The organism is Levilactobacillus hammesii DSM 16381 (assembly GCF_001434395.1).
GTDB lineage: Bacteria > Bacillota > Bacilli > Lactobacillales > Lactobacillaceae > Levilactobacillus > Levilactobacillus hammesii.
On sequence record NZ_AZFS01000061.1, the window covers coordinates 263,144 to 320,012 of the forward strand.

Annotated in this window: 51 protein-coding genes; 22 read left to right on the plus strand and 29 right to left on the minus strand. The window is 50.6% G+C overall.

Features of this window, described 5'->3' with window-relative positions; genetic code table 11:
* Positions 1-293 precede the first annotated feature (293 nt).
* From FD28_RS09970 to FD28_RS09985, 4 genes are all read right to left on the minus strand, one after another.
* Entirely contained in the window at positions 294-1,709 is a 1,416-nt protein-coding gene (locus tag FD28_RS09970; protein WP_057734895.1) for an NAD-dependent succinate-semialdehyde dehydrogenase, read from the minus strand.
* A gap of 263 nt (positions 1,710-1,972) precedes the next feature.
* Positions 1,973-2,539, minus strand: a complete 567-nt coding sequence (locus FD28_RS09975; protein WP_057734896.1) for a TetR/AcrR family transcriptional regulator C-terminal domain-containing protein — start codon at positions 2,537-2,539, stop codon at positions 1,973-1,975.
* A 297-nt stretch (positions 2,540-2,836) separates the two neighbouring features.
* Positions 2,837-3,361, minus strand: coding sequence for a methylated-DNA--[protein]-cysteine S-methyltransferase (locus FD28_RS09980; protein WP_235806884.1), 525 nt, complete (start codon positions 3,359-3,361; stop codon positions 2,837-2,839).
* Positions 3,362-3,448: 87 nt separating this feature from the next.
* On the minus strand, positions 3,449-4,651 hold the full coding sequence (locus tag FD28_RS09985) for an NAD(P)/FAD-dependent oxidoreductase (protein WP_057734898.1): 1,203 nt from the start codon (positions 4,649-4,651) through the stop codon (positions 3,449-3,451).
* Positions 4,652-5,014: 363 nt separating this feature from the next.
* Here FD28_RS09985 and FD28_RS09990 point away from each other — a divergent pair, with 363 nt between their 5' ends.
* Positions 5,015-5,659, plus strand: a complete 645-nt coding sequence (locus FD28_RS09990) for an SDR family oxidoreductase (protein ID WP_057734899.1) — start codon at positions 5,015-5,017, stop codon at positions 5,657-5,659.
* A gap of 143 nt (positions 5,660-5,802) precedes the next feature.
* Here the strand turns inward: FD28_RS09990 and FD28_RS09995 are convergent, their stop codons facing one another.
* Positions 5,803-6,090, minus strand: a complete 288-nt coding sequence (locus FD28_RS09995; protein ID WP_057734900.1) for a hypothetical protein — start codon at positions 6,088-6,090, stop codon at positions 5,803-5,805.
* Positions 6,091-6,270: 180 nt separating this feature from the next.
* Here FD28_RS09995 and FD28_RS10000 point away from each other — a divergent pair, with 180 nt between their 5' ends.
* The 3 genes from FD28_RS10000 to FD28_RS10010 all read left to right on the plus strand — a co-directional run bounded on the left by FD28_RS10000 (position 6,271) and on the right by FD28_RS10010 (position 8,667).
* Positions 6,271-6,972, plus strand: a complete 702-nt coding sequence (locus FD28_RS10000; RefSeq protein ID WP_057734901.1) for a response regulator transcription factor — start codon at positions 6,271-6,273, stop codon at positions 6,970-6,972.
* Positions 6,962-8,323: a sensor histidine kinase gene (locus tag FD28_RS10005; RefSeq protein WP_057734902.1), complete on the plus strand. Its 1,362-nt coding sequence runs from the start codon at positions 6,962-6,964 to the stop codon at positions 8,321-8,323. The genes FD28_RS10000 and FD28_RS10005 overlap by 11 nt, the downstream gene beginning before the upstream one ends.
* A 92-nt stretch (positions 8,324-8,415) precedes the next feature.
* On the plus strand, positions 8,416-8,667 hold the full coding sequence (locus FD28_RS10010) for a hypothetical protein (protein ID WP_057734903.1): 252 nt from the start codon (positions 8,416-8,418) through the stop codon (positions 8,665-8,667).
* Between the two features lie 666 nt (positions 8,668-9,333).
* On the opposite strand, the gene FD28_RS10015 is transcribed toward FD28_RS10010, so the two are convergent.
* From FD28_RS10015 to FD28_RS10055, 9 genes are all read right to left on the minus strand, one after another.
* A complete protein-coding gene (locus FD28_RS10015) occupies positions 9,334-9,792 on the minus strand; it encodes a hypothetical protein (protein WP_235806885.1) in 459 nt (152 codons plus the stop codon).
* 72 nt (positions 9,793-9,864) lie between these two features.
* Positions 9,865-11,265 carry a DHA2 family efflux MFS transporter permease subunit gene (locus FD28_RS10020; RefSeq protein WP_057734905.1) on the minus strand — a complete coding sequence of 467 codons (1,401 nt, stop codon included), beginning with the start codon at positions 11,263-11,265 and terminating at the stop codon, positions 9,865-9,867.
* Positions 11,266-11,706: a MarR family winged helix-turn-helix transcriptional regulator gene (locus FD28_RS10025; protein WP_157059879.1), complete on the minus strand. Its 441-nt coding sequence runs from the start codon at positions 11,704-11,706 to the stop codon at positions 11,266-11,268. It lies immediately after the preceding gene.
* A 154-nt stretch (positions 11,707-11,860) separates the two neighbouring features.
* Positions 11,861-13,621 (minus strand): pyruvate oxidase, encoded by a 1,761-nt coding sequence (spxB, locus tag FD28_RS10030; protein WP_057734907.1) that lies wholly within the window; start codon positions 13,619-13,621, stop codon positions 11,861-11,863.
* 445 nt (positions 13,622-14,066) lie between these two features.
* Positions 14,067-14,987, minus strand: a complete 921-nt coding sequence (locus FD28_RS10035) for a magnesium transporter CorA family protein (RefSeq protein WP_057734908.1) — start codon at positions 14,985-14,987, stop codon at positions 14,067-14,069.
* Positions 14,988-15,194: 207 nt separating this feature from the next.
* Positions 15,195-15,950, minus strand: a complete 756-nt coding sequence (gene pnuC, locus FD28_RS10040) for a nicotinamide riboside transporter PnuC (RefSeq protein ID WP_057734909.1) — start codon at positions 15,948-15,950, stop codon at positions 15,195-15,197.
* A gap of 325 nt (positions 15,951-16,275) precedes the next feature.
* Positions 16,276-16,746: a MarR family winged helix-turn-helix transcriptional regulator gene (locus FD28_RS10045; protein WP_057734953.1), complete on the minus strand. Its 471-nt coding sequence runs from the start codon at positions 16,744-16,746 to the stop codon at positions 16,276-16,278.
* Positions 16,747-17,024: 278 nt separating this feature from the next.
* The gene (locus FD28_RS10050; protein ID WP_235806886.1) at positions 17,025-18,737 is read right to left on the minus strand and encodes a glycoside hydrolase family 13 protein; all 1,713 of its coding nucleotides are present in this window, start codon (positions 18,735-18,737) and stop codon (positions 17,025-17,027) included.
* A 749-nt stretch (positions 18,738-19,486) separates the two neighbouring features.
* Positions 19,487-20,881 carry an FAD-binding oxidoreductase gene (locus tag FD28_RS10055; RefSeq protein WP_057734911.1) on the minus strand — a complete coding sequence of 465 codons (1,395 nt, stop codon included), beginning with the start codon at positions 20,879-20,881 and terminating at the stop codon, positions 19,487-19,489.
* A gap of 143 nt (positions 20,882-21,024) precedes the next feature.
* Here FD28_RS10055 and FD28_RS10060 point away from each other — a divergent pair, with 143 nt between their 5' ends.
* Positions 21,025-21,477 carry a MarR family winged helix-turn-helix transcriptional regulator gene (locus tag FD28_RS10060; RefSeq protein ID WP_057734912.1) on the plus strand — a complete coding sequence of 151 codons (453 nt, stop codon included), beginning with the start codon at positions 21,025-21,027 and terminating at the stop codon, positions 21,475-21,477.
* 14 nt (positions 21,478-21,491) lie between these two features.
* Entirely contained in the window at positions 21,492-21,986 is a 495-nt protein-coding gene (locus tag FD28_RS10065; RefSeq protein WP_057734913.1) for a GNAT family N-acetyltransferase, read from the plus strand.
* A gap of 169 nt (positions 21,987-22,155) precedes the next feature.
* Here FD28_RS10065 and FD28_RS10070 read toward each other — a convergent pair whose 3' ends face one another.
* From FD28_RS10070 to FD28_RS10090, 5 genes are all read right to left on the minus strand, one after another.
* A complete protein-coding gene (locus tag FD28_RS10070; RefSeq protein ID WP_057734914.1) occupies positions 22,156-22,815 on the minus strand; it encodes an ABC transporter ATP-binding protein in 660 nt (219 codons plus the stop codon).
* Between the two features lie 12 nt (positions 22,816-22,827).
* Positions 22,828-24,297, minus strand: coding sequence for an ABC transporter permease (locus tag FD28_RS10075; RefSeq protein ID WP_057734915.1), 1,470 nt, complete (start codon positions 24,295-24,297; stop codon positions 22,828-22,830).
* 178 nt (positions 24,298-24,475) lie between these two features.
* Positions 24,476-25,651 (minus strand): AI-2E family transporter, encoded by a 1,176-nt coding sequence (locus tag FD28_RS10080; RefSeq protein WP_057734916.1) that lies wholly within the window; start codon positions 25,649-25,651, stop codon positions 24,476-24,478.
* 326 nt (positions 25,652-25,977) lie between these two features.
* On the minus strand, positions 25,978-26,625 hold the full coding sequence (locus tag FD28_RS10085) for a hypothetical protein (RefSeq protein ID WP_057734917.1): 648 nt from the start codon (positions 26,623-26,625) through the stop codon (positions 25,978-25,980).
* A 23-nt stretch (positions 26,626-26,648) separates the two neighbouring features.
* The gene (locus FD28_RS10090) at positions 26,649-27,998 is read right to left on the minus strand and encodes a GH25 family lysozyme (protein ID WP_057734918.1); all 1,350 of its coding nucleotides are present in this window, start codon (positions 27,996-27,998) and stop codon (positions 26,649-26,651) included.
* A gap of 586 nt (positions 27,999-28,584) precedes the next feature.
* On the opposite strand from FD28_RS10090, the gene purH reads away from it, so the two are divergent.
* The 8 genes from purH (at position 28,585) to FD28_RS10130 (ending at position 39,688) form a co-directional block, all read left to right on the plus strand.
* Positions 28,585-30,114 (plus strand): bifunctional phosphoribosylaminoimidazolecarboxamide formyltransferase/IMP cyclohydrolase, encoded by a 1,530-nt coding sequence (gene purH / locus FD28_RS10095; RefSeq protein WP_057734919.1) that lies wholly within the window; start codon positions 28,585-28,587, stop codon positions 30,112-30,114.
* Positions 30,115-30,317: 203 nt separating this feature from the next.
* On the plus strand, positions 30,318-31,343 hold the full coding sequence (locus FD28_RS10100; RefSeq protein WP_057734920.1) for a glycosyltransferase family 2 protein: 1,026 nt from the start codon (positions 30,318-30,320) through the stop codon (positions 31,341-31,343).
* Between the two features lie 12 nt (positions 31,344-31,355).
* Positions 31,356-33,425 carry a hypothetical protein gene (locus tag FD28_RS10105; protein WP_057734921.1) on the plus strand — a complete coding sequence of 690 codons (2,070 nt, stop codon included), beginning with the start codon at positions 31,356-31,358 and terminating at the stop codon, positions 33,423-33,425.
* 111 nt (positions 33,426-33,536) lie between these two features.
* Positions 33,537-34,391 (plus strand): DUF3737 family protein, encoded by an 855-nt coding sequence (locus FD28_RS10110; RefSeq protein ID WP_057734922.1) that lies wholly within the window; start codon positions 33,537-33,539, stop codon positions 34,389-34,391.
* Positions 34,391-35,557 (plus strand): MalY/PatB family protein, encoded by a 1,167-nt coding sequence (locus FD28_RS10115; RefSeq protein ID WP_057734923.1) that lies wholly within the window; start codon positions 34,391-34,393, stop codon positions 35,555-35,557. Before FD28_RS10110 ends, FD28_RS10115 begins: the two co-directional genes overlap by 1 nt.
* 148 nt (positions 35,558-35,705) lie before the next feature.
* On the plus strand, positions 35,706-36,662 hold the full coding sequence (locus tag FD28_RS10120; protein ID WP_057734924.1) for a Dyp-type peroxidase: 957 nt from the start codon (positions 35,706-35,708) through the stop codon (positions 36,660-36,662).
* 397 nt (positions 36,663-37,059) lie between these two features.
* Entirely contained in the window at positions 37,060-38,295 is a 1,236-nt protein-coding gene (locus FD28_RS10125; RefSeq protein ID WP_057734925.1) for an MFS transporter, read from the plus strand.
* Between the two features lie 157 nt (positions 38,296-38,452).
* Positions 38,453-39,688 carry an MFS transporter gene (locus FD28_RS10130; protein WP_057734926.1) on the plus strand — a complete coding sequence of 412 codons (1,236 nt, stop codon included), beginning with the start codon at positions 38,453-38,455 and terminating at the stop codon, positions 39,686-39,688.
* Between the two features lie 554 nt (positions 39,689-40,242).
* Here the strand turns inward: FD28_RS10130 and FD28_RS10135 are convergent.
* Positions 40,243-40,710 carry a hypothetical protein gene (locus tag FD28_RS10135; protein WP_057734927.1) on the minus strand — a complete coding sequence of 156 codons (468 nt, stop codon included), beginning with the start codon at positions 40,708-40,710 and terminating at the stop codon, positions 40,243-40,245.
* 446 nt (positions 40,711-41,156) lie between these two features.
* On the opposite strand from FD28_RS10135, the gene FD28_RS10140 reads away from it, so the two are divergent.
* The 6 genes from FD28_RS10140 (at position 41,157) to FD28_RS10165 (ending at position 46,974) form a co-directional block, all read left to right on the plus strand.
* A complete protein-coding gene (locus tag FD28_RS10140; protein ID WP_057734928.1) occupies positions 41,157-42,362 on the plus strand; it encodes a betaine/proline/choline family ABC transporter ATP-binding protein in 1,206 nt (401 codons plus the stop codon).
* Entirely contained in the window at positions 42,359-42,985 is a 627-nt protein-coding gene (locus FD28_RS10145; RefSeq protein WP_057734929.1) for an ABC transporter permease, read from the plus strand. The genes FD28_RS10140 and FD28_RS10145 overlap by 4 nt, the downstream gene beginning before the upstream one ends.
* Before the next feature lie 10 nt (positions 42,986-42,995).
* The gene (locus tag FD28_RS10150; RefSeq protein ID WP_057734930.1) at positions 42,996-43,925 is read left to right on the plus strand and encodes an osmoprotectant ABC transporter substrate-binding protein; all 930 of its coding nucleotides are present in this window, start codon (positions 42,996-42,998) and stop codon (positions 43,923-43,925) included.
* 2 nt (positions 43,926-43,927) lie between these two features.
* Positions 43,928-44,590, plus strand: coding sequence for an ABC transporter permease (locus tag FD28_RS10155; RefSeq protein WP_057734931.1), 663 nt, complete (start codon positions 43,928-43,930; stop codon positions 44,588-44,590).
* 696 nt (positions 44,591-45,286) lie between these two features.
* On the plus strand, positions 45,287-46,636 hold the full coding sequence (locus FD28_RS10160) for a hypothetical protein (RefSeq protein WP_083478170.1): 1,350 nt from the start codon (positions 45,287-45,289) through the stop codon (positions 46,634-46,636).
* A gap of 119 nt (positions 46,637-46,755) precedes the next feature.
* Positions 46,756-46,974 carry a hypothetical protein gene (locus FD28_RS10165; RefSeq protein WP_057734932.1) on the plus strand — a complete coding sequence of 73 codons (219 nt, stop codon included), beginning with the start codon at positions 46,756-46,758 and terminating at the stop codon, positions 46,972-46,974.
* A 110-nt stretch (positions 46,975-47,084) separates the two neighbouring features.
* On the opposite strand, the gene FD28_RS10170 is transcribed toward FD28_RS10165, so the two are convergent.
* The 4 genes from FD28_RS10170 to FD28_RS10185 all read right to left on the minus strand — a co-directional run bounded on the left by FD28_RS10170 (position 47,085) and on the right by FD28_RS10185 (position 49,720).
* On the minus strand, positions 47,085-47,840 hold the full coding sequence (locus FD28_RS10170) for a hypothetical protein (RefSeq protein WP_057734933.1): 756 nt from the start codon (positions 47,838-47,840) through the stop codon (positions 47,085-47,087).
* Entirely contained in the window at positions 47,833-48,543 is a 711-nt protein-coding gene (locus FD28_RS10175) for an ATP-binding cassette domain-containing protein (RefSeq protein WP_057734934.1), read from the minus strand. The genes FD28_RS10170 and FD28_RS10175 overlap by 8 nt, the downstream gene beginning before the upstream one ends.
* Entirely contained in the window at positions 48,536-48,910 is a 375-nt protein-coding gene (locus FD28_RS10180; protein WP_057734935.1) for a GntR family transcriptional regulator, read from the minus strand. Before FD28_RS10180 ends, FD28_RS10175 begins: the two co-directional genes overlap by 8 nt.
* Before the next feature lie 165 nt (positions 48,911-49,075).
* The gene (locus tag FD28_RS10185; protein WP_057734936.1) at positions 49,076-49,720 is read right to left on the minus strand and encodes a Crp/Fnr family transcriptional regulator; all 645 of its coding nucleotides are present in this window, start codon (positions 49,718-49,720) and stop codon (positions 49,076-49,078) included.
* Between the two features lie 88 nt (positions 49,721-49,808).
* Here FD28_RS10185 and FD28_RS10190 point away from each other — a divergent pair, with 88 nt between their 5' ends.
* Positions 49,809-50,363 carry a hypothetical protein gene (locus tag FD28_RS10190; RefSeq protein ID WP_057734937.1) on the plus strand — a complete coding sequence of 185 codons (555 nt, stop codon included), beginning with the start codon at positions 49,809-49,811 and terminating at the stop codon, positions 50,361-50,363.
* The gene (locus FD28_RS13350) at positions 50,360-50,512 is read left to right on the plus strand and encodes a hypothetical protein (RefSeq protein ID WP_235806887.1); all 153 of its coding nucleotides are present in this window, start codon (positions 50,360-50,362) and stop codon (positions 50,510-50,512) included. The genes FD28_RS10190 and FD28_RS13350 overlap by 4 nt, the downstream gene beginning before the upstream one ends.
* 139 nt (positions 50,513-50,651) lie before the next feature.
* Here FD28_RS13350 and FD28_RS10195 read toward each other — a convergent pair whose 3' ends face one another.
* The 5 genes from FD28_RS10195 to FD28_RS10215 all read right to left on the minus strand — a co-directional run bounded on the left by FD28_RS10195 (position 50,652) and on the right by FD28_RS10215 (position 56,263).
* Positions 50,652-51,161, minus strand: a complete 510-nt coding sequence (locus FD28_RS10195) for an LPXTG cell wall anchor domain-containing protein (protein ID WP_057734938.1) — start codon at positions 51,159-51,161, stop codon at positions 50,652-50,654.
* 27 nt (positions 51,162-51,188) lie between these two features.
* Entirely contained in the window at positions 51,189-52,250 is a 1,062-nt protein-coding gene (locus FD28_RS10200) for a WxLIP family cell surface protein (protein ID WP_057734939.1), read from the minus strand.
* A gap of 120 nt (positions 52,251-52,370) precedes the next feature.
* The gene (locus tag FD28_RS10205; RefSeq protein ID WP_057734940.1) at positions 52,371-53,159 is read right to left on the minus strand and encodes a WxL domain-containing protein; all 789 of its coding nucleotides are present in this window, start codon (positions 53,157-53,159) and stop codon (positions 52,371-52,373) included.
* A 460-nt stretch (positions 53,160-53,619) separates the two neighbouring features.
* Positions 53,620-55,155 (minus strand): hypothetical protein, encoded by a 1,536-nt coding sequence (locus FD28_RS10210; RefSeq protein ID WP_057734941.1) that lies wholly within the window; start codon positions 55,153-55,155, stop codon positions 53,620-53,622.
* A gap of 262 nt (positions 55,156-55,417) precedes the next feature.
* A complete protein-coding gene (locus tag FD28_RS10215) occupies positions 55,418-56,263 on the minus strand; it encodes a GRP family sugar transporter (RefSeq protein ID WP_057734942.1) in 846 nt (281 codons plus the stop codon).
* Positions 56,264-56,869 lie beyond the last annotated feature (606 nt).

The window sequence follows — 56,869 nt, forward strand, 5'->3', positions numbered from 1 at the left end:
GGCCGTGAAAGTGCTGTTAGCTGGCGATTTTTTCAGCCAGTTTACAGCACGGGCGACTTTGGAGACAGGTGCTCTTCGTGGCTCCAAATCGAGCGAGAAGACTGGTGTTCTTCCAGGCTGAAGCGTCCCCACAGCAGGCGGAATCCCTGGCAGCCGGAGTGCGCCCAATTTAGATAAATTTAATGGCGCGAATGCTGACCAACGCTAGGATGAGGCAGATATTTCATCTTTCAATCTTTAGCTGCAGATCAAAAAAGACCCGGATCGATTCTCCGGGTCTCGTTAGGCTTTATTTAAAATTTATGAGGCAATACTAGCCCACCAAACTCATTGTCGTTTGGCCGGTCACGCTTAACCACCAGTTCCTGATTAACGAAGCTAGAGATCCCCGTTTGGCCAAGTTCACGACCAAAGCCAGATTTCTTGACCCCACCGAATTCGAGTTCAGGTAAGGAACTGAAGAAGGTGTTCACGAAGACCATCCCAGTTTCAATTCGTGACGCCAACTCTGCACCGTATTCAGCACTGCCCGCAAAGACGATCCCACCCAATCCGTAATCGGAATCGTTGGCTAAGGCAATGGCCTCTTCGTCATCCTTGACCTTGTAAACCTGAGCGACTGGCCCAAACATTTCCTTACCGTAAGCCGGATTGTCTTTGGTAATGTCGGTCAAAATCGTTGGCATAAAGAACTGACCATCGCTGTCAATTGGTTCGTGCACATAGTAGGCCGTGGCACCACCGGCCAGTGCCGTGTCGACTTGCTCTTGCAAATGTTCCTTCGCCTTCTTGGAGTTCACCGGTGCCAAGGTGGTCTCAGGGTCCATTGGATCACCCATCTTAACGGAGGAGAACGCCGCTTTTAAGGATTCCAAGAATTCATCATAATGATTTTCAGTCACGATAAACCGCTTGGAAGACGTGCAGACTTGCCCAGCATTGTAGAGTCGTGCCCGTGGTGCAACGGCCTTGACGTCATCCATATTGGCATCATGTGCCACGATAAAGGCATCTGTCCCACCTAATTCCATGGTGTTCTTCTTAAGGTATTTACCAGCCACTTCAGCGACGGCAACACCACCGCGTTCAGAACCGGTCAGGGCCACACCTTGAACCCGCTTATCGGCAACCACCTGGGAGACCTGATCGTAGGATAAGAACAGATTCGTTAGGGAGCCAGCTGGTGCCCCAGCACGGCGGACGGCATCCTCAAAGGCTAAAGCTGAGGCTGGCGTGATGGCCGCATGCTTGAAGACGATGGGGTCACCCACGGCAAAGTTAGGCGCAAAGATCCGCATCATTTGGTAATAAGGGAAGTTCCACGGTTCAACGGCCATTAATACCCCAAGTGGGTGGTTTTCCAGCTGTGCTTCACCGGCAATCGTTTCGATTGCACGCGGTTTAAGTAAGTCTTCGGCATGATCCGCATAGTAATCCGCAATCTCGGCACATAAGAGCACCTCACCCTGTGCTTCAACAAACAATTTCCCCATATCTACCGTTAAAACCTTAGCGAGACTATCCGTTTCGTCCTTGAAGATCTGTGCCAGTTTCCGTAAAACCGGAATCCGGGTTGCGACTGGATCGTTCCGCCACTTTTTGTAGAGTGCTTGTGCCTGAGCTAAACTCGTTTCAACATACTCTGGCGTTGCGTCCTCGTAGGTTTTTACAACTTCATTGGTATAGGGATTCGTCGTTTGATAAGCCATAATTGTCTCCTCCTTACGGGATTGTTCACATTCACAATGTAACCCTTTACATTCCGTACTATACGCTGTCAAAGCTATAAATACCAGCATTTAGATTGTGATTATTTGTACAGATTTAGTTTGTGAATTCACGTATTAATTTTGTCACTTCACAATTGACAGTTTAAAAATTGGTCTACCTGTATCGTAAAGAAAGACAAACAAAAAAACGGCTGAAACAGGCTGGCCGAATCCAGTCCTGTTCATCCGTTCTCGTTGACACTTTAGCTTAACTTCCAACGGTCCAAAATCCCGTTGAACAGACGGTTAGCCGTCGTCATTTGATCTAAAACCGTCCGGGGGGTCGCGGTAAAGTTATCGTTCGCCCACTTATTAATAATTCCCAACGCGCCAGCAGCAATAAACTCAGCTGACGTGTCGATCACGTCTTCCTTTAAGTAACGGTACTCGGGCATTGCGTGGAGCAAAATTGACAATCGTGAAGCCACAAATTCGTTCATTGATTGACGCCAAACGCCATCATCATAAGGATAAGCGTTCAGGAAAATCTTGGAATTCTCAGCAATCCGTTCCAACAATTGGATCGTTGCTGGTCGCCAGTTCTCCAAGGTCAGAGCAATCGGTTGTTCGTGACGTGGTGCTTCAACGATAAAATGTTGATAGACAAAGGTTAACAACTCATATTTATCGGCAAAGTAGTAATAAAACGTCTTCCGGTGAACTTCCGCTTCATCCGCGATCTCACGGACCGTAATCTTATCAAACGTATTGTGGTTCAACAACGAAGCCAAGGCCTCCGCAATTCGCTCCTTAGTTTCCGATGCAGCCATCGTGATACCTCCAATCATTCACACACCATTTTATTTTATGTTTTGTGTGGTCCTAGCAATTCCCCCGAATGCTAGTAACCTTAACTAACACCCCAAGCTGACTAAAATTATACGCGTCTTCCGGTGAGAAAAAACCCTTTTCGCGAAAAAAGTCAGGTACTTGCTGAGTAGTTACACCTATCAACAGTGCTACTGATTTAGCTTTTGAACAGCCTTGATTATAGCATATCTACCGGTACATTGTACGATACTTTTGTGCACAATAGTTAGGAAATCCGAAACTTTTTTCAAAAATGCCTAATTTTTTTCGAGAACTACGCGGTCACTCACCTCCGAAAGACGTCCTTCCAACCGCAGAAGTGCTTTCTTTCGCGTCAGTCCCCCCGCGTAGCCAACTAGGTCACCCGTTTGACCAATCACACGGTGACACGGAATCACCAGACTGATCGGATTATGGCCAACCGCATTCCCCATCGCACGAGCGCCCGGGTTGTGACCAATGATGGGGGTCACTAAAGTTGCCAGTTCACCATAGGTCCGAACTTCACCGTACGGAATGGTTCGTAGTACCGACCAAACCGCCTCTCGGAGTGGCGTTCCCGTTGGTCGAACCGGAAAATCAACTGTTGGTTGACGGCCTGCAAAGTAGGCCGTTAGCCACGCCGCCAGTTGCTCAAAGACTGGCAATTCACCGGTCGGCGTTGCATCCGGCAAGGTACTGCCGTAGTATTGCTGATCGGTGAACCACAGGCCCGTCAACGCCGTTCCGTCACTAGCAGCTGTAATCGTTCCCAATGGCGTCACGAATTGCTTTTGTCGCATCATTTATCACCCTTTTCGCTTCATTTTAGCATTAAAAAAGCGGGTAGGCTAATATTGCCTACTCGCTTTTTCAAAGTTGTCCGATTTTTAGTGGTACAGGTCGAACCGTCCCTTGCTGAAGACGGTACTCAGGCGGGCACTCTCCAGAATTGAACGGTCGGTAATGACTTTCTTTAAGGCTGAAGCTGGGTAGCCCTTTACCTTCCGTTTGTTACTAAAGATTTCACCAATCCCATCGCGATCACTTAAGGAAGCCACGGTTCCGACTGACTTGTAGACAAATGGCCGCGTTTCGTGGCCCCGCAGTTGCAGACCAATGTTCTTAGCCGCTTGTGCACCGGCCGCCAACGCAATCTGTGCGGTCGTTGGGTAAGGTCGATTGCTCTCGGGATCCATGACCGCAGCCACATCCCCAACAACGTAGACTTCCGGATGACCTTCCAGAGACAGATCATCTTTGACCACAACCCGATTCCGCCGTTGTTCGAAGCCAGAGTCAGCAATCACGTGGGAGCCACTAACCCCAACGGTCCACACAATCGTGTTTGCTGGCTGTTCATGTTGCTCGTCGTTACTGTCCGAGTAAACCACGACCCCCGGTTTGATTTCTTGAATGTTTGAACCTAGCCGCATTTCAACATCGTGCTTGGCCATAAAGCGCATGGCATATTCAGCCAAGGACTTGTCAAACATTGGCAGGATGGCTGGCGACCGTTCCAGGCAAATTAATTTGATAGCCGGTGTATTGTAACGGGTCTGAAGTTTAGGCAAAGATTGCGTTAACTCGCCTAAGAGTTCAATCCCGGTGAATCCAGCACCACAGACGGCCACGACTAAATCATTCGGGTCTTGCGTCTGCGCGTAATCCTTAATCCGACCTTCAATGTGGCGATAAACCGCCTCTGAAGTCTTCAAATCATCCATCGGCAGGGCATTTTCTTTAGCGCCCTTCAATCCGAACGTTTCGGTCTGGAAGCCCAGTGCCAGAATAAGGTAATCATAAGTGATGGGCTCATGATCCTTCAAGGTGACCTGCTTTTGATCAACATCAACGTTGGTCACAGCATCCTGAATGAAGGTCACACGATTGCCAATCACGTCATTGATTTCGTAGGTAATTCGATCAGGCGCAATGGTCCCCGCCGCTACCTCGTGAAGATTCGTCTTTTCTGCGTGGGTTCCTGACTTATCCACTAAAATAATCTCGTCTTCACTGGGTACCTCACGTTGTAAAAACTTAATTGCCCGCATGCCGGCATAACCGCCGCCTAGAACTAAAATCGTTGCCATTGTAAACGACCCCTTTTCTGCTTGTAGTTCCCCAACTCATGATTAGCTTGTTAACACTACTGTTAATTAAAACGGTTACATTTTTAACCAACATCCACTCCCCCCGGAGGAATCGGTGGGTCTGCTAACCATTAGGGATGATTTACTTCTATTATACGAGTTATCAGGCGAAAAGCTATTGATAACGGTTAGCAATTTTATTCACAAGTCTCTCTGTGGTTGGGCAACTGCTAGCGCCTGCGTTCATGACTTCAATCACGGGCGAACCGTTTTTACAATCCACGAGTCGCTTTAGCTGAAATTTCCGGGTAAAACCTTTAAGGTGGAAGTTAGTTAAGTGAACGAGACTTAGGAGGTTTTCTCATGACGACATTAATTATTGGTGCACACGGCCACGTTGGCCAACACATCGTGAAACAATTAGCAGCCACGGGCGAAAAGGTCTACGCCGGCATTCGCTCGGCAACACAGTCGGACACCATTACCGCACTCGGAGGTCAGCCCCGAATCGTTGACCTAATGGGGACGCCCGAGGCCATGGTGCCCGCCATGGCAGGCGTGGACACGGTAGTCTTCTCCGCCGGCTCTGGTGGTAGCACCGGCGATGATATGACCCTGAATATCGACCTGGATGGTGCCATCAAGTCCATGATTGCCACCGAACAGGCTGGTATCAAGAAGTTCATTATCGTCAGTGCCCTAGGGACCGATGACCGTGCCTTCTGGGAGAAATCCGGCATCCGGCCTTACTACGTCGCGAAATACTACGCCGATCAATGGTTACAACACCGGACCAACCTGGACTATACCATCGTCCGGCCGGGTATCTTAACCAACGATGCCCCAACCGGTAAGATTACGTTAGATCCAGACAACAGCGACATCAAATCCATTAGCCGTGAAGACGTTGCCGCCACCGTGGTTGCCGTGGTACAGCATCCCCTTCCCAAGCAAACCATTGCGCTGGTGACGGGTGATACGGCCATTACCGATGCCATTAACGCCTAATCACACAACGACCACGCTCAAGTTAATCTGGCGTGGCCGTTTTTTTATGCTCTCTAACCCAAAAACCGGTAACGCTCACTGACGTCACCGGGGTTCAGGCTTCTATTCTGTTGGCTATCCCTTAAATTGGTGGCCTGTAACGTTTACTTTAATTGATCATCGCTGTGTTTTTGATCAAGGTTTAGAGCGCTGGCGTCCACAGCCGTCTGAACTTGACTAGAAATCTTCTTCGTCGTTACCGGCTTCAAATGAATTTTAGTGATCTGAAGTTCGGTGTTCGGCCGAGATTTTAACTGCACCGTCGTCTGAACGACGGGGGTTGCGGGCGTTGTCACCGTGGCGGCAGATGCACCAGCGGAAGTTGCCAACAGGGTTGTTAGGGTCATGGCACCCAGCATTACTTTAGTCATCATCGTTTTAATTTTAGTCATTTTAACCACTCCTCAGTTAGTTGTTTTGGCTGATCGCTTTCGATGTCTTAGTTATACCATCTGACGAGGCCCTGAATCTTTAAGCTTGATTAAGATTAAAATATGAATTTCTTATTTTAGCGCTGGATTCATGTGGTATTATGCCTATAACCACGTCATACCAAGGAGTATCTCGATATCATGAAAAATACAATTCTATTAGTTGAAGACGAAGAGGGCCTGGCCAGCTACGTTGCCAAGGAACTCACCTTTGAAGACTTTGACGTCTTAACGGCGGCGGATGGTGAGGCGGCCTGGGAGACTTATCAGGCCAGAAAAGATGACTTACTCCTCGTTCTTCTCGACTGGATGCTACCCAAAATGGATGGCATGCAGGTTCTCCGCCGGATTCGCAAACACGACGACCTGCCCGTCATTATGATGACGGCTCGCGATTACCTTGGCGATAAGGTCACCGGTCTTGATACGGGAGCCGACGATTACATCACGAAACCATTTGAGATAGAAGAACTCCTCGCGCGCATCCGCGTGATTCAACGACGGACGGCCCACCAGAGTGGTCTCGACCAGACCTACCATCTGCAAGACCTCACATTGGTCACCAAAACCCGTCAGGTTGACCGTGCCGGCGAAACCATCCAGCTCACCCAACGCGAATACGACCTGCTCCTATTTCTCATGCGGCATCCTGGCCAGGTCTTCACCCGTGACGAACTGCTCGACAACGTCTGGGGCGTCGATTTCTTAGGCCAACAGAATGTGGTCGACGTCTATATCGGCTACCTACGTAACAAAATCGACGTGCCCAACGCCCCGCATCTGTTCCACACGATTCGAGGCGTTGGCTACAGTCTTAAAGAGGATGATGACGATGTCCACTAAACAACCCCGGACTTACGCGGATATCATCCGCCGTTCCTTCACTAGCCTGTTGCTGACCATCGGGATTATTATCGTCCTGACCGTCAGTATCACCTTGGTGGTGGACCAACTGCTCCGTGCACAGAACCAAGCCGAACAACTCAGTGCCAGCCTGGAAACCTCGCAGGTCACCAACTTTCAGGATTGGCTGGCGATCAATCGCTCGAGCGGGCTAAATTCCCACAACACGTTTGTCTTTATTCGCAATGCCAACGGTTCAACGACCTCGCTATTGCCCCACGGCGCTTCTTTAGCCGCGGCCGATACGTGGTCGGTCCCCTTCACTCATTTAACCTACATCAAGGGCTGGGGACTCTTTTTTGCTGAAGCCTTGAAAACGGGCGGGCGAACCTACCACCTTTACATTGGCATGCACGTGCTAGTCGGTAACCTCCACGTCCTCATTTCGGTGCTAATCATTGCGATCGGAATCAGCCTGCTAATTGGTCTCTGGTTCGTTCGGCGCCTAGCCAAACGGATCAGCGCCCCCACGATCCAACTCGCCACGGCCGCGCAACAGGCCGCAGCCAATCCTGAGATGACCCAAACCGAGTTGCCCCAACCCACAGAACCCGTTGAGGTGGCCCAGTTAGCTAAGGACTTCAACCAACTCCTGGCCTCCCAGAATGGCCGCCTGCAACGCGAGCGCCAATTTATTTCCGATGCCTCTCATGAGTTGCGCACCCCCATTGCCACGATTCGGGGAAATCTCAAGCTCATTAAACGCCGCGGTGATCAGCATCCCGAGATCATTCCAGAATCATTGGGATTTATCGATCAAGAGTCCCTACGGATGCAACATCTGATTGAAAATTTACTCCATTTATCCCGTGCCGATCGGGCCGAAGTTGTGCGACAACCCATCGCACTTTCCACGCTGGCGCAGGGGGTTGTCAGTCATTACCAACCGCTCATTTCGCAACCCTTAACCTTCATGGGCTCGGATGAAACCGCCATGGCCCTGGGGGATACCGACATGCTCCACCAGATTCTGACGGCCCTTCTGGACAATGCCCACAAGTATTCTCCAGCCGACCAACCGATTACGGTTCAGGTCGCCACCCATGCGGACACCGTGACTCTAACGGTCGCTGATCTGGGCGATGGCATTCCAGCAGCCGACCGTGCCCACATCTTCGAACGCTTTTATCGCGTGGACGCCTCACGTTCTAGCAAGATTGAAGGCAGCGGTCTGGGCCTCGCCATCGTGGCCCAACTGGTTCAACTCAACCAGGGAACCATTACGGTGGCTGACAATGTTCCCCGCGGCACCCGTTTTACGGTAACGCTACAGGCCGCTAAAAAAAACTAAGAAATTCTCAGACAATCCTTAACTAAAATCAAGGACGTTCGTGACTTTTTTCGGTTATACTGGGTTCATAAATTGAAAGGAAGCGGACGATTATGCTGATTGATGACAACCCAAAAATTAAGTCGATTACTCCCGCCCAGATTACGAAGGTCTTTTACCCTTACGTCATCGCCAAAACGGAAGCCGGAAGTTACGTCAACATTAACTTAAGCGACCAGGAGCGCAAGGATCCCCTGTTCTGGGAGTCCATTACCAATATTGCCAAGGCCAAACTCTGGGTCCCAATTGGTGAAAGATTCCACCAACTGCTGGCCTACGACTGGACGTACTCGGCGGCTTACTAGTCACCGATTTCACCCCTAAAATTAAAACACAACCGATGACGCGGCGTTTAAAGCCTTCAGCGAGAGGATAACGCACACCACCTGGTTTCAACGACACAGTGGTAACCTTGATCATGCTGCCGCCTTACCGTTCGCCAAATTTGGACCGGAACGCGGTGGGCAGGACGGCCAAAGCCTGTGGAGCGGTCTTTGACCTCGCTCTGAGCCGGAAAACCACCGTCTCAGAGTCGCCATTTTTCAAGTGGAACACTTGAAAAATCCCACGGCTGGGTCCAAATTTGGCTCACTCACGGCTACTTAAATGACCGACCATTATGGTTGGCAAAACCCAGTTGCCTTGGCGATGTCTGGATAAATTTAATTGCCAGGAACCAGCGTAACCGGAGACGGCCAGAGATGGCGGTAGCTGTGGCGACGGTGTTGACCAAGGGCTTTACTCGGTCTACAGCGTGGGACGTGGTTGGAGACCGGTGAACCTTACCGGGCTTCAATCCGATTCTCAGGCCGCAAGTGAAGCGATCACGGCCACAGCGCCAAAGATTAATTTGTAATTTCGTTCTCCTCAGTTTTACCCAATTTCATTAAAAATAGTCCTGAACCCCAGCAGTTGCTGTGATTCAGGACTATTTTTGTGATACCATTTTCAGTTTCCGGCCATCGCCCCGTTTACCGGGGCATGGGCTTGCGGAGAATCTCAGCCTTTTTGCGCAGTTGTGCCCGCGTCTGGCTCACGAGAATATCAGTTGGGTGGGCGATGCGACCGTCCAGAGAACCCCCAAAACTCGCGACACAGAAGCTAACAAATCCCCAAGCCGATGGTGACCAGTACCCAAAGTAAGGAGCCACAGCCACCATAACCACGAAGAAACCAATACTGAGTAAACCACTAAATCCCTGTCGACCAAACCGATTGAAATAGGGATATTGCCGAGTAAATAGGTAATCGACAATTAGAATCGCTGCCATGGTCCCCAGTGCAAAGTGCTTGACCGTCAGTCGATCGATAAAAATTACGGGACTCATCATCAGCATCAGCGTCATTAGAAACCAAAATGAATGAAAACCATACCGCCAGTCATACCGCATTCCGGTCGCCTCTCTTTCAATCAACAATCGCATCTTCATTGATAGAAGTTTAGCATGGGGTTCCTAAAAATAGGTTAACTCGCGGCTGCTATGGTAAAGCCAACGGCAATACTAACGCGAAGCAGTTGGCTGTGAGACCTTGAACGCTCGAAGCATACAGAGCAAGGCCAGGCCCCCCGTTACGACCAGGACCAGTAAGGCCCACTGGGAACCCACGGCCGTTTTAACCACGGTGCTCCCCTGTCCACTGGCTTGACTGGTTGAAATAATCATGGAGACCACCGCGGTTCCCATGGCGCCAGCAAACTGCTGCATGGCATTCATCAGGGCGTTGCCATCGGCCTTTAGTTCCGGCTGTAATTGTTTCAGGCCAGCCGTCATGACGTTGCCAAATGCTACACCAATCCCGACCATGTAAACCACATAAAGACCCAGAATTGCCAATACCGACAGATGCCGTGCCGCAACCGTCATCACAATCAGACTGAGTGTCACGGTGCTTAAGCCCAAGATAATTGGCCGCTTGGCGCCAAACCGATCGAGGATCTGACCCCCAATCGGCGAGAAGGCCGCTCCGATAACGGCTCCTGGCAAAACCACTAGCCCGGCAACAAACGCCGTTCTTTCATCTACTAATTGAAGATAATTAGGTAGGATAAAGGAAAGTCCCAGAGCCGTCGTTTGGATGAGGAAGAACGCTGCCAAATGCCAAGCAAACGCCTTATTTTTCACCGTATCGAGCTTGATCAACGGGTGTTCGACCCGATTAGACCGGAAGACAAACCCGATCAAACCGGCAATGCCGACGACCCAGGCGCCCAGCACAGACCAACTGAATAGCGGCTGACTTCCGAGCGAACTAAACCCATAGATGAGGCCCGCAAAGGTTGCCACGACCGTCAACATACTTAGTACGTCGAAACGCTCGTGAACAATGGGTGAAACCTGTTGAATGGTCTTTAACCCCACGAAAAATGAAACAATCAGAAATGGCAGTAAAATCCAGAAAATATACCGCCAGTTCAAACTCGTGACAAGAATTCCGCCGTAAGTTGGGCCAATGGCGGGGCCAACCGCCGTAATCAGGGTCCCCACTCCGGTCATCATCCCGATCCGACTCAACGGCACCTGTTCCAAAATAATGTTAAACATCAGAGGCAACGCAATCCCCGTTCCCAAGGCTTGGACGGCCCGGCCGATGAGTAACCAAATAAAGGCCGGCGCTAGGGCATCAATCAAGAGTCCCGCAATGAAAAGCAGGTTAGCCGTCACAAAGAGCTGTTTCATCTTAAACCGGCGTTTCAAATAAGATGAAACTGGCACGATACAGGCGACAATTAGAAGATACAACGTCGTCATCCACTGGACCGTTCCAGTCGTCACCCCAAACTGTTTCATCAACGTAGGGAACGTAATATTCATTGCTGTTTCAATGATCACACCACTCAGCGACATTAAACCAGTCGCCAGCACAGCACCCACAACACGTGGTTCAATTTTTTCTGTTGCCATTTATGCATTCTCCTCTTTCGTCTTACCCCATTGGGCAACGCTCTGTAGGGCTAGTTGAAACGCAACCGCCTCTTCGGGGGTGAGATCCACGACCATCCGCTCATCCTGCTGTTTCAAATATGCCGTCACGATGGGAACTAATTCTTGTCCCTGCGACGTCAATTGTAACTGTCGCTTGCGACTATCACTGGCCGCCACCACCCGGGTTACCAACTCCCGTTCCACCATCCGTTTAATCAACATGGAAGCGGTGGAACGCTGAACGTGAAATTCTCGTTCCACATCCACTTGGAAAGTCGCAACGTTCCCGCGCCGGCCCAAATAATCAACCACGGACATCTGCATCCCCGTCAGCCCATACGGCTGGGCAAAGGCATTCATTTCAAGGTTCATTTGATGTTCCGCATCGCGTAACCACGCGCCTAATCTTCTATCAGACAATGACCCACGTCCCTTCTTTGTTAGTCAGCTAACAATTTTAGACCGATTCTGTCCAAAATTCAAGAGGAAACTTCTCCGCCCCACTTTGGTGCCTAAAAAGGGAGCGTTCCAAACACACGTGCTTGGAATGCTCCCTATCGATCATCAATTAAAATTAAAGATTGTCACCCTTAGCTCGCAACAACTCACCTAAGGCAGGTTGTGCCTTAACATCAATGTGATTCTCCTTGGCGTAAGCGTCTACCGTTTCTTGACCGTAGAGCTTGGCATCCAATGGCATGAAGGCCGTGCCAATTGGATCATCATCCTTGATGACGGCATTGACGACGATTGGCTTCTTATTGCCCTTGGCCTGAAGATCCTTAATCTGATCAAAGACCTTTTCAACCTCGGCATTGTTGGTTACGGTAAACCCAATGCCGCCTAAACCTTCGGCAACCTTAGCCCAATCAGCATCGGTCAGGTCAACCCCATACAAGTGTTGTTTCGTATCAACCTGTTCTCTGTAAATGAACCCGAAACGACGGTTACTGAAGACCACGTTGATGACTGGTAATTCATAACGGGCTTCCGTAATAATATCTGGGGCAACCATGGCAAAGCCACCATCACCGGAGAATGACCAGGCTTGCCCTTCTGGAACGCTTAAGGCGCCGGCCATTCCGGCTGGTAAGCCGTAGCCCATCGTGGCAAATAACCCGGACAAAACGAACCGTTGTTGCTTGTCCATTGGCAATCCCCGAACAGACCATTCGGAAACGTTCCCGGTATCGACCCCATACGTATCCTTTGGGCCCACCATTGCGGCAACCTTCTTGGTCACGGCCTCGGGTGCCAGGCCGTGGCTATCATCATCGGCCAGTTGAGATAACCACTTGTTCCAGTTTTGTTTGTTTACGCGGTTGGCTTTAATCCAATCCGTTTCAGGTAACGTTTCACCCGTGGCAATCATGGCCTGGAGGTAACTCTTGGCGTCACTGATGACCGCGTAGTCAACGGGAACCATCTTACCAATATCAAAGGAATTATCGTTAACTTGGATAATCTTGATGTTCTTAGGCCAGAACTGAGCGAATGGAAATTCGGAACCCAGGAACAGAATCAAATCGGTGTGTTGTAAGGCCTCAAAGCCTGACTTAGAGCCTAACCGACCGAACGTCCCAATGGCATTAGGATGATCCGTTGGAATCACACCGGTTGCCGGTACCGTATTGATCACAGGAATATTGAATTGTTCACTGAACTTAACCAATTCATCCCGGGCACCCAACAAGCCGCGACCAGCGTAGATCAAAGGGTGCTTGGCCGCCTTCAAGAGTTCCAAGGTTGCCGTAACGGCCTTAGGATCAATCGTTTGGGTAAACGTGTCGGACACTGTATTCGGCGTCTTGACCGGTTCATAATCGATTTCAGTTGCGGAGAGATCTTCTGGAATGATGACGACGGCAGGACCCTTTTGCCGGTAAGCTTCACGAATAGCCTGGTTCACCATGTAAGGCAGTTGTTCAGCCGTGGTGGCCGTACGATTGTAAACCGCCACGTCGCTAAACATAGGCGTTTCATCCATTTCCTGGAAGTAGTTCGTGTTCATCGTCGCCGTGGGTACTTGGCCCACTAAGGCTAACATTGGCACGTGGTCCATCTTGGCATCATACAGGCCGTTAAACAGATGCGTTGCACCAGGACCAGCGGAACCAAAGGCGACCCCCACTTTGCCCGTGTACTTGGCATCAGCCGCAGCGGCTAAGGCCCCAACTTCTTCGTGACGCACCTGAATATATTGAACCTTATCCTTCTCAAGGTACAACCCTTCTACGGTGTGGTTGATTGAACCCCCAGGAATCCCATAGAGGTGATCAACGCCCCATGCTTCCAAAACTTTTACCAACGCTTGACCCGCAATCATCTTTGTCATTTAAATCGCACTCCTTAGATATGGGTGTCGCCTAAAAAAGCACCTCGAAATCATTGATTAGTCACATCATAGTCCGTTTTGAAAGCGAATACCAGTATTTCTACTTACTTTTTGTTAGTGAAAATAATCACTTAGTAAGTTAGCCTGCCTAATCCCCATAAATACCGCGGTTTCGGTAAATAAAGCGCCTTCACAAAATGATAAATTAATGAGATGCCACGCCACCTAACAAGCCGCAACGCTGGGATCATTCCCAAAAGTATGGCCAGAGGTGATTCGTCAATGCACCTTAACGTCTATAGCCGGCACGAGCTGCTTGCTGGCCCACGTTTTGGCACCGTAATGGCCAAGAAAAATGACTACTTCAGAATTTATCCTTCTGAAATAGTCATTTTTTGAGTGATGTCCGGACTCTTTACCGAGCCTATGCTTATTTACCCAGATTTTACCAAAAATGTCGATGTTTCAACATCAATGCCACCCAAACCATCACGCCTAGCGTAATGGCCACAGTGATTAGCCAGGAAACCCCGCCATAGTTGGTGAGGGGTAATTTCACGTTCATCCCATAGAACCCCGTTACAATAGTAGGAATGGTTAAAACTAGTGACCAAATCGTTAAGAACTTCATCGTGTCGTTTAGGTTATTATTCAAAACGTTATTGAACGTCCGCGAAATTCGGTCTACAACATCCGCTTCGATTGCCGTCATTTCGGAGGTCTGTCGTGCTTCAATCACGGCATCGTCTAGACGCTCCTGATTGCTGTCCGATAACTGCCGGCCAAACGGCGTATTGCTCAGATTCACGGCCATCATGGCATTGTTCCGCGTCGCACTCACGAAGTAAGCCAGGCTTTGTTGCAAGTTAGACAGCGCAATCAAATCTTTATTGTCCGGTGACTTATTTAGTTGCTTGTCCAAGCGATTCTGTTCCGCATTAATCTTACGAATCGGCCCAATGAACTGGTCGAACAGGATAAACATGCCGACCAACAGAAGCTCGTTGGTATCGTAGATCTGGTTGATTTTTAGCCGTTCACTCAACAGGGTGTTGACCCAATGGGTATTCTTAGTCGTAATGGAAAAGACCGCGTTGCCCTTCAAAAGGAACGTCACGGGACGGGTAATATACCGCTGGGATACCTGATCGACCACAACTGGCACGTGCAAAACGAATAATTGGGAATTTAAAAATTCATCACGGTCATAGTGGGAACGTTCATTTTCATCGGTAATATACGTCAGGATTTCATCGGTGAGGCCATATTTGACCTGCAACTCATCGCGATCGGACGCCTCTTCAACCATGGTCATTACCCATACCAGGTCTTGGTCTTTCGCCCCGAGCTTTTTTTCTACTATCATGGTCTCTACTCCCTCACTAAAACAATGCCTTTAGTGTACCACGTCCCCCATGACTGCGCCCAAAAAAATCACGGATTGTTTTTTCAATCCTATTCTGATGGGCCAAGTAAAAACTAAATTCACCACACACGGTCGGTCTACATCATAAAAGCCGCCGTTCCAGACCCCACGCCTGAAACAGCGGCTCCAATCACTAAACCGAATTTATTAGTTGGTACTTTCACTCAAACTTGCCGCGTAGGCCGTTTCCTGCTTAATCACCCGCGCCCGTTCTTTCTGGTTGTACCAAGGCGAAATGGTGAAGGCCAGCACGTCGTTAATCAAATAGACGGAACTATTGATAAACATGGCCAAGGTCGCAGAACCTTGCCGGAACGAGATAAACCACAGCACCATTTGAGCGAGGCCGGAAGCGATCCACCAAATGTATTGATTGTTGAACCGCATAAAGCAAATCACACCCGCCGTCAAACTGATTGCAAAGCTAATCGCGTCGACCCATGGCCGCGGATCATCCGTGAAGGCACCGATACCCCAACCGGAGATCAGGTAAACGGCAACCGTCGCAAACAGGGCAATTGCCCAGCTCTTGCCCGTAAACTTACGGATCTTAGACGCCATATTGACGTTCCAGCTTGCACTCAGCAGAACGGGAATATCCAACGTCAAGACATAGGCCAGCTGTTCAAAAATACTCAGATAGTTTTTGGCAGCAAAACCGGTCACAATGAAACAAAACGCCGACAAGACACCCAGAAAGCCATTAACAGACTTGGCGGCATTGATGGCCAGGACACACAGCACACCTAGCGTGGTTCCAATAAACGTCAACACTGTCAGCAACGTTATTTTCTGGCCAACTAGGGTCATCACTTGGCATCCCAGACTGAAAAAGAAGAGATAATAATTCTGTTGGGGCCACCCCTTAAGTTGGTGAGATAAAAACTGAATATAATGCTTCATGCTAATGCGCTCCCTCATGTTTTATTAACCACATATAGTATTTCTCTCGCCGGCGAGGTGGCTTTTTAGCACAATATATTGTGGTGCTCGTTTTGAACAACAGGTTTGATTATAGCACGCAATTTCATCTCTGGAATGAAAAAATTCAGATTTGTTTCACTTACATTTCCACGTAAGAAAACGATTACACGCCTGTCCCGTCTTCTGTGAAACAAAAAACTGTAACACCCGTGAATTGCACACTTTGTTTTATTTGAGGGGAAAAAGGCCAAATAAAAAAGACCAGTCGTGAACGACTGATCTGGTTAGCTATCGCTTAAAACAATCATGCTTCTGGTGATTCCGGTGTTAGTTTCGCCGTTGCGGTGGCTAACATCTGGGTTAACTCCCCCACCGTCAGCTGACTGCCGTCATCCATAATGGTGGCCTCACTCATGACCTTAGCAGACTTCACAAGCAGATCATGGCAGGCACGTTCTAGGTCCTCCCCAGTCGTCGTTAATGACAGTGGACGAACCCGGCGATCAGATGTCTGATAGCTCTGTAGAACATAGCCTCGGCGAATTAACTGCGAGATCCCCCGCGAAACTGCAGCCCGAGAAATTCCTCTACTGTCGGCAACGGTAGCTGATGTCAGCTTACCTGGATTTTCTAAAATATGGTGCAGAATTGCATATTGGTCCACCGAAATCCCCATGGCTCGTTGGAACCGCGTTGCCGATTTTTCCAATTCTCGCTTCAATTCCATGTAAGATTCGAAAAAACTTTCCGCATGTACGACCTTACTCTTTGCCATAGTATTCATCATATCCTTATCTTTACTTACTAACCGCTAAGATAATTAACACGATTAGCAATATGCAAAATGGTTGACCCCATAGAAATATCTATACATTTAATAATAAAGAACAATCTAGCGAAATGCAATAGAATTTCACTAATTTGTCAAAAAGTTTATGGTTTAAACTACTCCTCGCATCATTTCGACCCACAATTAATCAACAAATGTGATATACATTCGAGTGTATAAAAAAGGCGGCCGCGTTTTCACCCGGATCCGCCCCGCTTTCAAATTTATTCTAATTTCCGTAAATGATACAGCCGTGCTTCCCAAGGCTGTATCTGCGTATCATCCGAAGCGGAATCAATCCGCATATTAGTCACGATCATTTCGCTCGGATTCAAATCAAACTCCTGGGTTGTCGCAGTTTCATTGCTCATGTTCACGACAATTAACCAATTATCACCATTATAGGTTCGGCGATAAACATACAGCTGGTCATCCTTTGTGTCGATCAGTTCATAGCGCCCCTTCTGTAACGTGGGCACTGTTTTTTTCAATTGAATCAGTTGCCGATAGAACGTGAAAACTGAATACGGATCGTGACTCTCACGTTCCACATTAACCCGTTCTGCGAGTTGTGTCGGTGTGATCCACGGTTGTTGGTCTGAAAAACCACCATAAGCCTCGCCGTTCCAAGGAAACGGGGTTCTCGCGTTATCGCGACTCTTGGCCGCCAGCTGTTTCAAAATCTTGCTTTCAGCCACACCCTGTGCCCGCTGCTGACGGTAGTATAGCCGACTATCTAAGTCACGATAGTCTGCAATACTGTCAAATTGCGCGTTGGGTAATCCCAGCTCTTGACCTTGATAGATGAAGGGGGTGCCCTTCATTAACAAGTACCACAACCCCAACGCTTTGGCCGAGCGGCGGCGATAATCAACGGGATTCCCATAATACGAAACAGCTCGGGGAAGATCATGATTTTCAATGAACAGTGCGTTCCAGCCCTTGTCCGCCATTGCCAACTGCCATTTCGACAAGTTTTCACGTAAAGCGGCTACCGGTAGTTTAGGCTCTGCATCCTCCCAGTAATGCACGTGGTCAAACTCCAATAGCAAATCGAAGTAACCCGTATCGGGATCCAGCCATCGTTGTGCCGTCGCCATATCAATGCCGCCGGCTTCACCAATGGCCAACAAATGATTGCGTTGCAAGACTGGTTTCAGGGCCGCCAAATAAGGTGTTACTCCAGCGAAGTCCTGGTAATAGCCCGTTCGCGGTTGCGCAACGTCCGCGAAGTCTGCCCGTTTTTTCAGGTGCGTCACGCCATCTAGACGAAAACCATCAACGCCCCGATCGGCCCACCACTGGATGATGGCTGCCATCTCTTGCTGAACAGCCGGATTCTCCCAGTTTAAGTCCGGTTGTTTTCGCGCAAACGTGTGCAGATAGGCTGCCTGACTGGCCTCGTGGTACGTCCAAGCCGAGCCACCAAAGACGGACTCCCAATTGTTGGGCGCCACATCTGGGGTGGTTGGCCGCCAGATATAGTAATCGTGATAGGGACCGGTTGGATCAGCGAGTGCCCGCTGGAACCAAGGATGCTCGCTCGACGTGTGATTCAACGCCAGGTCAATAACCACCTTGATATCCGCCGCATGCAACGCCGCGACCAACTGATCAAAATCCGCCAAGGTGCCAAATTGTGGCGCCACACCGCGATATTGGGTCACATCATAGCCGTTGTCCACACCGCCCGAGGGATAAAATGAGGCGATCCAGACGAAATCGACCCGCAAGGTTTTAAGGTAGTCGATCCGCTGCTGAATACCGGCAAGATCTCCAATACCATCATGATTTGTATCTAAAAAGCTTTGCGGATAGATCTGATATCCGACTGCTCGTTGCCACCACTGTGCGTCGCCCATGACTTTCTTCCTTCCATAACTCAACTTGCGCAACCGATTGCGATTGATAAGAACCAGCCTTGCATTCGCTTTCATTGTAACAATAATTATCCGGTTTGTCGGCTCCTTTTGCAAGTTTTATGCCTGATTCACCAAAGGCTAAAAATTCCAGTGTACCTCTAACAACAGTTGGCCTAAAACTGGGCAACCTGGTGGTCCCTTCGCCTTACCGGTCGGCAGATATGGACTGGAACGGGGCGGGCACAACTTGAAGCCTCGAAAGAACCGAGTCTACAAGCTTGGCCTTCTTCTAAGCTGGAATACCACCAGCTAAGAAGAACGACGCGCCTGAGCCCATATCTGCCGACCTCTCGGCTTACACGGCGTTCTTAGACGACTGCGGTAATAACAACAGCCGTCGTTATGGATTGGAACAAAAAATACTAGTTGCCAACGTTTTTTAACTATTTTCGTGATAAAACACACTCAGAGCCGGAGGCGGCCAGGGATGGAGCCAGCCGTGAAAGTGGTGTTAGCTGGCGATTTTTTCAGCCAGCTTACAGCACGGGCGACTTTGGAGACACGTGGCTTTCGTGGCTCCAAAGCGAGTGAGAAGACTGGTGTTCTCCCAGGCTGAAACGTCCCCACAGCAGGTGGAATCCCTGGCAGCCGTAGTGCGTCCAACTTAGCCAAATTTAATGGCTCGAATACTGACTAATACTGAACAAGACCAGTATTTCATCTTTCAACCTTTAGTTAATTCACAAAAAGCCCGTCAGCCCCATACCGCGGTGGCCAGCGAACTTCATTTTACTCACAAAATTCAATTCAATTAAACCAATTGATTAGTCAATCTTTCGCTTAGGATTCAGTAAGTTCATGGGATCAAACAGCGTCTTAATCTGGTGTTGAAGCTGATCGACCGTTTCACCCAATTCGGGGTTGTTCCATTGATTTTTCAGCATCCCCACGGCGTGTTCTCCCGAAATGGTGCCCCCGAGTTCCAACGTCTTCCAGAACGTCTGCCGCAAGGCCTCAATAATCACTTCCGGCACTTCGTCAACAGCCTTATCCCAAACAAAAGTTGGATGGACATTCCCATCACCGGCATGGCCCGCCGTATAGATGGTAATCCCCAGCTTTTTACCCAATTCCTGCAGATAATCCATCATGGGGGCGAGCTGAGACAGTGGCATCGCCATGTCTTCCATCAGATGATTGCGTCCCGCAAAAACGGCTGGGAGCATATCACGCCGCAGTTGTTCCAGATCGGCCTGTTCTTTTTCATCCGTGGTCACCGTCACGTTTTGTCCGTGATACTGATCAAGCAAGTCCCGGACAACCTGAACATTTTCGGGACTGCCACCCTCGAGCCGAAAGATCAGCATAGCGCCACTGTTATCAGCATAGTGGGTCTTCTCATATTTATCCAACGCCACTACAGTATTGCCATCTAACGCTTCCAACATGGTCGGATAAACCCCGGACATGCGAATCGCCGTCACGCCCTGTGCCAAGGCTGACATGTCCTCAAAGAACGCCACGCCCATCACGGATTGTCCCAACGGAATTGGCATTAATTTTACCGTGACTTCGTAAATGATTCCCAAAGTCCCCTCAGAACCAACGAAGAGCTGGGTCAAGTCGTAGCCAAAGGCCTGCTTGAGTGTGCGACCGCCCAGCTTGACCACACGGCCATCCGCCAAAACCGCCTTTAAACCCAAGACGTTGTCCTTAGTGGCGCCATAGCGCACCGTGCTCATCCCACCAGCGTTGGTCGACACGTTACCGCCGATTGAAGAGAACGGCTTCGAACCAGGATCTGGTGCGTAAAACAAGCCCTGTTTCCGCGCTTCCTTATCCAAATCACCATTGACCACGCCGGGCTGAACAACGGCCACGGAATCCTCTTTACTGATTTCTAGGATCTGGTTCATTTGCCGCGTCGACAGAATAATGGCACCGGTGATGCCGTCGGAACCAATGACCGTACTGCTAAAAGTCGTCTGCGGAATCACGGCAATATGAAATTTCCGCGCCGTCCGTAAGACCCCTTGAATATCCGCCACACTCGCAACCGACACAAAAGCACGCGCTAAGCCCGTTTCACCGCCAGTCGCATTGGGATTAAAGGATTGCTTCCGCAACGTCTCCTCGTCCGTCGCAACCGTCCCATCTTTCACCTGCGCCTTCAAGTAAGCCACAATATCACTGTCAGAATAGGCACTGAACACTGTCATCACAAAGACCTCTTTTTATTTGAAATAATTCATAGGTCATTCTAACAGAAGATTTGCAAAATTACTTCATTATCGATTTATTTTTGTTGCAATTACAACTAAAATGCCGTATACTCAATCGTATTCAGAAATGAGGCGATCTTTTGGCAGAAATTCTACGGCCAATCGGGGCTATCGCACGGGCCCTCGACGGTATTAGTAATATCGAATTCAAGGAACTGGAACTAAGTCGCGGTCAATATCTCTATTTAGTGCGAATTGCCGAACAACCCGGCATTATTTTAGAAAGGCTGGCGGCCATCCTCAAGGTCGACAAGACCACGGCCGCTCGGGCCATTCAGAAGCTGGAACGAAACGGCATCGTGGAACGACGCCCCAGTCCGACCGACAAGAAACAAAAACAGATTTTTATGACGGCCAAGGGCCAAGCCCTCTATCCCATCATTCACCGTGAAAATACGTACTCTAACCAGGTCGCCCTTCAAGGTTTCACCCCCGCCGAGCGCGATCAGCTCGCCGACTACTTAAATCGCGTTGAGACCAATATTGCCGCAGACTGGACGGCCGTGAAACACGGTCACCACCGCAACTACTGAAAGGAACTCCCCCTATGAAAAATATGAAAATTATTCCCGTAACCGTCGCTGACCTGGAACAACTCCATGAGGTCAGCGTTGAAACCTTCACGGCCACCTTTGGCGCTGTGAATACACCAGAAAACTTAAAAGCCTACTTGGAACACGACCTCAGCCGTGACCAACTTCGCCGTGAACTCGCTGATCCCCACGCCGGCTTTTTCTTCATTCAAAAAGAGGGTCAGCTCGCCGGTTACGGCAAGCTGCTCTACCACGCCGATGATCTAGAGATCCAACGCGTTTATGTCCGTGAAAACTTTCAACACCACGGTCTCGGCCGCGACTTTTTGGAATTTGCGGAACAGACTGCCCGGGATAAACACCTTCCCAAAGTCATCCTCGGCGTGTGGGAACACAACGACAATGCCCGGGCGTTTTACCAAGTCATGGGTTACCACCGGTATGGCGCCCATACCTTTGATCTGGGCAACGACCACCAGACCGATTTTTTGATGGCTAAAACCCTGTAAAGACGGGCTAAATGCCCTTGAAAACGACCCAACCCAAAATTTCAAAACGTCACTCAAAAATCGACTTTTTCAGAACTTAACCGTTTCTGAAAAAGTCGATTCTTTTGCCATTATGATGTCGAAACCTAGGCCATCAAGCAGTCGCCGTCCGATGGCCCACACTCAACTTCTAAGCCAGCTGGACAAACTGCTTATTCTCCAAGCGATACTGATGATCACACTGAGCGGCCACGTCTGGCTCATGGGTCACAATGATGACACACTTCTTCTGCTCGTGCGCGATCCGCTGAAATTGCGCAATCACTGCCTGGGTGTTGTCCTCATCCAAATTTCCAGTGGGTTCGTCCGCGACAACTAGCCGCGCGTCACAGCACATGGTGCGGGCGATTGCCACCCGCTGTTGCTGGCCACCGGAGAGCTGCTGCACGTTTCGGGTGATCAGGTCATCACCAATTCCCAGATCGTTTAAGATCCGTTGCGCATACCCCTTATCTCCGGCATGACTCGCACCGGTGATGGCCATGGCCGTCAGAAGGTTATTCAACGGTGACATGTAGGTAAACAGATTGTACGCTTGAAAGACGATAGCCACATCGTGTCGTCGGAAATTGGTTAAGCCAATCTTCTTGAGCGAGCGATCATCAAGGAAAATATCCCCTTCACGCGGTTTATCCAGCCCAGCAATCAGGGATAAAAACGTGGTCTTCCCGGTACCACTGTGCCCGAGAATCGCGTAGGATTGGCCCGTTTCAAATTCCAGATTAATATTTTGAAATAGGGGTTGGTCCTTATCCTGGTACCAATAGCCCAAATCTTCAGTTCTTAACATTAGCGTTCCTCCTTAGGAAATCAGTACCTTCTTTGGCTCCAGTCGCAAGATTCCACCAGACGCAATCATGATCGACAAGAACGTAATGGCTAAACCAAATCCACCGAGCTCCGCTAAATCCACGGCGCTGACGCTGATTTCCAAGTTCGGATTTTGAGTCTTAGCACGGTTAGTGGTTGTGGAACCCGGACCCCCGGCACCACCACGCATGCCACTGCCACCACTACCGCCTGGTTGACCGCTACCCCCGGGCTGTCCGGTGGAACCACTGCTGGTCGTTTGGGTCGTTGTACTCTGTGAGACCAGCTGAGAACCCAACTGGTTGCCCACAAATTTGCCTCCCACACCGGCAATCGCCAAGGCAATCACGATCACCATCAGCATTTCCGTAAAGAATTGGGCCACGATCTTCCAGCGCGCTTCCCCTAGGGAAAGGAGAACCCCGATTTCGAAGCGTCGTTCGCGAATCATCAAGATCACAATCAACGCCAGAATAATCGTGCCGGCAATGGCGACTAACCAGACAATCTTATTGGCAAAGCCTTCCACATTGTTCATTGACGACTTAATGGATTGATAGCTCGCATCATCGGTACTCAGGGCATACTTGCTGCTGATCAACTGGTTACCCGCCTTCTTCGTGGCACTGACCTGAGCGGGATTTTTCACGTTAAACGTAACGGAATCCGCCGTTCCGGCATACTTACTCCCCTTAATGGTGTTGGCAAGTGTATATGAGGCATAGATGGTGTTGGCCGGATCTGTACTCATCGGGCCAGCACTCGCAGCGCTGGTTGAGCTCGCCTTGTAAATCCCCACCACTTTAACCTTGACGGTGCTCTTAGAACCGGTCGTTTCCTTAACGGTCATGGTGTCACCCACCGTTAAGTTGTTTTGACTCGCTAAATCCTTCTCGATCACCACGTGGTTAGTGCCTTTATCGGCTGCGGTAATACCGCGACCCTTGGTCAGCTTACTCTGACTATTGGCAAAGGCTGTGGTCAGCGCGGTCGACGTCACCCCATCAATCTGGGTGTCACCGGACGAACTACCAGTAGCTTTCATCCCACCTGGACCCCCGCTATTGCCGCCCATCCCGGTACTGGTTGAGACGGTATCATAGGACTTAGCATTCGCCGTGGTACTACTGATGACGTTGTAACTCTTGATGTTACTAAGCTTAGCGATCTTCGTGGCATCACTCAACTTAACCGGTGTGAGCGTCAGCTTCGGTCGACTAGACTTCGATGAACTACTAGAACTGCTACTCTGCATCTTCTTAAAGGCCGCTTGTCGGTTGGCCGACAGGGTCATCGTGGCCCCCGCATCGTTTTTAGCGGTCTCCATTGCCTTAACCGCCGCACTTCTAATCAATAGACCCGCTAACACAAACATTAAAATGGCGGACGAGACCAAAATCAGCAAGACTGACCGGCCCTTCTTCGCCCACACGTTTAACCAGGCTCGTTTGAAAAAATTCATTCGAGTCGCCTCCATTCCTAACATGTTCTCGATTATGGCAAACCGGGCTTATCGAAAACCTAAAGTCAGGGATTTCACGCAGGTGACTGATACGACATTTCCAATTAAAAACGGCGGCATCCCGCAGGACACCACCGTTTCAGCGTGTTTCATGATTCATGATGCTGTTAATAAATCGTTAAGGCTCACCCAGCTTATCCTCGGGTGGAAAGACGTCGGGATAGAGCGCCGAATATTCCTGATACCACTGAAAGGCCGTGGTCACCAGCACCTTCAGCACCGCAAATCCGGGAACCCCGAAGATCACACCCATTAGTCCAAACATTTTTCCGGCTGCTAACAGCACAAAAACGATGGTGATGGGGTGCATCGCCAGACTGTTTCCCATGATGAGGGGCGACAAAACCTGGGTCTCCAAGACCCATTCGATGAGATAAACAATCACGACACCCAATAACATCGACGGACTGGTGATGGCCCCAATTATTAACGCCGGAATCAGCGCAATGGCCGACCCGAAGTAAGGAATCAGGTTCAGTGGTCCCGCCAACAGCCCAATCAAGAGCGCATAGCGAAGACCAATAATGGAATACCCCGTGGTAAAGATGATAAGCACGCACAAAGCCACCGTGAGTTGACCCCGCACGTAAGAACTCACCTTGACGTTCATCTGATCGAGCATCACCATGAACCGTTCCCGGTAAGCCGTGGGAACGACCTGACTGACGTAGTGGGGAAACCGGGTCCCATCCTTAAGCATAAAGAACAGAACCAGGGGCGCTGTGATAATTGTGATGACCCAGTCACTCACCGTCGTCACCACATTACCAATTGACGTGAGCGTGCCCGTCAAGAGGTTGAGCCCACGCTTAGAGAAGTAGGTGGTCACCCGCTGATTAACATCGTTCAGGTTACTATTGGAGATCCAGTGGTGCTGCTGATTGAGATGATTCAATTTTGCCAGCATGTCATTGGCAAATTGGGGCAGCGTACTGACAGCACCCGCCGCTTGCTTGGCCAGAAACGGAATCAGATTGAGGAAAATCAGGACGATGACGCCAACCGCAATCAACATGGCAATCGTAATGGCCAGCCCTTGCCGTAGGTGCAACCGCCGCTCCATTAGGTGTACGAACGGATCGAGGACGTAAAACAGGATCCCCGCCACCACGATGGCTGGCATGGTGATGCTGGCAAACTTCCAGATAGGGTCCAGCAACCCCGCATTCTGAACAATTTCATTGACCACTAATAATAAGAGAAAAATATTCAATAGCAAAATCGTAATATGATTATTTAAAAACCGCTGGTAGAACCAAGAAAATCCTGACTCTGGCTGGCGCAAATTCTTCAATCCGACCCCTCCCTGTTTTGGCTTCTCTCCTAGTGTACGGCGGAACGGCGCCGTTGACTAGTCTGGAAGCTTGAGTTGTCCCTAAAATTTTGAGTTGTCGGCAGATATGGGCTCAGGCGCGTCGTTCTATTTAGGCAATAGGCGAACGCCTTACCGGCAAGGGACCACTAGCTTGCGCCGTTTTAATGCCACCGTTTTTTTTCTAGAACAGGCATCACCACTTTCAAACCTAAGTTGCGGCAACAAAAGCGGGTTCACCCGACAGCGTGCCGGATGAACCCGTTTGATTTTCAAGCTATTTTTACAACCATCTGGTCATACCCGTTTTATTTTGCCTCCTGAGCAAGCTTAACGGTACCATCAGCGGTCTGACCACTGACCGTGTAGAGTTGCTTGCCGTTTTGCCAGGTCACCGAATTGGCTTCACCGGTCTGTGCGTCACTGTAGACCGTAATGGCCCCAGTATCCGCATCTTTTGGCAGACTCGTTGCGGAAACCTGTTGATTGACTTGCTTGGCAAACTGCGTGGGGGTGCCCGTGACATTCGCGTTGCTTGCGACTGCGGTCACCGACCAATCTCCCTGGTTCCAGTGAACGTAGGTGTGCCCCATGACACCCTGTACGACGGCCGTGGTGGACTTATTCAGCTTCACCGTTGTGCCTTGGGTGTTGCGCCCAACGTAATCCACTTGGTCCTCAGCACGATTGCTGGACCCATACGTCTTCTTCTGGAGCGTGGCCGATTGGTCCCCCGTCTCCTTGTCCGTGTACTTAACCGTGTAATTCTGTTTGGTCCCACTGGTCTGATCGGCCGTCAACTGCGTACTATCGGCCTTAACCGAACGTGGTGCCACTGTCTGGCTGACCGTGCTGACATCGTTGGCCGCGTGCATTTGTAGCACGGTACCGGACCCCAGCGTTAACACCGCCAAAGCGACGGTCACCGTTGTGATGATCTTTGTCTTTTTTTGCATATTTACGCCACTTCTTTCTCAGTCTATTCCGTCACGTAGCTCTTTAAGGCCGTGACGTATCTGCCATTGCTCAGGACAAAATAACGTGATCCCGTGGACCGCTTCTTGACGGCAGTCACCTTCAGCTTCGTCCCCTTCTTCACCGCCGTAGAACGACTTGATTTAGCAAATGAAGACTTCTTGTATTCATAAATTTTCTTCTTAGTCGTGATCGTCTTCGCCGAGTTCAGGGCTTCGTAGTAAGCTGGCGTCATAAACTGCACGTTAGCGGACACGTAGCCCAACTTGGTCTTAACCCGATACGATTTACCACTCGGTGCCTTGACCAGTTTACCAGCCACAGTATCACCAGAAACGTAGTAGCCACCCGTCTTCTTGGTCAGACCGGCGTCCGAATAAAGATTCAGCTTGTGTTTCAACGTATACGACCCGTGTTGCCCGACAAAGTAGCCTGTCCCATCTTGAGCCAGGACCCATTCACCCAAATCGCTGATGTAGAGTGCCTGCTTGGATCTCGACTGTGTCAGACTTTTAACTTTAGAAATCTTATAAAACTTCTGACGGTCAGCCGTGGCAATTTTAGTTCCGTCCGCATATTTGGATGCATTATTATGTAAATAAATATGCTGCCCCACCTTGTAACTACTGTAGGCGTAGTTCACACTTGCTAACGCCGTTGCGACACTATCCGTCCACCAGCTAATCGGGTGCACAGACGTCACGGCCTTACTGTTATCCGTATATTCATTCAGTGCGGCGAGATAATTATTATCAGTGTACTGCCACAGTGCATACGAGATCGTTGGCGTCGATGAATAATTCGCGATCCACTGCGCATCAAAGCTCGTCCGCGCCGTGCTGGCATACGTCGTTGCGAATGATTGGTAAGAGTAAAAGACCAGATTCTTACCGGTTAATGACCGCATTTCATCGTACCACGCCTTAACGGCGGCGTTTGTGGTACCAGAGGTCACATCATCTTCTTCGAAGTCCAACGCGTAAAAGGCAGCGTTCTTATTCGACCGATTATAAAAATCCTTAGCTTCCTGCTTGGCACTGGCCGCACTGGTAAACCGGGCGTAATCGTACTCCCCAAATGGAATCCCATACTTCACATAAAGTGCGGTATTATTCGTCGCATAAAGATCTTGGTAAGAAGACCCATACTGCCGCCGGTTGATCACAAATGACACTTGGCTCTTGAGATTTGACACTTGACTGGCGGTTAACTTCCCCTGCCATTCGGAGATATCCGGAATGGCTAATGTACTGGCATTGGCAACGGTTTGACCGCCCCAGGCGAGTCCCACCAGGGCACTCGCAGTGACCACCGCTTGCGTTAACCGTTTAACCCAACGATACTTGTTCGACATAACTTGGCACTTCCCTACTTAAAATTGGTGTGCCCTACTCCTAACAACGGCTCAACATCCCCGCCGTTTTAACTCCCCATTTTTAGGTATCACTCACCACCTCATCCTTAGGTCCTCTTTAACAGTACCTGAGTTAAATGTGCATTTGATAACAAAGGGATTGCAGTTCAGTTACGGGGTTTTACAATTATATTTATTACATAAACGCCGTTAAATCAACGATAGTCAGCATTGATTGACTGCCGAAAAATTAGTAGGGTCAACTGAAATGTTGCTGGTTAAGCTTCACAAGCCGCGTCGACGAAGTCGTGACCGCTTGAAGGGGTGAGGCACCCCTTATTCAGCTTGAATGTTCGCTTTTATAAGTTTAGTAATAACTAAACCGAACGCGCTGTTTTCACGTTTTTAAAGCAGAATTGTTTTATTTAATAGGCATACAAATGTCCAATCGTTATTTTTAGTCCCAGAATAGCGTTAGTCTCTCATTCTCTTTATATACGAATAATTATATTTTGTTCCCGTTGAATGTTCATCAGCAGCCGTGTATGATAGAGATACTTTAGAATAACCTTAGGAGGTCACGCCCATGCGCCGTGCATTGCTTAGTGTTTCTGATAAAACTGGCATCGTTGAATTTGCTCAAACCCTAATTGCCCACGATTTTGAAGTTGTCTCAACGGGTGGTACTCAAGCGGCGTTAAACGCTGCTGGTATCGCCGTCACGCCCATTGAAGACGTGACTCATTTTCCCGAAATGCTGGATGGTCGTGTGAAGACGCTGAACCCCCGCGTTTTCGGCGGCATCCTAGCACGCCGTGAAGACCCACAACATGTCCAGACACTAGCGGACCATGCCATAGCGCCCATCGATCTGGTCTGTGTCAACCTCTATCCCTTCGCACAAACGATCAGTGATCCCGGTGTCACCCTCGCCGAAGCCGTCGAACAGATTGATATTGGGGGACCCTCACTGATCCGGGCAGCCGCTAAAAACTACCGCGACGTATTAGTCGTCTGTGACGCAGCCGACTACGATCAGGTCAGCCTCGCTCTGGAAACCCATGCCGATGATCTGCGTTTCCGCAAACACCTAGCGGCCAAGGTGTTCCATCACACCGCTCATTACGATGCCGTCATCGCCGATTACCTAACCGATGAGGCTAAACCCGAGACGTTAACGCTCACCTACCAGCGACAACAAGCTCTTCGTTACGGAGAAAATCCGCAACAAACCGCGACCTTCTACGCAGACTGCCAACCGGTACCTTTCTCTATCGCAGCGGCCAAACAATTACACGGTAAGCCCCTGTCGTTTAATAACATTAAGGATGCGGATGCCGCTCTGGGACTGATCCGGGAGTTTGCCGATCCAACGGTCGTGGCCCTAAAGCACATGAATCCCTGTGGTATTGGTTCTGCAACGACATTAGAGGCCGCCTGGGACAAGTGCTACGCGGCGGATACCATGTCCATTTTCGGAGGGATTATCGTTCTCAACCGGACCGTTGACTTAGCAACGGCTCTGAAGATGCACAAGCTGTTCCTGGAAATCATCATTGCCCCCGCCTTTGCGGACGACGCCTATGATGTTCTCGCTAAAAAGAAGAATCTCCGACTGATGACCGTTGACTTTACCACTGCACAAGCTCCCGAAGCTGATGAGCTTATTTCCGTTCGGGGAGGCCTGCTGCGTCAAGAACGCGATAACGTCCGTGACGATCCCGCCAACTTCCAAACGGTTAGCACCGTTCAACCCACCAGTGAACAACTCGATGCCATTGCGTTTGGTCTCAAAGCCATTAAATTCGTCAAAAGTAACGCCATTGTGGTCAACACACCGGACCAAACGCTGGGCATTGGGCCTGGCCAAATGAACCGCATCGATGCCCTTAAGATTGCCGTCAATAAGGCCCACGACAAGCCGAACTTCGAGCAAGCGGTCTTGGTATCCGATGCCTTCTTCCCCATGGACGACTGTGTGGCTTACGCCGCCGAACACGGCATCCGCGTGATTGCTGAGCCAGGGGGCAGCATTCGCGACAAAGATTCCATTGCCATGGCCGATAAACTAGGCGTTGCCCTAATCTTCACGGGCAATCGTCATTTCCGTCACTAGTCATCACCTAATCGAGGGGCTGACACAGGTCTGCCGTTACCTGTGTCAGCCCCTTTTTCGGTTCGTTTAATTGGTCACTTGCTTAAGTTATCCGTTAAGTTGGTTAAAAGTGGCTTAAGTTAAGAGTCAAGACCACTGGTTTAGACAGCCACGGTTTATAATCAGAATCGAACGCAACTATCATTCTTTGGGGGGAATTGATCATGATAAATAAGGGGACAACACCACGCTTGACACTGGTCGTTCCTTGTTACAATGAGGAGCCCATGCTTCCTACCAGTGCTCAGGTACTTCGCGACATTATGCAAAAACTAATTACACACCGGCAGATTACCGCTGACAGCAAGATTCTATTCGTTGACGATGGCAGTAAGGATCAAACTTGGGGCTTGATCACTCAGCTACGTCAGGAAGACAAGCTATTTACCGGATTAAAGTTCAGCCGCAACTACGGTCAGGAAGCCGCATTAATGGCGGGCATGCAGGTCGCTCACCGCTACGCTGACCTGATCATCACGATTGATGCCGATCTTCAGGATGATCCGCAGCTGATTTTTGGGATGGTTAAGCAGGCACAAGCTGGCATCGATATTGTCTATGGCGTTCGTAACGACCGCTCTACTGATACGTGGTTCAAGCGGACCACTGCGCAAAGCTTTTACTGGGTCATGCGTAAAATGGGGGTCGACTTGGTCCCCAATCATTCTGATTTTCGCCTCATGAGCCGGCGCGCCGTTACCGCCCTCATGCAGTATCGTGAGACCAGTCCATTCATCCGGGGTATCATCCCCCAACTCGGTTTTCCGAGCAAACAACTCTATTACAAGCGTCAACCCCGTCAGGCTGGGGCTTCAAAATACCCGTTACGCAAGATGATTCGCTTTGCACTCGACGGCTTGCTGTCCTTTTCCATCGCTCCGATTCGTGCTGTCCTGTATGCAGGCATCGTGATCTGCGGGGGTGCCTTAGCCATGTTGCTTTGGATTCTCATTCAACACGTTCGTGGCGCCGTCGTTACCGGTTGGAGTTCAATCATGCTTTCCCTTTGGTTCCTGGGTGGCTTTCAACTTGTGGCCATTAGTATCATTGGCGAATACGTGGGGCGGACCTTCACGGAAGCAAAACGCCGCCCGCGTTTCATCATCCAAACGGACACCTACACACCCGCATTCTCAAACACCAAACCCGCTGTGGCCGAATTTCACTTTGACCAGCAATCCATTAGATAAGGAGGTCAACTCATGTCGATTCGAAAACGCCTTGCCATGGTTCTCTGTGGCCTCATTAGCTTAACATTTCTGGTAGCCGGTCTATTTGCGGGCCTGGTGCCCGTTACCTTTCGGATCGACCACGACTGGCTATCCCCCTTGCTGATCATTTTGGGGACCGGTGTTTACTTGGGCGGAATTGGCCTGGCCTTTCGGTGGTTCCACCGACTGACCGCTTCACAACATCGCTATCTCACATTTGGCCTCTGGACGCTGCTCCTACTCGTTCAGCTCGTCGTTGCCGTGAACTGGGTCGCCGCACCGCGGGCCGATCTTTACTTCGTTCACCAACAGGCCCTCCATCTCATACAAGGTCATCACCATTGGTTGCCCTACTTTTACACGTATCCGAATAATGTCAGTTTTACCATTCTACTCAGTGGCTTGATTGCCGCTGGTCAGCACATCATGGGGACGCAAACGGGCGTCTGGCTGAATCTCCTGCAATTTGCCTGGCTGGACTGCGGCCTACTGGCGGCCTGGTGGGGCCTACATCGGAAAAATCCGGCCCGGGGACATCTTTTCTTAAGCCTGGCGCTCGTGACCGTGCCATTCTATGCTTACGCCCTAAATACGTACAGTGACACCTACGTACTGCCAGCCGGTCTATTCACGGTCGTTTTGGTACGGGGACTTTTGCACGCCACCACTTGGCGGCAAACGGTCCCCCGTGCACTCGGCCTGGCCCTTCTATTAACGGGGACCTACCTACTGAAGGCAAATTTTATCGTGCTCATAATTGCGGTCATCCTGATCCTCTGGTTATTGCCCAACGCAACGGCTCATCCGTTCATCACGCGTGGCTGGGTGACTCTCCTCATTCTGGCGCTGCTCGCGGGGGGCACCCTCGCCAACCAAGCCACTGAACGAGCTGCCGGCTATCAACCGCGGGCCAGTCAAACACTTCCGGCACTCAGCTGGATCGCCATGAGTTGGAATCCGGCCAATCATGGGGAATATAACCGAACCGACGCTACGCAGATCATCAAGCAGCCCACGGCCGCGGCCAAGCAGCAGCGGGCCAAAGCCAACTTTCAGCGCTACCTCCATCAGATGGGGCCAGTGGGCATTCTGCATCACCTTTACCGCAAGGCCCGGCTGTTTTTAGCAACGGGGACCTTTGATAGTTTTCAGATCTCGCCGGCCTTTGACCGTGCGCCTAACTGGTACCGGCAACATCGCAACACCCTGGACTGGCTCCTCGCCAACTGGTGTCAGATTAATTATTTAGCGCTACTCATCGTGAACTGCGGTTGGGGAATGCAACAGATTCGCCGGCGTAAACTCAGTGTGACCTACCTCCTCGGCGGAACTTTCATCATTGGCTTAATCTGCTTTCACGTGATCTTCTGGGAAACGGAGGAACGCTATGCCCTGCCCCTGCTTCCCTTGCTGATCGCCGGCACGGCCGCCGGCTACCGTCAACCGCTAAATTTGTTACGCTGGTCGCAACGCTCACGTTGGCTCCCATTAGGGCTGGCCGCAATTTTCACGGCCGCCTTGGGAATCGGTGCCTGGCAAAACTATTCCCTCATAACACATCCCAGCGATCATCCCGTCAGTGTCCTCAGTCAGAATGAAGGCCGCTACTACCAGAATCACAAGTTAAAGCTCGCCAACCAGCAAGCCTTAACTCAGCCCTTCACCACGACATTGCCGTTCGATCACCTGCTGATTAACAATGGTGAAACGTTCACTGGCCGGATGGTCCTACGGAATGCCAATGGAAAAGCCGTCTGGCGATCCCGGGGCAGTCAGATTGTGTTAGATCAACGACTTCCCCTGCTTCCGGCCGGTCAATACGCCCTCACCATCACGGCAACGCGCACGCGACCGCAAAAGCTTGTCACGGCGCCGGCCAACTATGATTTACTCCCGCAAGCCATCACCGCGCACCCGCATCAGTACCTGCGCTTCTTCGTCAACCAACACAGCTACGGCCCCATGCTGACACCTAGCAAGTTGTGGCTCATTGTTGGCGCTATCTGGCTGGGCGGTCTTCTGATCATCGACCGTTTTTACTGGTATCGGCGGCAAATTTGAAAGAATTTCATCAAATAACTTGCCTTCGAGTCGCTCTAAGGTACTAGAATGGAAACATAGGCGAATTTAGCCCAATTTCATTGACCTAAACGCAACAAAGGAGCCGAAAATTTGAAAGAAATTAACCAACAAACTTTAACCGGGGAACGTGCCCTCTTCCAAGGCCACGATCTCCACATTACAAACAGCACCTTCGTCGATGGCGAATCACCGCTCAAACACGGTCAAAACCTCGTCATTGATCACACCATTTTTAAATGGAAATATCCGCTGTGGTATGCCAATCACGCCACACTGGACTACACAACTTGGCAACCAGACGCCCACGCCGGTATCTGGTACACGCGTGATTTAACGCTACGGCACAGCATGGTTCGTGCCACCAAGACTTTCCGTCACGCACAGAACATTCACTTGGATGACGTCACTTTTGCCAACGCCGGTGAAACCCTGTGGTGGTGCAAGGACATCACGCTCGATAACGTTACTGCTACGGGCGATTATTTCGGCATGAACAGCGAAAATGTCGTGGCCAATAACCTGAAGATCAACGGAAATTACGCCTTTGACGGCAGTAAGAATGTTGAAGTCCACAACTCCACGTTTATCACCCACGATGCCTTCTGGAACTGCGACAACGTGACCATCTACGATTCCACCATCATCGGCGAATACCTGTCTTGGAATACCAAGAACATTACCTTCGTCAACTGTTGGTTGGAAAGCGATCAGGGACTCTGTTACGTTGACCACCTGACCATGAAGAACTGTTCCTTAATCAACACCGACCTTTCCTTTGAGTACTGCTCTGACATTGACGCGACGATCACCACCGCCATCGATAGCGTGAAGAACCCAATTAATGGTAAAATTACAGCGCCATCTATCGGCAAAATCATCTTTGACGATCCAGCCATTGATGCGCGTCAGACTATCATTACAACTACTCAGGAGGCTTCGGCATAATGCGTTATAATTTTTCAGAAATGACCGACCGTCGCAACACGAACTCCGTCAAATGGGACGTTGCCGCCAACGAATTGCCTATGTGGGTGGCGGACATGGATTTTCGAACCGCCCCCGGTATCGTTACGGCCATCAAGCGTAAAGCTGATACGGGAATCTTTGGTTACGAAGAAGTACCTACCGCTTACTTTGAGGCCGTACAGCACTGGTACGCAACCGAACACAGTTGGGCACCCAATACCGATTGGATGCGCTTTGTAACTGGTGTTGTGCCAGCTATCTCGTCAGCCGTGCGGCGCGTGAGTCATATTGGAGACAACGTGCTGGTTCAAGCGCCGGTTTACAATATTTTCTATAATTCCATCGTCAATAACGGGCGCCACGTCCTCTCCAGCGACCTGCAGTACCACGATGGGCAATACAGTATTGACTGGGATGACCTGACCGCCAAGATGGCCGATCCCCTGACAACCATGATGATTCTCTGCAATCCCCACAATCCCGTGGGTAAGATCTGGACGGCCGACGAGCTCAAGCGTATCGGCCAACTCGCTGCCGAGAACCACGTGGTCGTCTTCGCTGACGAAATTCACGGCGACATCACCGAGACGGGTTACGGTTACACGCCGTTTGCCGCCGCGGATGAGGTGTGTGCGACTAACAGCATCACCGCAGTTTCTCCCAGCAAGACCTTCAACGTAGCCGCTTTACATGCCGCCACGCTGATCATCCCCAATGAAAATCTGCGGAACAGCGTTGATCGGGGCATTAATACCGACGAATTGGCTGAACCGAACGCCTTCGCCATTGACGGCAGTATTGCCGCCTACACCACCGGCGCCGAATGGGTCCATGAGTTGAACGCTCAAATCACGGCTAATAAGCAAACGCTGACTCAATTCATTCAAAAGAAGTTGCCGCAACTCCGCGTCATCACGGGTCACGCAACTTACTTAGTATGGATTGACTGTGCTGAGGTCACCACCGATACCACGACCCTATGCGCCTTTATCCGTAAGAACACCGGCTTATTTATCTCGGCCGGTTCCGTCTACGGTGGCGATGGCCATGATTTCGTCCGGATTAACGTCGCCTGCCCGGCTGAACGTCTACAGGACGGTCTAGATCGCCTGGTAGCTGGCGTTAAGGACTTTCAAAAAGCTTAATCTCAACGGGTCTGACACCATTGTCAGGCCCGTTTTATTGTCCACATAACTTTTGTCACATTCACAAGCACCCACATCAAATTTTCTCGTCACACTTGCTATACTAAGCTTAACCAGTTTTAAGCCACACGATGAGGAGGAGCTTACCATGACCATGATTAACCCTGATGCCGCTCAAGATGTTTACCGCGATGCCGGTGATAATATCCAATTCACGACCTACCTAATTGACCAAACTGACATTTCCAAAGATCGTGAGGCGTTGGCCGAATTTGCTGACCGTCTCGCCGCCATTCAACGTAGTATGGCCATCCGCTACCCCGATGCACAGTTGCGGGTTGCTTTTGGTTTTGGAGCCACGGCTTGGCGTCTCCTATTTCCAACGGCCAGCCAACCCAAGGAACTCGTTGACTTCACGCCGATTAAGGGGCCACGGTACACTGCCCCAGCAACACCAGGTGATCTCTTCCTGCACGTGCGCGCTAAGGATCGCGCGGTGGTCTACGAGGTCATGGAACAGGCGCGTGAATTCCTGCGTGACTGGACCACGGTCGTTGATGAAACGCAGGGATTCCGTTACTTTGAGGGACGCGCCATCATCGGCTTCATCGATGGTACTGAAAATCCCGCTGGTGGTGACGCCACGCAGTACGCCTTGATTGGCGATGAGGATCCCGAATTCATCAATGGCTCCTACGCCTTCGCCCAAAAATACACCCACAATATGGATGCCTGGAATGCCTTGCAGACCGAGATGCAGGAACAAGCCATCGGTCGTCACAAATTTTCCGATCGCGAACTGGAAGATGATGAAAAATTGCCGAATGCCCACAACGTAGCTTCCCAAGATAACGAGAATGGCATCGAACATAAGATTGTCCGGATGAACGTGCCTTTCGCGACGCCAGGCCAAGGCCTTGCGGGCACCTACTTTATCGGCTACGCGCGGCACTTCACCGTGACCCAGCGCATGCTTGAAAACATGTTCACGCAAAGCGACCGGCTGCTCGACTTCAGCACCCCCGTCACGGGCAACGTGTTCTTCATTCCATCCCGGCTCATGCTAGCGCGCATTGCCGAGGGCGAGCTCTTTCCCGTTGAATAAGCGGACCGGCTTATCCCCGTCACTTTGAAGCGACCAGGTTACTCGCACACGCAACCACTAACCATTGCATTTAACCAACATTCGCCCCGCCCTCATAGGACCGGCGAATGTTTTTTTGCGTTGCATCGTCTAGGTCTCCCATCGCTTGGCAGCCGTCACCCCCATCAATCGCCACGCACCGGTTTAACCGCTAACAAATCGAAAGAAATATTTTAGAATCGCGGCTCAGGTAAGCTATCAAACCATTGCGAGCGCATACAAATATGTTGTCTACGTTGACCTTTCGCGGTTAAGAGGGTATGTTAGTGGGGTTGTCATCAAGAATTTAATGTCGATTGGTTTGCGTTACCCGGGGTAATCTCACCAATCAATCTAGACCCTAAGGAGTTGACTCATTTTGGACGAAGCTGAAAGAGAACGGGGACCGTGGCGTCGAAATCTCCGAGTTCTCTGGTTCTGCACGTTCGTTGCCGGCATGGCATTTAGTGAAATCATGCCGTTTTTATCGTTGTACATCAGTACTTTGGGTGACTATACCAAATCACAAGTCACCATGTATAGTGGTCTGGTTTACGCCGCTGATTTCTTCGTCAGCGCCATCGCTTCCCCACTGTGGGGCATGGTCGCCGATCGCAAGGGCCGTAAACTCATGTTACTTCGGTCGTCACTAGGAATGGCCGTGGCCATGGGCCTCATGGGCTTTGCCACCAGCGTCTGGCAGTTGGTCGCTTTGCGTGCCCTGCAAGGGGTCTTCGCGGGTTTTATTTCCAACGCACAAGCCCTCGTGGCCTCACAAACCCCACGGAAGCACTCCGGGGCCTCGCTGAGTACGTTAATGACCGGGGTAACGAGCGGGATGCTCCTGGGCCCCGTGATCGGTGGGGTATTGGCCCAGGTCTTTTCCATCCGACTGACCTTCTTCATCACCGCCGCACTCCTGCTGCTAACCTTCTTCCTGAGCTGGATCTTCGTTGAAGAGCAGTTCAAGCCAGTCGTTCACCAGCCAAATGAAAAGCGCAGCCACAATCCGTTGGCGGCCTTTCCCAATCCCAAACTGATCCTCGTCTTACTGTCTTCAACCTTGATTGTTCAGTTCGGGAATATTTCGATTTCTCCTATTATTAGTCTGTACGTGAAAGAACTCATGCACAACGTGGGACCGATTACCGTGGTCGCCGGGATTATTGCGGCCCTCCCTGGGGTCTCCAACATCATTGCCGCCCCACGACTCGGCCGTTACGGCGATCACCACGGCTCCGGGAAGGTCTTGCTCTTTGGCTACATCTTCGCGACGGCCATGTACATTCCCCAAGGCTTCGTGACCAGCGTCTGGATGCTGGGAATCTTGCGGTTCATGATCGGCATTTCCGACGGTGCCCTCTTCCCCGAGATTCAAACATTGCTGACCAAGAACTCGCCAGTCGAGCTCACCTCGACCGTCTTCAGTTGGAACCAATCCTTCCAATCGATTGGAAACATGCTGGGCTCCTTACTCGGTGGCTGGATTGCCGGGGTCTTCAACTACAACGCCGTCTTCATCTCCACGGCCCTGTTGATGTTACTCAACCTGGGATTAGTTTGGTGGCTCGTGCCTGAAATTCGCAAACCTCAGATTCAGGTTGCCAACGACTAATTTCTAAAAAAAACAACCTTCGACTCACAGCGCTAGGGCCCATTCCTTAACGCATGCGAGCGCAAAAAAATTGCTGATCATCATTGACGTTTCGCGGTTTGCGCGGTATGTTTATGACAATATCAGCAATTTTTTTGTCTTAAGGAGTTGACCCATCGTGGATGAAGCCGAGGAGGATCATGATCTCTGGCGGCGGAACCTCCACATTCTGTGGTTCTGTTCGTTTATCGTCGGCATGGCGTTTAGTGAAATCATGCCCTTTCTATCGTTATACGTGAGCGGTCTTGGCCATTACACCAAGGCTCAGGTCACGATGTATAGTGGCTTGGTCTACGCCGCCGACTTTTTCGTCGGGGCCATCGCCGCGCCACTCTGGGGGATGGTCGCCGATCGCAAGGGTCGTAAACTCATGCTGCTGCGAACTTCGCTGGGCATCGCCGTGGCCATGGGGTTGATGGGACTCGCCACCAACGTCTGGCAGCTGGTCGCCCTGCGTTCCCTGCAAGGGGTCTTCGCTGGCTACATCCCCAACGCGCAGGCCTTAATCGCCGCCCAGACGCCGCGAAAATACTCTGGCGCAGCGTTAGGCACGCTGACCACGGGCGGAACCAGTGGCAATCTGCTGGGGCCCATCATTGGCGGGGTGCTGGCTCAGATCTTTTCCATTCGGATGACCTTCTTCGTCACGGCCACGCTTCTCCTGATTACCTTTATCCTCAGCTGGGTGTTGGTCAAAGAAAACTTCAAGCCAGCGCCACGTCCCGCCAAGAATGCGAAACGGCAAAATCGGTTGGTCGCGGTCCCCAACCTCAAGCTCATTGTCATCTTGCTCTGTTCAACCATGTTCGTTCAGTTTGGTAATACCTCCATCTCGCCCATTATCAGTCTCTACGTCAAGGAACTCATGCACAACGTGGGTCCCATCACCGTAGTTGCGGGAATCTTGGCGGCGTTACCGGGAATTTCTAACATCATTGCCGCACCCCGACTCGGCCGCTACGGCGATCATCACGGTTCGGGCCGGGTCCTTCTCTTCGGCTACATTTTTGCCACCGTCATGTACTTCCCACAAGGCTTCGTCACCAGTGTTTGGATGCTGGGAATTCTGCGCTTCATGATTGGGATCTCCGATGGGGCACTGTTCCCCGAGATTCAGACCCTCCTCACGAAAAATACGCCTGTGACGCTGACCTCGACCGTCTTCAGCTGGAATCAATCGTTTCAGTCGATTGGAAACATGCTGGGGGCTCTCCTGGGTGGTTGGCTCGCCGGAATCTTCAATTACAACGCCGTCTTCTTCTCGACGGCTTTCCTGATGCTGATTAACCTGGCCCTTCTCTGGTGGTTCGCGCCAGAGATCCGCCACCGCCAACCGGCAACGCCGACAAATTAAACCATAAAACAAGCCCCCGCTCGCATCCGAACGGGGGCTTGTTGAACTATCTTGAAATGAGACACTACCGACCACCCCCGCCTTACCGTTCGCCAAATTTGGGCCGGAACGCGGTGGGCAGGACGGTCCGAGCCAAAGAGCGGTCTCGAACCTCGCTTTGAACCGATAGCCCACGTTTCAAAGTCGCCATTTTCCAAGCCGACCGCTTGGAAAATCCCACGGCTGAGCCCAAATTTGACTCACTCACGGCTAATCTGGATATTGGCAGTGACCTCGCTATCTTAACGATGGGTTCTTCTATTTGGCTGATTAACAGCTATTGTAACCGGAGGAGGCCAGAGATGGAGGCAGCCGTGACAACGGTGTTAGCCGATGTTTTTCGGCTTACACCGTGGGACGCGTTTGGAGACCGGTGATTTTTGCTGGGCTTCAAACCGAGCCGGAGGACCGCTTCTCAGGCCGCAGGCGGTCCCCACAGCAGCCGGAATCTCTGGCAGCCGCAGGTGGACTGATGACACCAGCTTTGTTGGCGAACGGTAAGGCGGATGGACCCGCTACCCCACAAACCGGGCATCGAATAGTGGATCGGCTTCAACCGGTGCGGGTGCCACGCCCATCAGCATGTCCAGGCTGCCAAATCCTTCGACCAGATCTGCCGGCATCCCCGCCGTCAGTAGTAATTGTCGCGCCGTCCGCACCTCGCCCGGGAGGTCTTCCATATCATCCGTACGATTAACCAAAATTTGGGGAACTGCCACGGCTTGGGCCGCTGTGACCACCGTTTTTACCGTCTCGACCAGGTGAATCGTTGGGGCCAAGGCCACCACCAGGTCCTGATCCAACATGGCCGCGCTCAGGTCACCTTCATCCAAGGTTTCTCCCGTGAAGTCCGTAATCCCCGCTGGCAGGGTCACTTCACTAGGGGTATAAACCGTTAAGCTAAGTTTCGTATTCTCGCTGAGTTGGCGGACAAACGCCTGACTGGCAATGTCTAAGGGCCCAGCAATCAAGATTCGTTTCACGTTCGTAACTCCCTTTCGTTTAACTGATAAATAAGATTATAAGGGGTTCTAGTAGGTCGAAGGCAACCCCTATTTGTAAAAAAATGATGAGTCATTTATGGCCAGGCTCACACTTTCAATAAGCCGTTTCTTATTAAAAGGCCCTTTAGGTATGTTATGATTAAATTGGTGGAAGGCCGAAAAAAAGGCAAAGTGCTCTACTTCAGGGGGTTCACGTCCCTGAAAGCTGTTCCATACCCGAGCATTATCAACACCGGCAATTGTTTTCTTTTGGAAAACGCCCAAGACTCGTGTACAATGGCTATATTCATAAGTGCCCAACTAACCAAATACGACCGGATTCCAAGTTGCTTCACCTCGCGTGTGCCACTTTGACATGCCGATCGTTCTTTTATATTTCTGGCGTTTTTCCAGAAGTGTGACATCACTACACAGGAGGTCAATCTATGCTACTTTCAATGGAACATCTACGTAAGGAATATCCCAATGGCAAAATTGCCGTTGACGACTTCAACTTACAAGTCGACCGTGGGGAATTCATTTCCTTCATCGGGACGTCTGGTTCAGGGAAGACCACGACCATGCGGATGATCAATCGCATGTTGAACCAGACTTCCGGAACCATCAAGATTGATGGCAAGGATATTTCTAAGATGGATCCCGTCAAGCTACGGCGTTCAATCGGCTACGTGATTCAAAACATCGGGCTGATGCCGCACATGACGATTCAAGAAAACATCGAAATTGTCCCGAAGCTCCTCGGCTGGTCCAAAGAGAAACGCGCCGAACAAGCGAAAAAAATGATCAATTTGGCACAATTGCCAGAAGAAATGTTGCAACGCTACCCCGGAGAGCTCTCCGGTGGGCAGCAACAACGGATTGGGGTCGTTCGGGCCCTAGCCGCCGACCAACAGATTATCCTGATGGACGAACCTTTTGGTGCCTTGGACCCCATTACGCGGGAATCCTTGCAGGACCTGGTCAAGCATCTTCAAGAAGACCTGGGTAAGACCTTTATCTTCGTGACCCATGATATGGACGAAGCCCTTCACCTGTCGACACGAGTGGTCATCATGAGCCACGGTAAACAGGTGCAGGTTGACACGCCCGAAAATATCCTGCGGCACCCGGCCAACGAATTCGTCACCAATCTTATCGGTGAAGAACGGCTGATCAGAGCACAACCTAACATTCTCTCCGTTAGTCAGATCATGTTGAAGAACCCGGCCGCCATCACGCCTGACAAGACGCTGGATGACGCCATTGACCTCATGCATGAACGGCGTGTTGATACGCTTTTGGTTACCGATGCAGAGGGTGTGCTACAAGGCTACGTTGACCTGGACGACATTAACCGGATCACCGACGCCACGACGCCTGTCAGTCGCTTTACCAATCACGAGGTCTTTTACGTACAGGCCAGCGCCCTCATCGGGGACACCGTTGACCGAATTCTGAAACAGGGGGTTAAAAACGTTCCCGTTGTCGACGCCAAGAAACACCTCGTGGGGATCGTGACGAGAACGGCATTGGTTGATATTGTTTACGATGCTCTTCGTGGCGCACCAGCTGACAATGAAGAACCGGCTTCACCAATCAACGCCGACATTCACGCTGCCGCAACGCATGAAGGAGGCGAATCATCACAATGATTCACTTCTTACAAGTCTACGGGATGCAACTGATCGATAAGACCGGCCAACATCTCTATATTTCTGCGGCTGCCCTCTTTCTCGGGATTATCGTGGCGGTGCCCTTGGGCATTCTCCTCACGCGGATGAAGCATGGGGCTAACGCGGTCATCACCCTGGCCGGGGTGCTCCAAACCATCCCCGCCATGGCGCTGTTGGCCATGATGATTCCCATCTTCGGGATCGGCTCCACCCCCGCTATTGTCGCCCTGTTTATCTACTCCTTACTCCCCATTTTGCGCAACACCTATTTGGGGATGGAGGGCGTCTCGCCCACCGTACGTGACGCGGCTAAGGGGATGGGGATGACCTGGTGGCAATCGATGATTCGCGCCGAGATTCCGCTAGCCGCCCCCGTGATTATGTCCGGGATTCGGCTGTCTGCGACCTACGTCATTGCGTGGGCGACCCTGGCATCCTACATTGGTGCCGGTGGTCTAGGTGACTTTATCTTTAACGGCCTGAACCTCTACCGCTCCGATTTAATCCTGGGTGGCTCGATTCCCGTTATCTTATTGGCCCTGTTCGTGGACTATTTGTTAGGTAAATTAGAAAACACCGTGACACCACGGCAATTACGATAGGAGGTCCGTCATGCGAAAACATTTACGTCAATGGCTAGCCGGACTTCTGTTAGTCATCGTACTCTTACCCATTGGTGGTTGTAGCCTACCTGGTCTGAGTGGCTCCGGTAACAATACCGTCCGCATCGCCTCGCAGAACACAACCGAGCAACAGATCATGGCCTACATGATTCAAGGCATGATCGGCCACTACACCAAACTCGATTCAACCATCGTCAATAACCTTGGTTCTGGGAATGTGAGTTTCAATGCGCTTAAGAACGACAACGCTGATATTTCTTCCATTCGTTTCAACGGGACCGACTTGACCACCATTCTGAACGAAAAATTCGAACGGGACCCATCCAAGGTCAATTCAATCGTGACCCAGCAATTTGAAAGTCGTTACCACATGACTTACTTCAAATCTTACGGGTTCGCCGATACCTACGCCTGGATGGTCAAGAAGAGTTACGCCAAGAAACACCACTTGAAGACCGTCAGTGACCTACAGAAGCTCGCGCCTAATATGCGGGTTGGGATTGACCAAATCTGGCAGAACCGTCAGGGTGACGGTTACCCCGCCTTTCAAAAGGATTACGGCTTTAGCTTCGGCACCGTCTACCCGATGCAAGTCGGCTTACTCTACGATGCCCTGTCGGCTGGTAAAATGGATGCCATTCTGGGTTATTCCACCGATGGCCGGGTCGGCAGTTACGACCTGACGATCCTGAAGGATGACCGCAACTTCTTCCCACCATACGATGGGAGTCCGGTCGCCACCGATGCGATCCTCAAGAAGCATCCTGAGTTAAAACCCGTGCTGAACCGCTTGGTCGGCAAGATTTCACTAAAGACCATGCAGGACTTAAACTACAAGGTTGATGACCAACTGGAAGAACCACAAACCGTGGCCACTGATTTCTTGAAACAACACCACTACTTTGAAGGGGGGAACTAGGCATGAAAGACATGGGCTTATTCAGTCAGTTAGTTTACTATTTCTCGCATAACGGGATGTACGTCCTCAGTCAATTCAACCAAACGTTCCTCGTTTCCATCTACGGGGTGCTGTTTGGGGCCATTGTGGGAATTCCCATTGGGATCTGGATCTCACAAAACCGGAAGCTATCCCCCATTATCATTGGGATTGCCAACGTCATTCAGACCATTCCTTCCCTGGCCATGCTCTCCATCCTGATGCTAGGCTTGGGGCTGGGACAAAATACGGTCATCGCCACCGTCTTCCTCTACTCGCTACTGCCAATCGTGAAGAACACCTACACGGGCATGCTGAGTGTCGATCAAGACGTGTTGGATGCTGGTAAGGGGATGGGGATGACCCGTTTTCAAATCATGAAGACGATTCGAATCCCGCTGTCCCTATCCGTGATCATTGCCGGAATTCGTAACGCCCTGGTTCTCGGAATTGGGATTACCGTGATCGGGTCCTTCATTGGTTCCGGTGGTCTGGGGGACATCATTGTCCGCGGGACCAACGCCACTAACGGGGGCGCCATTATCCTGGCAGGGGCACTGCCAACTGCGCTGATGGCGATCATTACCGACCTGGTACTCTCCTTCATCGAAAAGCGGCTGACGCCGAAGACTTCTTCGGAAAACTAGGCTGAACACTACACGCCGGCGGATAAGAGATGTTGAACATTAAATTAGTCATCAACCGTCACCTGCGGCTGCCAGAAATTCCGGCTGCTGTGGGGACCGCCTATGGCCTAAGAAGCGGTCCTCCGGCTCGGTTTGAAGCCCGGCACAAATCGCCGGTCTCCAAACACGTCCCACGCTGTAAGCCGATTCTCGGCTAACACCGTTGTCACGGCTGCCTGCATCTCTGGCCTCCTCCGGTTAAGCTGGTGATTAAACTTAACACTAGTGAAACCATCGCTGGCATAACCAAGTTCTGTGTAGCCGTGAGTGAGCCAAATTTGGACTCAGCCGTGGGATTTTCCAAGTGTTCTGCTTGGAAAATGGCGACTTTGAGACGTGAATTTTTCGGCTCAAAGCGAGGCCTGAGACCGCCCTTTGGCTCAGGCCGTCCTGCCCACCGCGTTCCAGTTCAAATTTGGCAAACGGTAAGGCGGCATTCCAAAGCTATGTTGCCTGTACGCTAAGCTTCAACTAAATTGCATGTCATCATGGGGTTGGCGGTCACCGCCAACCCCATTTGTTTATCCTGCCGCCAAGGGGGACTAGCCGTTCATTCTGACAGCTTAGGATCTGCCCGTCAGAAAACACGCCATCCGACCATTCTGTAAATCTTTGTTATACTTGAACAAACTGTAAACGAAAGAGGGATTCTATCCCGTGAGACGATTTAAACAAGGTGCCATTGATTTTTCCGTCGGCACCCTTAATTTCCTAGCGAACATTGGCATCATGCTGCCCTACGTGTTGATTCTAGCCAAGTGGCAACAGACGCAAAGCGAGACGTATCTGATTGCCCTGGTAGCTTTTTACATTTCCCGTGCCGCCAGTATCTTTTACACCAAACGACTCAATCTCAAATCCAGCACCTACCTCATGCTCAGTCTGACGCTGGGTGCGGCCGGTAGCCTGATCTTTGCGGCTACTGCCCAACTGGGCTGGCTCATCGCGGGGAGTCTCCTGTGGGGCTATAGTGCCGCCACCATTTGGCCGTATTTTTTGACGGTCAAACTCCATCTGACCCACACCGCGAACTTTAAGATGAAGCGACTTTACTGGCTCATCTTCGCCGGACTGGCTCTAATTGTCGGCGCCGATGTGCTGGCCAAGTTCAACTACAACCTCACCTTTACCTTGCTGGGACTCCTCTATCTCGCGGCGCTTCCCGGTGGTCTACTCTTGGACAACTTCACCAGTGACTTCTACCGGGCAAGCCCCCACCAAATTCACGGGCTCTCACAGACCTGGCGCTGGGTACTGTCGCTGATCTTCTTCGGGGTCATTGCCGTACTGACAACCTTGCGCAAGGCGTCCGTCACCCTTCCCAGTTGGCTAACCCTAACTATCATTGGGGTGGCTCTGCTGATCTTGGTCATTGAGTTGATTGCCGATTGGCACGTTCTGCCGAGCTACAAGATGCGGCTCTTAAACCGGGGCTTTCTGGTGAGTCTGGTGCTCCTATTTAACGGATTCTTTGCCTACTTTTATCTAGGAAATGCGGGGATGTATGCCGTATTTGCCGTCTACATGTTGGGGTTTGAAACGGGCTACACGGTCTTCAATCTTTTAGGCCGGCACAATGCCCACCGTGCCCGAAAATACAGCCTGATCAGCCTGATGGTGGGTCAGATTCTCCTCCTGATTCCTGGGGTGGGCAGCTATCTATTGGGATTGTTGCTGATTACGCTCTACGTAGGCTACGACAACCCGACCATCAACGAGACCCTCTACCGTCTCGACAGCATTGACGCTGACAGTGCCATCATCCACAAATACCGGTTCTCAACCTATGGCGGTCTCCTGTGCCAGCTGGTCATGTTCGGCCTGCTGGTCGGCGTAAGCGCGGTCACCCACCTGTCAATTCTGTCGTTCTTCAAACCCAGCAGTGGCGTCAACTTCAACCTCTACTTTTACGGGCTGAGCTGGCCACTGGTACTGATCTCTCTGCTCATTTCATTGGGAAACCTACATTCTCTACCAAGCGAAAAACAAGCGATCCAGTCTGAATAGGACTGGATTTTTTGTCGCTCGTTTACAATTTAATTTATAGTGCAAACTAATTTACTTGGACCGGCGCGTTTGTTATAGTTTAGCTATCTGCTAAACCCACGGAGGAGAGTCTACTAACCATGAAAAGCAAGCTGGTTTCAGTCCACACGACCATTCAACGCCTTCCCTTATATCAGTGGCTAGGCCTCTTCATCAGCTTTAAGGTGGTCTGGTGGTTTCAAGGTCTCTTAGACCTAGAGGAACTCGGCTGGTTGAGCGCCTTCATTCAATTCTTGTTGGGAATTGTTTTATTTGTGGGGGTCACCGGACTGGCCAACTCCGAACGCACCCGGCGTTAACCCTGAATCCGGCTTGGCTTAATTACTGGTAACACAAAAACCAGATCCCCCGATGATTCAACATCGTCCGAGGATCTGGTTCGCGCTTCTATTCGCTGGTTATTGTGAGTTTAGTTGGGAATCGTTTCAACCCATTTTTTCAAGATCAAGATATTCAAGATGGCTTCGACCGCCGCAACCACGAGCACCCCGACAATATTAATCAAGAGCTGCGTCGTCCCACCACCAGCAATCAGCTGACCAACGTTGTTGAATTCATGGAACAGGAATGCGGTGATCCGAACGACTAGGAAAATGACGACCACGTACAGAATGAAATTAATCAATCGCCGACTGGTATTTGGTAAGAAATTATTCGTGGCGCTAATCACCAAGTGGACCAGTGACACCGTGGTCCAGCACAGAATCACGAACGCAAGTCCCAGAATCACGAACCCCACGACTCCCTTGATAGCCTGGCCAGTCGTGATACTTGGTTCACCAAAAAACTTCATCAAATAGCGATTGTCGATAGCCTCCGCTACGGCGTACATCACCAGCTGAATCACGCCAAAGTAGATAAACATGATCAGTGATGCGGCCAAATCCGTCAAGTACAGCTTGGTTTCACCCAACGGCAATAGGCGGTAAGTATCGCGGGTATAGACCCGCTCCGTCTGGATGGCTAAGAGGATAAAGGCGAGGATAAACGCCAAGATGGACCAAGCAACCGTCGTCCAAAAGATATCGCCCGCTTGGATGCCATCCGTGGCAAACGCCCACATCATCGTTGCGATGACCAACGCAAAATCACCCACAATCAGCCAATTCATGATGCGAAAGCGGCCACGGCTCATGACCTTAAACAAAGCACCAAAACTAGTCATGCTGAACACTCCCCTCATACAAGCTCTCATAGTAGGCCTCAATCCCCATGCCGAACTCTTCACGCACGGCATCACTTTCCTTGTGGGCATACACGGTCTGGTCCTTAACCACCACAATTTCATCCAGGATCGGTGCGATCTCGGAAACGTAGTGGTCACTGATGACCATCGTGGCATCATCCGGCTTCCACTTGATAATACTGCTGATAATTCGTTTGCGACTCATACTGTCAATGCCGCTGAAGGGTTCATCGAGCAGGTACAGGTTGACCTGACGCGCCAGGGTGAGCGCGATGATGACCTTTTCCTTCATTCCCTTAGACAGTGCGGCCAGCTTCAAGCTGGTGTCAATCTGCAGGAAAGTCACCAGCTCCTCAAACCGAGCCCCGTCAAAGTCCGGGTACACCGTCCGGTAAAAGTCGGCCACCCGATCAACACGCGTGTTCGCCGTAAAACCACGCAACTGCTCAGTGAAGCTGACATGGCTGCGATGGTGAGCGGCTTGCGTGTCCCCACACACCGCAATCGTGCCCGTCCCCTTGGCACTACCCGTAATCAACCGCATCAGCGTTGTCTTCCCGGCCCCGTTCTCCCCGAGGAGACCGACGATCTTGCCGGCTTCGAGGGTCAGGTCAACGTCATGGAGAATCGTTTTAAAGTTGTGTTTATAACCCAGTTGATCGATTGCTAAAACATTAGTCATCCTGTTGCCCCCTTTGTGCGATATATTGTTTTAGACTCGCCATAATTTCTTCATCTGTTAAGTTCAGGGCATGTAACTGCTCATAAGCCTGTTCCACCTGTGTCATGACTAATTGCTCCTTTAGCTGTGTAATCCGCGACGCCTCCAAGGTGACGAAGTTCCCCTTGCCACGTTGTGAGGTCACGATTCCGGCCGTCATCATTTCTCCGAGGGCACGCTGAACGGTGTTGACGTTGACCGTCAAGTCCACCGCCAACTGGCGCACAGCCGGTAATTTTGCCCCTGGTGCGAGTTGACCGGTTATCATTTCCTGATAAAGAACGTTTTTGATCTGTATGTAAATGGGAACCTTATCATCAAATTGCACGTTCAGGCTTCCTCTCTAGTGTCTTATTTTACTATTACACTATAACATCCGTGAGACCTTTTTTCAACCACCTGGCCTAAATCGCGCCTACTTTTGCCCACAGATTCACGTGCCAGGACGACCTAAAAAAGCCCGCAAAGGTCATTTTGCGGGTCGGACGTTACTCTAATGTAAAGTGATTCGACGACCATCAATCTCCAATAGGCCATCGGTAGCCAGTTGCTTGAGTTGCCGACTCAGCGTCTCCGGCGTGATCCCCAAAAAGCTGGCGAGTTCCTTCTTCTTTTCGGGCAATGTGAACTGCGTGGCTTGCTTCTCTTGCCCCACCTGCTGGAGATAGGCCAAGACACGGTTTTTAGACTTCAGATTACCCGTCAACGCACTGACGGATTCCAACGCGGTCAGCCGGTCTCCCAAAATGTTGAGCAGATTAAAGGCCACGGTTGGCACGCGATGCAAGAGCGCCTGAAAGTCGGCACGACCAATCGAGCAGATTTTGGTGTCTTCAACGGCTTCGGCATAGTTAAAATGGTCTCGCTGACTGAACAACGCGGCCTCACTGTCAATAGCGCCCCCTCGCAACATGTAGAGGACCTTCTCCTTGCCATTCTCATTGAGCTGATACACCTTCACGCGGCCCTCATCAATGATCAGCATGCGATCGAGGGGCTGCGTTGGGTCGTAGAGCACACTGCCCCGCTTAAATTCCTGCTGGTGCACCGAAATCTTCGCCAATTCCGCAATATCAGCGTCGGTCAGGCCTTTAAAAATTGGCGCTTTCTGAACACATTTAAATGGGTCGTGAGTCATCTTTTTCTCCCTTTCTTGATAATTATCAAGTTTTTATTTTGTCCTTCATTATACACTAGATCTATCAATTCAAGGAGGTCATTTGACCATGAAAACTTATCAAGCAACCATCGTGCCACTCAACGAACAAGCGATTGGAACCGCGGCCCACGGAACGGCTCGTTTTACCATCAACGGCGACCAGCTAACCATTAATATTGAAATGTTCGATACGCCAGCTAACCTGCAACATTGGGAACATTTCCACGGTTTTCAAGACGGTCAACCCGCTGAAATCGCGACGATGGCCCAGGACGTTAACCACGACGGTTTTGTTGACCTCCCCGAGACCGGTGCCGTTTCTGGCACGACGATGGTGCCCTTCGATGCCGCACCGCATGAGATGAACGTCCCCAACGACAACTACCCCGTGGCCGATGCGAACGGGTACTTTGCCTACACCAAGGTCGTGCCACTAGCCGCCTTGGAGGCCAAGTTCAAGGAAACCTTCAACGATAGTGACTTGGCGCTCGATAAGCGGGTCATCTACATTCATGGCGTGACTGATGACGTTGACCTACCTGACACGGTGGCCGGTGCGGTCGGTCATTACTCAACCCACGTGACGTTGCCGATTGCTGTTGGCAAGATTGTGGCCCTATGATGCGACATCTCATCCGGCGGGTTCTTGCGGTGCTGTTTTACCTGGTAGTGCTACTGCTGGTGATCTTTCACCAAAATATGCTGGCCATGTACGGCATGGCGGTGGGCATGCTGCTAGAAGCACTCGTCATGCTACGGGCCAAAGGGTAAAGTCATTGAAGAATTGGTTATAAATGCTACCTGATGATAACGGGACTACCTTTGTGGGTGGTCCTGTTTATTTTGGCAAAATGATCGACAAAAAACGACGCTACCTACCGGCAACGTCGTTACGTGTTAAGTCTCAAATTTATCGATTCTCACGGAGCAACCGTGCTTGCCACCGAACAACGGCCAGCAAGACCATCGCAATCAACAGGAACAAGCCAAAGACGCTGGCTAAAAAGACCTGTGATTCACCCGTTTGGGGTAACCGACCCGCAACAAGATCCGCTGTCCCAGAATGGACAACGCTCGCTACGGCACCGGCGGGCTTATTGGCCGTCGAGTGGTGACTGGTAACACTAGTGGTCGGATTATGCCCGTTGGGGATGTCACCATTGATATCGGCGCCATCACCACCATTGATGACAGTACCACCATCACCATTGGGATCAATCGTATCACCATCGTCACCGGTATCAACAGCGGGATTGCCACCGCCGCCACCGCCAGATGGATTGTTATTCACAATCGTAATTCCCACCTGCGTGCCCGTGGAATCACCACTATCGGTAGACTCAGCAAATGCCGTGGTTCCAAACCCTAGTCCTAGAGCCACCGCCACCACTGCCACAAGTCGCCTAATGATCTTCTTCATGACCGCCGCCTCCTTTCGAGACTGCCTTTACTTCTCTTCCTCTTCTTCGTTCTTACGTCGCTTACGCCGAATCAGGTAAATAATCAACAGAATCAGGAGAATCAGGATCAACATACCCAGAGCACCCAGTGCCACTAACAGCCAAATATTAACACCCGTGTTATCGACGGAGTTCTTGTTATAGTTGTTAGCCTGTGCTTGCGTAATCGTAAAGTCGCGGTCAAAGACCCATTCATGATCGGTGTTCTTCACAACCATGTGTAAATGATAATGCCCCGCCTTTAACGCTGTCTTCCCATATAGCATTGGATAACTATACGTGGTGTTAGGCGCCATCTGGACATTCTCTTGTTTGGCCTTTTGAACAACTCCTCCACCGTCACGATTGGTGATTGTGGTCGTCGTTTTCAAGTTAGGGATAATCACCGACGTTGTATTACGGATATCCGCAATCACACCACGATGATAATTACTTAATCCCGCTCCAACCTTTCCTAAACTCATTGACGGATTGGGAACTTTCCCCATTGTGTACTTCATTCCGATGACGTAGGAATACTGACTCTTTAGATTACCGGCACCTTTGACATTACCCGTAACCTTACTATCCGTCCGCTGGAAATACCACCCACCGAGGATAACGCCGTTAAAGCTAGTCTTCGGAATCTTAACCTCTGCGGTGACTAACCGGGAACTTCCTGCAGGAATGGTGATTGTTTTCTTCCCTTGAATTTTGGTAATGTCGCTCATCTTATAGCGCAACGATGAATCATACGATTTCGCAGAATTAACATAGTCGATAGTTCCAGCCGCACTCGTCCAGGCTGTATGAATCGCCGTTTTTACGTTAATTTCTTCATTCGTCACATTATAAACTCGAACCTGTAACTTCTGCGTTTGATTCGAATTCATCCTTAAATCAAAGAATGAGTTTTGTTTATTTATTTGATTGCTCGGCAATTTGGCCGATACATTATAACCAACATTATTTGCAGCCGCATGAGCCGTGACCCCTGTTGAAAACATTCCCACAAAAGCCAAACTAATGGCGGCTAGTATGACTAACCAACCCCGTCTAAGTCCTTGCATCCTTACACCCCTGCCTTACCCTAGTTAATGCATCTTCTGTAATATCTTTATAATACTACATTCATAAGCAAAAAGGTGTTCATTCGCACAGAATGGACACCTTTAATCGCATTTTGATTATTACTTGCCTGGGGTGTCACTCAAGGTCCAGTTCAATTGGCCAGTGTAAGTACCAGTTGCAACGTTGGTAGGAACATTCAAAGTAACATTGGCAGGATCCAATTGCATAGTCGTTGCACCGGCACCAAAGCCAGTCTTAGCTGAGTAGATTGTGCCTGGCGTACCATCAGTTGCTAATGCACCAGTATCTGCTTTGTCAATCGTAGTTCCATCAGCAACGGCAGAGTTCTTAACAGTTGCCTTGCTACCATCAAGATCAAGCGTTGCACCCTTAAGTACACCAACCTTAGAATCGGTTAAAGCTGAACTGTTAACCGTAACCGTCCAACCAGCGTTAGACCCACGAGTATCAGAAACTTCAGTTAACAGGTTAGCGTTACTTGCAAAGGCTCCGTTAGTAACCTTAACAACATTGGTTGTCCCGTCAGCATTTTTACTACCGTTATTAATACTCTGCGTAGTGCCAGAAGTCTGTGCCTTGATTGGCGCATCAGCGGAACCAAAATCAATGGAATTAGAAACAAACAGGAAAGTTAAGTCACCGCTTGGCGTAGTCCCACCGTTTGGATCCTTTGGATCAGTTGTATTGTCTGGATCAACTGGCTTAGTTGGGTCAGTTGGATCAACTGGTGTAGTCGTTGTGTCAGGCTTAGCAAAGTGAACAGTACTGTTCGTTGTCCCGCTAAGACCAGTGCCAGTATCCGTTGTTGCCGCGTTAGCTGTAACTGGTGCAATAGCCCCTAATAATAATGCACTTGCTAATAAAATACTGCTTAATGTCTTCTTCATAATATAAGCACCCCTCAATGTTTGTTTTATCCCTCAAAGTCTCACACATCGATATTTAATAATCCTGATTGCCCCGTAACTACTAGTCATCGCAAAGATTGGCTTCGCTTAGTTAATGGGGGATCATTTCGCAACCGATCTCCTAGTTGATGGTTACGCTTTACTAAATATGTAACAAGTTCATTATAGCGTGAGAAGGTCTGCCTGTAAATAGTTTTTTTATTTAAAAATGAAACTTTTTTAGAAAATAATCATTTCTGCTATAAAAACTGTTATATCAAGGCATCTGAGCCCATTGAAGTTTGTTAACAAAACTAATTCCGTCCGTTATTTTTCAGCGTTTTATTGAATGTGGTCAAAAATTAGTCAGGTGATAACGGATGACGCCCCCCTCTCATCAAACCATCGAACTATTTCGCCAATAAAAAAAGCGGCCCAGACCTTGTCCGGACCGCCTACTCTAATTCTCTTCAGTTAACAGTTGCGCCACAAGTCGCTGTGTGGCGGCAGTTCGTCCCGCTTGTCGATCCTGTTCCAACAGGTAATACCGGTGCAGCGCAGATAACGTCACGGCCTCATCCGCGGCCGGCAGGGCATATAACCGATGATAGGCCGCTGCCACCGCCGTAAACTCATTTTCCCCATCAATGAGCCGGCGTAGTTGCGCTGGCGTGACGTGGTTTTTCCGGGCGGGGACCCAGCCGGCCGTGGGTTGCCGCTCTAAACGTTGTTGCAAAGCCCGTCTTAATCTCGCTGGCCAATCCGTCGGTAGCGATTGACCCTGTTCTAATCGTGTTTTCAAGGTTAGAAGCTGGGGATATACTGCAGCCGGTACTTGCCGGCCTTCCCAACAACGTTGCAGGTCCCCCAAACGTGCCTGTCGCTGAGCAACCGGCAGATCAAAACCGATGACCGCGTTAAACACGTCATCATCCCAATCCCGTTGGCGTTGGGCGGCCAACCGGCGACTGATACGATTCAGATCAGCCACCAGGTAGCGCGGTACAATCTGCAACCGAGCCGCCTTAATTTGACCGGTTCGCGCAAACTCGGTTGCCATCACACCTAATTGGTAAGAATTCACCAATTTCCGCAACGCCACTGGCATCGGAATCGCTGCTAACTCCTGCTTAAACACCGCCAGCGTTAAATGCTGCGTCAACAGGCCCGCTACCGCTGTCAGATAAGTTTGATAGTCCGCAGAGGCGCGTAGTGTCCGTTCCGCCGCCGTTTGCGCCGAATTTGCTGCCTCCCAGGCGGCCTGTTCTTCCTTGGCGGCTAAATCCTGGGCCGCACGCTGCTTCACCTGCACCCGCTGCCGTTGAACCTGTTCGGCCTGCTGATCCGCCGATTGTAGCTGATCGTATTCCGTCAAATACGGGGCTAATTGCGCGTCTGGCAGCGTCTGTGTCCGATGCCGTAAATAACCTGTGACCGTGGCTTGCGTGCCGTTGTGCACCCAACGTTGCCGTCTCCGGTGGGTTTGTGGCAAATGCGGCAGTGCATCTTTGGTCCACAGAATTTCTGGCACCACCGGATATTGCGCCGTCAGCGTGTCATACTGGGCGACCGCGTGGAAATTATCCTCGGTCGTAATGGCCATCAGATACTGCATTTCATCACTCATAAACTTCTTAACACACTCGGACCCCACCAGGATCTCGTGGCCGGTCGCCCGCAACACCACGTGGTATTCGTAGCGCACCGGCTTATGACACAGCGCACAGTGGTGCCAGTCCATGCGGCGATCACTGGCATTGATAGCGTAGGGCAATCGGGCCAACAATTTCCAAGCCAGACTCCCCGTCACCAGCCAATCCACGCGCTGCTCCTGAATCGTCTCCCTGGCCGAGCGAGTCAAAAAGTCACTGGTGTCTTTAACCGTCGGATGGTCACGCAGCACCGGTAAGACCCGGGTCAGCGCTGGTAGTTCTAGGGCTGGTTGCGTCAGTTGTAGGAACCGGTTCTGCGCCGGCGTGAGAAGGGTGGTTGCCATCAAAAATCGTCCTTTCCGAGTTCAAAAGTCATTCTGTAAGCATACCACAACTCGCCATTTAGGGGAACGTACGTTTAATAACTCATCAAAAAAAGAAGCGTCCCTAAGGACACTCCCAACCCCAACTAGCCTAAGAAATAGTTGCTCGCATTCAGCGTGTACTTAACCTTCTTATCATTTAGGTAAACCGTTGCGTAATTGAAAACAAAGAAGAAGCCTCATTCTATGACGTTCTCTGACAGAAATCACGCCTTATAAATTTTTAAATATGGACCATCATGACGGCCCCACCGATCAGAATCGCCAGCCCAATTGCCTTGGGAATCAGCTGTTTGAGATTGGCTTCCTTTAAGATCACCACGCTCAGTAGGGTTGCGACTACGACGTTTAACTGGGTCAGAACAAAGCCATTCACCAACCCGTTGAGGTTCAGCGACATCAGATAGGTTCCCGCCGCCACGGCAAAGATAAAGCCCGAGGTAATATTGCGCAGCCCCCACGGATCCTGTCCCGGAATTCGTTTCCGCCCAACCAGGTAAATCGTCAGGGCACCGGCCATCATCCCCAAGGTCTGTGGCAAGAAGCCCGTCAAGCCCTTGCCCACCGCATAGTGAGGGAATCCGGAATAGCCCCAGTAACCCACACAGGTCACCACCAGCAGCGCATAAGCACCGAGATCCTTACGGGAAACGTGAATGACACCGTTGCTAATCATCACCCCGGCGAGAATGATCATCAGCGCAATCACGCCCAACGCGCTATCGTGCCAACCCACCCATTCGCCAAAGACCCAGCCACCAATCAGGGAGTTCCCAATAATCTGCAGAGCCGTCGAGAACGGAACGGCGTTGTTGACCCCTAAGGCACCATATCCCCAGTACTGGCCACCTTGCCCAATACTCCAGCAGACCCCTGAACAAAAATAGAGGAGAAAATCAGTCACGTTGAGATCATAGTGAAAAATCAATTGGAGCACAATGGCACTGATCACGCCCCCCACACTGGTTCCCAACAGCTGTTCCGTCCAGTTGCCCCCGGTCCGTCCCTGCATCCAAATGGGCAGAATCCCCCAAAAGAGTGCTGGCAAGAGACCAATTACGATATTCATTCCGTTCGCCTCGTTTCCGCCTTCAATAGGTTTAATCGTACGCCTTTAATGAAAGCGCTGTCAATAACGTTTATTCTGCTTTTGTCCCATGCATGCCACACCAAAAAACGGCACCGCTGTCACCCTAAAGGGTAATAACGATGCCGACTTGATTTGATTTCAATATTGATGATACTTGGCCGCCTTGCCGTTCGCCAAATTTGGACTAGAACGCGGTGGGCAGGACGGCTCGAGCCACAGAGCGGTCTCGGGCCTTGCTTTGAACCGATAACCCGCGTTTCAAAGACACCATTTTCCAAGTAGACCACTTGGAAAATCCCACGGCTGAGCCCAAATTTGGCTCACTCACGGCTTCACAGAATGTCACCCATAACCTGGGATGAACATTGCCAGTCCACTGATGTGAGTATCACCGTTATGGTTCAGAATTAGCTTAACCGGAGGAGGCCAGAGATGGAGGCAGCCGTGACAACGGTGTTAGCCGATTCTTCGGCTTACAGCGTGGGACGTGTTTGGAGACCGGCGAACTCTGCCGGGCTTCAAACCGAGCCGGAGGACCGTACTTCAGGCCGCAGGCGGTCCCCACAGCAGCCGGAATCTCTGGCA

Excerpts from the sequence above, each read along its gene's own strand:
- FD28_RS10070 (WP_057734914.1), bottom strand. The coding sequence starts at position 22,815 with ATGTTAAGAACTGAAGATTTGGGCTATTGGTACCAGGATAAGGACCAA.
- FD28_RS10145 (WP_057734929.1), top strand. The coding sequence starts at position 42,359 with ATGATTCACTTCTTACAAGTCTACGGGATGCAACTGATCGATAAGACC.
- FD28_RS10085 (WP_057734917.1), bottom strand. The coding sequence starts at position 26,625 with ATGCAAAAAAAGACAAAGATCATCACAACGGTGACCGTCGCTTTGGCG.
- FD28_RS09985 (WP_057734898.1), bottom strand. The coding sequence starts at position 4,651 with ATGGCAACGATTTTAGTTCTAGGCGGCGGTTATGCCGGCATGCGGGCA.
- FD28_RS09995 (WP_057734900.1), bottom strand. The coding sequence starts at position 6,090 with ATGACTAAAATTAAAACGATGATGACTAAAGTAATGCTGGGTGCCATG.
- FD28_RS10185 (WP_057734936.1), bottom strand. The coding sequence starts at position 49,720 with ATGACTCACGACCCATTTAAATGTGTTCAGAAAGCGCCAATTTTTAAA.
- FD28_RS10120 (WP_057734924.1), top strand. The coding sequence starts at position 35,706 with ATGACCATGATTAACCCTGATGCCGCTCAAGATGTTTACCGCGATGCC.
- FD28_RS10170 (WP_057734933.1), bottom strand. The coding sequence starts at position 47,840 with ATGACTAGTTTTGGTGCTTTGTTTAAGGTCATGAGCCGTGGCCGCTTT.
- FD28_RS10215 (WP_057734942.1), bottom strand. The coding sequence starts at position 56,263 with ATGAATATCGTAATTGGTCTCTTGCCAGCACTCTTTTGGGGGATTCTG.
- FD28_RS10015 (WP_235806885.1), bottom strand. The coding sequence starts at position 9,792 with ATGAAGATGCGATTGTTGATTGAAAGAGAGGCGACCGGAATGCGGTAT.
- FD28_RS09990 (WP_057734899.1), top strand. The coding sequence starts at position 5,015 with ATGACGACATTAATTATTGGTGCACACGGCCACGTTGGCCAACACATC.
- FD28_RS10210 (WP_057734941.1), bottom strand. The coding sequence starts at position 55,155 with ATGGCAACCACCCTTCTCACGCCGGCGCAGAACCGGTTCCTACAACTG.
- purH (WP_057734919.1), top strand. The coding sequence starts at position 28,585 with ATGCGCCGTGCATTGCTTAGTGTTTCTGATAAAACTGGCATCGTTGAA.
- FD28_RS10010 (WP_057734903.1), top strand. The coding sequence starts at position 8,416 with ATGCTGATTGATGACAACCCAAAAATTAAGTCGATTACTCCCGCCCAG.
- FD28_RS10020 (WP_057734905.1), bottom strand. The coding sequence starts at position 11,265 with ATGGCAACAGAAAAAATTGAACCACGTGTTGTGGGTGCTGTGCTGGCG.
- pnuC (WP_057734909.1), bottom strand. The coding sequence starts at position 15,950 with ATGAAGCATTATATTCAGTTTTTATCTCACCAACTTAAGGGGTGGCCC.
- FD28_RS10065 (WP_057734913.1), top strand. The coding sequence starts at position 21,492 with ATGAAAAATATGAAAATTATTCCCGTAACCGTCGCTGACCTGGAACAA.
- FD28_RS10115 (WP_057734923.1), top strand. The coding sequence starts at position 34,391 with ATGCGTTATAATTTTTCAGAAATGACCGACCGTCGCAACACGAACTCC.
- FD28_RS10045 (WP_057734953.1), bottom strand. The coding sequence starts at position 16,746 with ATGGCAAAGAGTAAGGTCGTACATGCGGAAAGTTTTTTCGAATCTTAC.
- FD28_RS10165 (WP_057734932.1), top strand. The coding sequence starts at position 46,756 with ATGAAAAGCAAGCTGGTTTCAGTCCACACGACCATTCAACGCCTTCCC.
- FD28_RS10100 (WP_057734920.1), top strand. The coding sequence starts at position 30,318 with ATGATAAATAAGGGGACAACACCACGCTTGACACTGGTCGTTCCTTGT.
- FD28_RS10150 (WP_057734930.1), top strand. The coding sequence starts at position 42,996 with ATGCGAAAACATTTACGTCAATGGCTAGCCGGACTTCTGTTAGTCATC.
- FD28_RS10155 (WP_057734931.1), top strand. The coding sequence starts at position 43,928 with ATGAAAGACATGGGCTTATTCAGTCAGTTAGTTTACTATTTCTCGCAT.
- FD28_RS10205 (WP_057734940.1), bottom strand. The coding sequence starts at position 53,159 with ATGAAGAAGACATTAAGCAGTATTTTATTAGCAAGTGCATTATTATTA.
- spxB (WP_057734907.1), bottom strand. The coding sequence starts at position 13,621 with ATGACAAAGATGATTGCGGGTCAAGCGTTGGTAAAAGTTTTGGAAGCA.
- FD28_RS09970 (WP_057734895.1), bottom strand. The coding sequence starts at position 1,709 with ATGGCTTATCAAACGACGAATCCCTATACCAATGAAGTTGTAAAAACC.
- FD28_RS13350 (WP_235806887.1), top strand. The coding sequence starts at position 50,360 with ATGATGCGACATCTCATCCGGCGGGTTCTTGCGGTGCTGTTTTACCTG.
- FD28_RS10050 (WP_235806886.1), bottom strand. The coding sequence starts at position 18,737 with ATGAAAGCGAATGCAAGGCTGGTTCTTATCAATCGCAATCGGTTGCGC.
- FD28_RS10055 (WP_057734911.1), bottom strand. The coding sequence starts at position 20,881 with ATGACAGTGTTCAGTGCCTATTCTGACAGTGATATTGTGGCTTACTTG.
- FD28_RS10200 (WP_057734939.1), bottom strand. The coding sequence starts at position 52,250 with ATGCAAGGACTTAGACGGGGTTGGTTAGTCATACTAGCCGCCATTAGT.
- FD28_RS10090 (WP_057734918.1), bottom strand. The coding sequence starts at position 27,998 with ATGTCGAACAAGTATCGTTGGGTTAAACGGTTAACGCAAGCGGTGGTC.
- FD28_RS09975 (WP_057734896.1), bottom strand. The coding sequence starts at position 2,539 with ATGGCTGCATCGGAAACTAAGGAGCGAATTGCGGAGGCCTTGGCTTCG.
- FD28_RS10035 (WP_057734908.1), bottom strand. The coding sequence starts at position 14,987 with ATGATAGTAGAAAAAAAGCTCGGGGCGAAAGACCAAGACCTGGTATGG.
- FD28_RS10105 (WP_057734921.1), top strand. The coding sequence starts at position 31,356 with ATGTCGATTCGAAAACGCCTTGCCATGGTTCTCTGTGGCCTCATTAGC.
- FD28_RS10075 (WP_057734915.1), bottom strand. The coding sequence starts at position 24,297 with ATGAATTTTTTCAAACGAGCCTGGTTAAACGTGTGGGCGAAGAAGGGC.
- FD28_RS10140 (WP_057734928.1), top strand. The coding sequence starts at position 41,157 with ATGCTACTTTCAATGGAACATCTACGTAAGGAATATCCCAATGGCAAA.
- FD28_RS10190 (WP_057734937.1), top strand. The coding sequence starts at position 49,809 with ATGAAAACTTATCAAGCAACCATCGTGCCACTCAACGAACAAGCGATT.
- FD28_RS10000 (WP_057734901.1), top strand. The coding sequence starts at position 6,271 with ATGAAAAATACAATTCTATTAGTTGAAGACGAAGAGGGCCTGGCCAGC.
- FD28_RS09980 (WP_235806884.1), bottom strand. The coding sequence starts at position 3,361 with ATGCGACAAAAGCAATTCGTGACGCCATTGGGAACGATTACAGCTGCT.
- FD28_RS10005 (WP_057734902.1), top strand. The coding sequence starts at position 6,962 with ATGTCCACTAAACAACCCCGGACTTACGCGGATATCATCCGCCGTTCC.
- FD28_RS10195 (WP_057734938.1), bottom strand. The coding sequence starts at position 51,161 with ATGAAGAAGATCATTAGGCGACTTGTGGCAGTGGTGGCGGTGGCTCTA.
- FD28_RS10175 (WP_057734934.1), bottom strand. The coding sequence starts at position 48,543 with ATGACTAATGTTTTAGCAATCGATCAACTGGGTTATAAACACAACTTT.